The sequence below is a fragment of the Providencia sp. PROV236 genome (assembly GCF_033676985.1).
Classification (GTDB): Bacteria; Pseudomonadota; Gammaproteobacteria; order Enterobacterales; family Enterobacteriaceae; genus Providencia; species Providencia manganoxydans.
In genome coordinates this window covers 57,672-103,352 of sequence record NZ_CP096299.1, presented here as the reverse complement: position 1 = coordinate 103,352, position 45,681 = coordinate 57,672, and the positions used below count along the sequence as shown (strand labels likewise).

At 37.9% G+C, this 45,681-nt stretch carries 51 protein-coding genes and 3 pseudogenes (1 of these 54 cut by a window edge); 45 read left to right on the top strand and 9 right to left on the bottom strand.

The features are described from left to right. Positions 1–282 precede the first annotated feature (282 nt). The 26 genes and pseudogenes from M1E96_RS22050 to M1E96_RS21925 all read left to right on the top strand — a co-directional run bounded on the left by M1E96_RS22050 (position 283) and on the right by M1E96_RS21925 (position 25,586). Positions 283–414 carry a hypothetical protein gene (locus M1E96_RS22050; RefSeq protein WP_369427575.1) on the top strand — a complete coding sequence of 44 codons (132 nt, stop codon included), beginning with the start codon at positions 283–285 and terminating at the stop codon, positions 412–414. 175 nt (positions 415–589) lie between these two features. Further along, a complete protein-coding gene (locus tag M1E96_RS22045) occupies positions 590–895 on the top strand; it encodes a BrnA antitoxin family protein (protein ID WP_369427574.1) in 306 nt (101 codons plus the stop codon). Positions 896–1,337: 442 nt separating this feature from the next. Continuing rightward, entirely contained in the window at positions 1,338–1,700 is a 363-nt protein-coding gene (locus M1E96_RS22040; protein ID WP_369427572.1) for a hypothetical protein, read from the top strand. 590 nt (positions 1,701–2,290) lie between these two features. Further along, entirely contained in the window at positions 2,291–2,920 is a 630-nt protein-coding gene (locus tag M1E96_RS22035; RefSeq protein ID WP_369427571.1) for a hypothetical protein, read from the top strand. A gap of 143 nt (positions 2,921–3,063) precedes the next feature. Continuing rightward, positions 3,064–4,149, top strand: a complete 1,086-nt coding sequence (locus M1E96_RS22030; protein ID WP_369427570.1) for an exonuclease SbcCD subunit D — start codon at positions 3,064–3,066, stop codon at positions 4,147–4,149. Further along, entirely contained in the window at positions 4,149–6,068 is a 1,920-nt protein-coding gene (locus tag M1E96_RS22025) for an AAA family ATPase (protein ID WP_369427569.1), read from the top strand. The genes M1E96_RS22030 and M1E96_RS22025 overlap by 1 nt, the downstream gene beginning before the upstream one ends. After that, positions 6,058–6,954, top strand: a complete 897-nt coding sequence (locus M1E96_RS22020) for a hypothetical protein (RefSeq protein WP_369427568.1) — start codon at positions 6,058–6,060, stop codon at positions 6,952–6,954. The genes M1E96_RS22025 and M1E96_RS22020 overlap by 11 nt, the downstream gene beginning before the upstream one ends. A gap of 26 nt (positions 6,955–6,980) precedes the next feature. Continuing rightward, the gene (locus M1E96_RS22015) at positions 6,981–7,553 is read left to right on the top strand and encodes a hypothetical protein (protein ID WP_349493650.1); all 573 of its coding nucleotides are present in this window, start codon (positions 6,981–6,983) and stop codon (positions 7,551–7,553) included. Positions 7,554–8,005: 452 nt separating this feature from the next. Then, on the top strand, positions 8,006–9,130 hold the full coding sequence (locus M1E96_RS22010) for a thymidylate synthase (protein ID WP_349493649.1): 1,125 nt from the start codon (positions 8,006–8,008) through the stop codon (positions 9,128–9,130). Positions 9,131–9,143: 13 nt separating this feature from the next. Further along, positions 9,144–9,581, top strand: a complete 438-nt coding sequence (locus M1E96_RS22005; RefSeq protein ID WP_349493648.1) for a hypothetical protein — start codon at positions 9,144–9,146, stop codon at positions 9,579–9,581. After that, complete coding sequence (locus tag M1E96_RS22000) at positions 9,578–10,060, top strand: dihydrofolate reductase (protein ID WP_369427567.1); 483 nt, start codon at positions 9,578–9,580, stop codon at positions 10,058–10,060. Before M1E96_RS22005 ends, M1E96_RS22000 begins: the two co-directional genes overlap by 4 nt. A 2-nt stretch (positions 10,061–10,062) precedes the next feature. Continuing rightward, a complete protein-coding gene (locus M1E96_RS21995; RefSeq protein WP_369427566.1) occupies positions 10,063–10,716 on the top strand; it encodes an AAA family ATPase in 654 nt (217 codons plus the stop codon). 60 nt (positions 10,717–10,776) lie between these two features. Beyond that, complete coding sequence (locus M1E96_RS21990; protein WP_349493645.1) at positions 10,777–11,223, top strand: hypothetical protein; 447 nt, start codon at positions 10,777–10,779, stop codon at positions 11,221–11,223. After that, a complete protein-coding gene (locus tag M1E96_RS21985) occupies positions 11,220–11,771 on the top strand; it encodes a 3'-5' exonuclease (RefSeq protein WP_349481114.1) in 552 nt (183 codons plus the stop codon). Before M1E96_RS21990 ends, M1E96_RS21985 begins: the two co-directional genes overlap by 4 nt. A gap of 143 nt (positions 11,772–11,914) precedes the next feature. Continuing rightward, on the top strand, positions 11,915–12,769 hold the full coding sequence (locus M1E96_RS21980) for a hypothetical protein (protein ID WP_369427565.1): 855 nt from the start codon (positions 11,915–11,917) through the stop codon (positions 12,767–12,769). A 172-nt stretch (positions 12,770–12,941) separates the two neighbouring features. Beyond that, a complete protein-coding gene (locus M1E96_RS21975; RefSeq protein ID WP_369097427.1) occupies positions 12,942–13,538 on the top strand; it encodes a phage N-6-adenine-methyltransferase in 597 nt (198 codons plus the stop codon). Between the two features lie 130 nt (positions 13,539–13,668). After that, positions 13,669–13,893: a hypothetical protein gene (locus tag M1E96_RS21970; protein ID WP_349481117.1), complete on the top strand. Its 225-nt coding sequence runs from the start codon at positions 13,669–13,671 to the stop codon at positions 13,891–13,893. A gap of 110 nt (positions 13,894–14,003) precedes the next feature. Beyond that, positions 14,004–14,345: a hypothetical protein gene (locus M1E96_RS21965; RefSeq protein WP_349481118.1), complete on the top strand. Its 342-nt coding sequence runs from the start codon at positions 14,004–14,006 to the stop codon at positions 14,343–14,345. Between the two features lie 1,212 nt (positions 14,346–15,557). Next, the gene (locus M1E96_RS21960; RefSeq protein WP_369427564.1) at positions 15,558–16,679 is read left to right on the top strand and encodes an RNA-guided endonuclease InsQ/TnpB family protein; all 1,122 of its coding nucleotides are present in this window, start codon (positions 15,558–15,560) and stop codon (positions 16,677–16,679) included. A gap of 768 nt (positions 16,680–17,447) precedes the next feature. Then, positions 17,448–17,897 carry a helix-turn-helix domain-containing protein gene (locus tag M1E96_RS21955; protein ID WP_369427562.1) on the top strand — a complete coding sequence of 150 codons (450 nt, stop codon included), beginning with the start codon at positions 17,448–17,450 and terminating at the stop codon, positions 17,895–17,897. A gap of 216 nt (positions 17,898–18,113) precedes the next feature. Further along, on the top strand, positions 18,114–19,322 hold the full coding sequence (locus M1E96_RS21950; protein WP_369426974.1) for an IS4-like element ISVsa5 family transposase: 1,209 nt from the start codon (positions 18,114–18,116) through the stop codon (positions 19,320–19,322). Continuing rightward, positions 19,319–20,005, top strand: a pseudogene (locus M1E96_RS21945) (IS1 family transposase). The gene M1E96_RS21950 and the pseudogene M1E96_RS21945 overlap by 4 nt, the downstream one beginning before the upstream one ends. Before the next feature lie 492 nt (positions 20,006–20,497). Continuing rightward, positions 20,498–21,256 carry a hypothetical protein gene (locus tag M1E96_RS21940; RefSeq protein WP_369427561.1) on the top strand — a complete coding sequence of 253 codons (759 nt, stop codon included), beginning with the start codon at positions 20,498–20,500 and terminating at the stop codon, positions 21,254–21,256. A gap of 88 nt (positions 21,257–21,344) precedes the next feature. Beyond that, a complete protein-coding gene (locus M1E96_RS21935; RefSeq protein ID WP_369427327.1) occupies positions 21,345–21,866 on the top strand; it encodes a CS1 type fimbrial major subunit in 522 nt (173 codons plus the stop codon). Positions 21,867–21,942: 76 nt separating this feature from the next. Further along, positions 21,943–24,348, top strand: a complete 2,406-nt coding sequence (locus M1E96_RS21930; RefSeq protein WP_163761885.1) for a TcfC E-set like domain-containing protein — start codon at positions 21,943–21,945, stop codon at positions 24,346–24,348. Next, positions 24,348–25,586 carry a hypothetical protein gene (locus M1E96_RS21925; protein WP_369427560.1) on the top strand — a complete coding sequence of 413 codons (1,239 nt, stop codon included), beginning with the start codon at positions 24,348–24,350 and terminating at the stop codon, positions 25,584–25,586. The genes M1E96_RS21930 and M1E96_RS21925 overlap by 1 nt, the downstream gene beginning before the upstream one ends. Positions 25,587–25,997: 411 nt before the next feature. Here the strand turns inward: M1E96_RS21925 and M1E96_RS21920 are convergent, their stop codons facing one another. Continuing rightward, complete coding sequence (locus tag M1E96_RS21920; protein ID WP_369427559.1) at positions 25,998–26,207, bottom strand: helix-turn-helix domain-containing protein; 210 nt, start codon at positions 26,205–26,207, stop codon at positions 25,998–26,000. 111 nt (positions 26,208–26,318) lie between these two features. After that, positions 26,319–26,546, bottom strand: a pseudogene (locus tag M1E96_RS21915) (IS30 family transposase); the annotation flags it as partial. Between the two features lie 72 nt (positions 26,547–26,618). Here M1E96_RS21915 and istA point away from each other — a divergent pair. Continuing rightward, complete coding sequence (gene istA / locus M1E96_RS21910) at positions 26,619–27,659, top strand: IS21 family transposase (protein WP_369427558.1); 1,041 nt, start codon at positions 26,619–26,621, stop codon at positions 27,657–27,659. Next, positions 27,643–28,407, top strand: coding sequence for an IS21-like element helper ATPase IstB (istB, locus tag M1E96_RS21905; protein ID WP_024198699.1), 765 nt, complete (start codon positions 27,643–27,645; stop codon positions 28,405–28,407). The genes istA and istB overlap by 17 nt, the downstream gene beginning before the upstream one ends. On the opposite strand, the gene M1E96_RS21900 is transcribed toward istB, so the two are convergent. After that, on the bottom strand, positions 28,362–29,363 hold the full coding sequence (locus tag M1E96_RS21900) for a DNA circularization N-terminal domain-containing protein (RefSeq protein WP_369427606.1): 1,002 nt from the start codon (positions 29,361–29,363) through the stop codon (positions 28,362–28,364). The genes istB and M1E96_RS21900 overlap by 46 nt on opposite strands. 12 nt (positions 29,364–29,375) lie before the next feature. Between M1E96_RS21900 and M1E96_RS21895 the strand changes: the two genes are divergently transcribed. The 5 genes from M1E96_RS21895 to M1E96_RS21875 all read left to right on the top strand — a co-directional run bounded on the left by M1E96_RS21895 (position 29,376) and on the right by M1E96_RS21875 (position 32,545). Continuing rightward, positions 29,376–29,639: a hypothetical protein gene (locus M1E96_RS21895; protein ID WP_369427557.1), complete on the top strand. Its 264-nt coding sequence runs from the start codon at positions 29,376–29,378 to the stop codon at positions 29,637–29,639. Between the two features lie 222 nt (positions 29,640–29,861). Next, entirely contained in the window at positions 29,862–30,005 is a 144-nt protein-coding gene (locus tag M1E96_RS21890; RefSeq protein WP_369427556.1) for a hypothetical protein, read from the top strand. 103 nt (positions 30,006–30,108) lie between these two features. Then, the gene (locus tag M1E96_RS21885) at positions 30,109–31,791 is read left to right on the top strand and encodes a DUF4942 domain-containing protein (RefSeq protein WP_369427555.1); all 1,683 of its coding nucleotides are present in this window, start codon (positions 30,109–30,111) and stop codon (positions 31,789–31,791) included. Between the two features lie 222 nt (positions 31,792–32,013). Beyond that, positions 32,014–32,244 (top strand): ParD-like family protein, encoded by a 231-nt coding sequence (locus tag M1E96_RS21880; RefSeq protein ID WP_369114078.1) that lies wholly within the window; start codon positions 32,014–32,016, stop codon positions 32,242–32,244. Further along, positions 32,219–32,545, top strand: coding sequence for a type II toxin-antitoxin system RelE/ParE family toxin (locus M1E96_RS21875; protein ID WP_369427554.1), 327 nt, complete (start codon positions 32,219–32,221; stop codon positions 32,543–32,545). The genes M1E96_RS21880 and M1E96_RS21875 overlap by 26 nt, the downstream gene beginning before the upstream one ends. Here M1E96_RS21875 and M1E96_RS21870 read toward each other — a convergent pair. Further along, positions 32,535–32,636: pseudogene (locus tag M1E96_RS21870) on the bottom strand (DUF4113 domain-containing protein); the annotation flags it as partial. The gene M1E96_RS21875 and the pseudogene M1E96_RS21870 sit on opposite strands and share 11 nt — an antisense overlap. A gap of 1,528 nt (positions 32,637–34,164) precedes the next feature. Here M1E96_RS21870 and M1E96_RS21865 point away from each other — a divergent pair. The 6 genes from M1E96_RS21865 (at position 34,165) to M1E96_RS21840 (ending at position 37,041) form a co-directional block, all read left to right on the top strand. Next, positions 34,165–34,413, top strand: coding sequence for a hypothetical protein (locus M1E96_RS21865; RefSeq protein WP_369427553.1), 249 nt, complete (start codon positions 34,165–34,167; stop codon positions 34,411–34,413). Between the two features lie 177 nt (positions 34,414–34,590). After that, positions 34,591–35,022 carry a hypothetical protein gene (locus M1E96_RS21860; protein ID WP_369427552.1) on the top strand — a complete coding sequence of 144 codons (432 nt, stop codon included), beginning with the start codon at positions 34,591–34,593 and terminating at the stop codon, positions 35,020–35,022. A 158-nt stretch (positions 35,023–35,180) separates the two neighbouring features. Next, the gene (locus tag M1E96_RS21855) at positions 35,181–35,501 is read left to right on the top strand and encodes a hypothetical protein (protein ID WP_369097453.1); all 321 of its coding nucleotides are present in this window, start codon (positions 35,181–35,183) and stop codon (positions 35,499–35,501) included. 211 nt (positions 35,502–35,712) lie between these two features. Next, positions 35,713–36,024 (top strand): type II toxin-antitoxin system HigB family toxin, encoded by a 312-nt coding sequence (locus M1E96_RS21850; RefSeq protein ID WP_349481137.1) that lies wholly within the window; start codon positions 35,713–35,715, stop codon positions 36,022–36,024. Beyond that, positions 36,021–36,443 carry a helix-turn-helix domain-containing protein gene (locus tag M1E96_RS21845; RefSeq protein WP_349481138.1) on the top strand — a complete coding sequence of 141 codons (423 nt, stop codon included), beginning with the start codon at positions 36,021–36,023 and terminating at the stop codon, positions 36,441–36,443. Before M1E96_RS21850 ends, M1E96_RS21845 begins: the two co-directional genes overlap by 4 nt. Positions 36,444–36,735: 292 nt before the next feature. Continuing rightward, a complete protein-coding gene (locus M1E96_RS21840) occupies positions 36,736–37,041 on the top strand; it encodes a hypothetical protein (protein WP_369427551.1) in 306 nt (101 codons plus the stop codon). A gap of 718 nt (positions 37,042–37,759) precedes the next feature. On the opposite strand, the gene M1E96_RS21835 is transcribed toward M1E96_RS21840, so the two are convergent. Next, positions 37,760–38,452, bottom strand: a complete 693-nt coding sequence (locus M1E96_RS21835) for a hypothetical protein (protein WP_349493697.1) — start codon at positions 38,450–38,452, stop codon at positions 37,760–37,762. Positions 38,453–38,771: 319 nt separating this feature from the next. Next, positions 38,772–39,299, bottom strand: a complete 528-nt coding sequence (locus tag M1E96_RS21830) for a hypothetical protein (RefSeq protein ID WP_369427550.1) — start codon at positions 39,297–39,299, stop codon at positions 38,772–38,774. A gap of 141 nt (positions 39,300–39,440) precedes the next feature. On the opposite strand from M1E96_RS21830, the gene M1E96_RS21825 reads away from it, so the two are divergent. Further along, entirely contained in the window at positions 39,441–39,692 is a 252-nt protein-coding gene (locus M1E96_RS21825) for a hypothetical protein (RefSeq protein ID WP_369427549.1), read from the top strand. A gap of 178 nt (positions 39,693–39,870) precedes the next feature. Here the strand turns inward: M1E96_RS21825 and M1E96_RS21820 are convergent, their stop codons facing one another. The 3 genes from M1E96_RS21820 to M1E96_RS21810 form a co-directional block, all read right to left on the bottom strand. Continuing rightward, positions 39,871–40,503 carry a hypothetical protein gene (locus M1E96_RS21820; RefSeq protein WP_369097458.1) on the bottom strand — a complete coding sequence of 211 codons (633 nt, stop codon included), beginning with the start codon at positions 40,501–40,503 and terminating at the stop codon, positions 39,871–39,873. A 95-nt stretch (positions 40,504–40,598) separates the two neighbouring features. Beyond that, on the bottom strand, positions 40,599–40,877 hold the full coding sequence (locus tag M1E96_RS21815) for a hypothetical protein (protein WP_349481056.1): 279 nt from the start codon (positions 40,875–40,877) through the stop codon (positions 40,599–40,601). 52 nt (positions 40,878–40,929) lie between these two features. Then, the gene (locus M1E96_RS21810; protein WP_369427548.1) at positions 40,930–42,570 is read right to left on the bottom strand and encodes a DEAD/DEAH box helicase; all 1,641 of its coding nucleotides are present in this window, start codon (positions 42,568–42,570) and stop codon (positions 40,930–40,932) included. 86 nt (positions 42,571–42,656) lie between these two features. Here M1E96_RS21810 and M1E96_RS21805 point away from each other — a divergent pair, with 86 nt between their 5' ends. The 5 genes in view from M1E96_RS21805 to M1E96_RS21785 are tightly spaced (each overlapping or abutting the next) and all read left to right on the top strand, a layout consistent with a single transcriptional unit that may run on beyond the window. Further along, the gene (locus M1E96_RS21805) at positions 42,657–43,358 is read left to right on the top strand and encodes a ParB/RepB/Spo0J family partition protein (RefSeq protein WP_272661362.1); all 702 of its coding nucleotides are present in this window, start codon (positions 42,657–42,659) and stop codon (positions 43,356–43,358) included. After that, a complete protein-coding gene (locus M1E96_RS21800) occupies positions 43,358–44,032 on the top strand; it encodes a ParB/Srx family N-terminal domain-containing protein (protein ID WP_369114059.1) in 675 nt (224 codons plus the stop codon). Before M1E96_RS21805 ends, M1E96_RS21800 begins: the two co-directional genes overlap by 1 nt. Then, positions 44,029–44,673, top strand: coding sequence for an ABC transporter (locus M1E96_RS21795; protein WP_349481059.1), 645 nt, complete (start codon positions 44,029–44,031; stop codon positions 44,671–44,673). Before M1E96_RS21800 ends, M1E96_RS21795 begins: the two co-directional genes overlap by 4 nt. Continuing rightward, positions 44,660–45,238, top strand: coding sequence for a hypothetical protein (locus M1E96_RS21790; protein WP_349481060.1), 579 nt, complete (start codon positions 44,660–44,662; stop codon positions 45,236–45,238). Before M1E96_RS21795 ends, M1E96_RS21790 begins: the two co-directional genes overlap by 14 nt. After that, positions 45,228–45,681: the 5' portion of a hypothetical protein gene (locus M1E96_RS21785; RefSeq protein WP_349481061.1), read on the top strand. It continues 443 nt past the right edge of the window; the window shows 454 of its 897 coding nt (coding positions 1–454); its start codon is at positions 45,228–45,230; the stop codon falls past the right edge of the window. Before M1E96_RS21790 ends, M1E96_RS21785 begins: the two co-directional genes overlap by 11 nt.

The window sequence follows — 45,681 nt, the reverse complement described above, 5'->3', positions numbered from 1 at the left end:
TATGTTTACTATTTTCATCAGTCTTAACGCTCATTATAGAGGTCTTTTTTCAACTTATAATGGTCTTTTTACTTTTTATAGTGGTCACGAATAGCGTCTAAAGCCTTGCGGTTCTAGGTGTTGTCAACACGGGGATCTCTTTGATCTTTTATTTGATCTATAAGGAACTTATTATTGGATCTACCCTGTTAATAACGGTAATAACTCCCATTTCATCAATTATTTCATCTCTACTTATGTGATAAATAATGAAAAATAAGTAATTTAATATGGAGAATTGAGATGAAAATCGGTGAACAAGTTGTTGCTTGTATGGGAATACGTAAACACGAAGGCATAAAATGTTTAGCAAAAAACGCCACAAACCCTCGCCCATGCGGGTGGGGAGCAGTCACAGAAGGCGAAAAGCATTAGGTAGACCAAAAGGGTCTAGCGTTAATTCTGATGCTATACAGGAAGCAAAAAAAGCAGGTTTGAGTCAAAGTAAGGTCGCTAAAAGGTTAGGGATCGGAATAGCAACAGTAAAAAGGCATTGGAATATTCATAGTGAGAAAAATTAAGTCAAATTATAAAAATGAGAGGTTAGTGTATGAGCAAAACTATTATTAAACGAGGAGAGCTTCCACCCTTAACTTATACACAAAAATCACGATTAAAACAACTTTCAGAGATAGATGATTCAAGCATTAACACTTCTGAGATCCCTGAATTACCGATTGAACTATGGTCACAAGGTCAAAGAGGGAAGTTTTACAAACCTGTCAAAACCGCTACAACAGTCAGAATTGATAGTGATATTATTGATTGGCTAAAAAGCCAAGGTAAAGGCTATCAAACTAGAATGAATGCCATACTCAGAGATGCAATGTTAAAAGATAAAAAAGGACATTCTTAACGAAAAGTCAGTATAGCGGTAAAAATTCCGCTATACGGTCGTTTAGTGATACTAAATAGGAAATTAGTAAATTGAAAAAACTTTTTAAAATCAATATGCTTAGTTTGTTTTTTTGTTACAGCTAGTGCTGGAGCGGTTACATGGAATGAGTTAGATGATGTAAAAACGATTGATGAGGGAACGCCATTAGAAGGATGTAATGAATATATTGATTGTGCTGTATTAGCAGAAAAAGGACGTTATAGCGTTATTCAAACAAGACCTATGCCTAGAGATTGTGAAGCTGGTGGACTATGGATAGTAAACATTAAAAAGAAGCTGGCTAAGTTTATACCTGACATTTCTAATTGCGATATTGTAACAGATGATTACGAGGTAGATTTAGGGGATTACTCAATAGATATAGCACCTGTTAATGGCTTTGTTTTTATAACAAAAGACTATGGAAAAACTGAAATTAGTATATGACATAAATGCTGAATTTGAATTAACCTCAGAAGAAGCTCACGCTATTCCTGTGATTACTGGGCTTTTAGGCATGACAGCATTAGCTCAAGTTGGAAAAAGCATTGTTAGTAATACATTAAAACTAATTCCAGTTGGTGGTTCTATCGTCGGTGGAGTGGTCTCTGGTGTTACGGCAGCTGCTATAACTAAAGCAGTAGGATATGCATATATTCAGGTTTTAAAAACTCGTTTTAATGAAGAAACAATGAAGGTTGAGCTTCCTGATTCAACAAACTCAATTCTTAATCTATTTAAAACTTATTTACAAAATGAAACAACCCAACCCATTAATTTATAAATGTAATCAATGCAATTGGAAAAAAATAGTATACCCTAAATCTGACAGTTTAATCAGTGGTGTTGATATTTATTCCTATTGTCCTAAATGTGAGAATAAAAACCTAACTGTAAATAAACCTACTATATTTGATCTACTTATCAGTAAATTATGATGAAATATCTCTAGCTATCATCACATTAGATGATAGCTAGAGGTGTCACTAGACAGTTTGTTAGTAGCACAGTAAAGCCCATGTATAAAAAATATAGGTATGTATTTGATATGCAAATAAGTAATTTTGTCAAAAGTGCTAACGTAGATAAATTATTGTCAGTTTACAAAAATGGTTCCTTGGAAAGCTTGTGTTTATGTTTTCATTTTGATGGGGATTTTTTATCAAAAGAGTGGCTTTGTAAGTTCAAAAATCACTATTTAGCAAAAAACGCCGTAAACCCTCGCCCAATGCGGGCGAGGAGCAGTCACACAAACCGGTAATACAATTCCCGATCATCAGAACAATCATCAAAGATAAAAAATAAGGCATTTCGGCACAACGCCTAAAATTTATTATATGCTTGCCTGATAAAATCTTTAAAAGGCAAGCCGTGATGGATGAAATAAAACAAAAACATAAAAGAGTTAGGCGCTTAGAGTCAGGTGTTTATACTATTGAGCCTGAATCAATCAGAGCCAGAAATGATAACCTTTGCCAGATTTGTGCAATAACATCTAACTGCCCTATTCAGATTGCTTTAAATCCCCACCAAACGGATGCAGAAGTAGCGATAAGATCATGTGCTAGGTTTGTTCCATCTTTAACGTTTAGACCGTCCTATCTTGGCTTAGGCTTCGATTATTTTAATACGTTACGTGTAGGTACAACATGGCTTGATAGATTATCAATTGGAAAGGTGATTGCATTAGTTAATCCGAAAGGTGAAATATTGCGATTTGGTAAGGTAGCTAAGGTTGTTGCTGGTAACTTAGATAAAATACTAAAAATACACGCCAAATTTAATCATTTAGCAATGGCAGGTAAAGATATCAAAGAAGTTGAAAGAGTGATTAGAAAATCTTACGGTCACTTTCTCACAAAGGAATCTAAACTAACCGCGATATATATCGAAAAAGTCACAAGAGAAATTGTTGATGATATTGATAATTCGCTAGGAGAGCCGCCTGTTTCAATACAAGACAATAACGTTGTTAACCTATCATGGCATAGAGATAAAAAGTAAAGCATTGGCAGTTATTTTTATGACATAACTGCCGAACCAACCAACCGTACAGATTATGTAATTTAACTTCCTCGCCTTATCAATTCTGTTATCATGCAACTCAATTAATAAGTAAGTAGATACATATTAAAAGGTAAATGATAATGAATAATGTGCTATACGGTCTTATATCAGACACCCATTACCATATATGGGATGCCTTTTCTAAGACTTCTCATGATGGTATGAACTCACGTCTTAAAATTCAATTAGACGCAACTAAAGAAGCCGCTATTGCTGCTAAAAATGCAGGGGCGAAAGCGTTATTTCATGGTGGTGATGTTTTTCATGTTCGCGGATCAATAGCTCCTACCGTTCTTCACTACACTTCTGAGCTTTACGATTGGATCATCAATACACTTGGCTTGGATATGTATATTCTTGCAGGGAATCATGATTTAGAAACAAATGATTCCGTATTTGCCGCAAATGCTTCTGCTTCGTTCACAAAGATAGGTGCTCATATTGTCTGCTCTCAAACACCACAAACGTTTGATATCGACGGTGTTAAGGTTCACATGGTTAGTTGGTACAACGACCACAAATCATTACTCAACACGATTAAAGAGCTGTCCAAAACCCTCGACCCTACAGTGCCAAATGACTTAATCATCCATACGTCAATTAACAAAGCAATACCCGGTATGCCTGATGTCGGCATGGAAGCAGAAGAATTTAAAGGCTTGGGTTTCCGCTATGTTTTCTCCGGTCATTATCACAATCACAAAGAAGTTATACCTGGTGTCATTTCTATAGGTGCTTTGACTCACCAAAATTGGGGTGATATCGGCACAACGGCGGGTTATATGCTTATTCATGAAGATGGAAAGTATAGCCAACACGAAACTAAAGCGCCGAAATTTATTGAAATTGAAGAAGATATGGACGAATCGCTAATCAAAGGCAACTACGTTCGTATTCGCGCTGTCATTGAGGCTGATGAAGACGGCAAGAAAATCGAAGATATGGTGCGCTTATTGGGTGCGACAGGTGTTGCTAGAAACTTTACTAAACGATCCTCTTTGGTTGGTGCTTCTACGGCAACAGCAGGTACAGCGAAGATTGATAGCTTGAAAGAGTCCGTCAGTAATTATTGTTTATTGTTATCAAAAAGCGATCCGTCAATTGATGTAACAAAGTTAACAGCGGCTTGTGAAGATATTTTGTCTCATGCAGAGGGTAAAGAGTAATGAAATTTATCAAAATGACGATCGAAAACTTCATGCGTATTGCAGAGGCGGAAGTTGAATTGAATGATCGCGGATTAATATTAATCCAAGGTAAAAACACTGACGACACTTCGGCTAATAGTAACGGTTCTGGCAAATCAACCTTAATGAATGCGCTTTGTTGGGTCATTTACGGTGAAACAGCTAACGGTTTGAAATCGGATGATGTTTTAAGCACGGGTCATGAATCTAATTGTCGTGTTGCTGTGATTGTCGAAGATGAAGACGGGAAACGTTATTCGGTTATTCGCCACCGCGCTCATAAGACGTACAAAAATCGCCTGATGGTTTCTTGTGAGGATGGTGATCTGACTAAAGGTACTGATAAATTAACCCAAGAATTTATTGAAAAATTAATCGGGTCATCTAAAGACGTTTTCCTTGCATCAATTTACGCCAGCCAAGAAAACATGCCTGATTTGCCGGGAATGACGGATAAAAACTTAAAGGCTATTGTTGAAGAAGCTGCGGGAGTGGACCGACTTACTCATTCTTATGAAATAGCCAGAGATAAGCATAATATTAAATTGGCTGAATGTGATGGTGTCGGTGGCAAAATCACAATTGCTGATCGTGCTTTCATTAGCGCACTCGAAACAGCCGAAGAAACGAAAATGTCTTCTGAGGGTTGGGAAAAAAGCCGAACTGCGCGAATTGAAGAAGCCAAAAAACAAGTTTCCATTGCTGAGGTGGCGTTAACTGAATGTCAAATGGCTAATGATGGTGCGCCAACTGTTGAATCCATTGATGAAAAAATAAAAGCAATACGAGCCGAAATATCGAGTGTTACAGAGCATGATGTCAAAGTCCACGAAGTAGAATCTATTATAGCTAAGGCGAAATCGTCACAAGCAGTCAAACAAAGTGAAGTCGATCGCTTAAAAATCCAAGCTAAAAAGAGCATGGATAATGCAACGGCTGTAAATGCCAAAGTCGGTGTTCCGTGTAGTGAATGTGGTAAACCTTATTGTGAATCAGATTTAGAGACGGTTAAAAAAGGTCATATTGATAAGGCAAGGTCTGATATGACGAAAATCAGTACCGAGCTTTTGCCGGAAATCACGGCTATTTCTGACAAAATTAGTAAAGCTGAACTGTCGTTAAATGCGTTAAAAGCGTCAAGACCTAATGTAGATGCTGAATTAGAAAAGATAGCCGCGTTACAGCGTCAAAGAACGTATGTTGAAAAATCAAAAAACGATGAAATAGCCGCGAATAAGTTATTACATCAGGAAAATGAAAAATTAAAAGCCATTACTGAGGAAACAAACCCATTTGCCGCGCTTATTGAAAAGACAGAAAAGGAAGCCGCGCTCCTAAAAGATAATTTAAAAGTTTTAAAAGAAAATAAGAAAAAATTAGATGAAGAATGCGGTGTGTTAGAACTTGCTAGAAAAGTATTTAGTCCAGCAGGTGTACGTAGCCATATTCTTTCAAATGTTACGCCTTTCTTAAATGCTAAAACTGCGGAATATCTTAATACATTATCTGACGGAACAATTACGGCTGTTTGGTCTACGATGGAAACAACAAAAAAAGGTGAAGTGAAAGATAAATTCAATATCGCTGTTTCCAAAGAGGGAGCGTCTAAGTCATTCGCGGGTCTTTCAGGTGGTGAGAAGCGTAAAGTGAGGATTGCAACGGCATTGGCATTGCAAGATTTGGTCGCAAGTCGCGCTACTAAAAATATTCAATTGTTTATCGGTGATGAAATTGATGACGCGTTGGACGTGGCAGGCTTAGAACGTTTAATGGCAATTCTTGAAGTTAAAGCTAGAGAGCGCGGTACGGTTTTAATCATCTCACACAAAGAAATGAAATCTTGGTTTAGAGAGACAATCACCGTTGAGTCTAAAGGTGGGCGTTCTTATGTTAATTAAAGAAGTTCAGAAATTATCATTACAGCAAGCTATCGTTTCGGCGATAGCAATTTCAGACATTCATAATTTGTCTCTCATTTACACTTCGGTTAATTCAAAAAGTCAGCCGGAAATTTCGATTAGCTCCACTACCGATGAAAACTGGAATGCAGCGAAATTCGGCGGTGAGTTCGCCAAAGAGGATAAAAGCGGCTTAGTTCTGTTAACCGCAGATGAGTGGCATAAAAACAAAGGTAAGTTAATCAAATTGTTTTCAGACAAAACCATTGAATCGGTTGATTCGTGGTTGTCGATGCAAATGTTGAATGGTGTTGAATCATTGACAGTGCGGATTATCCGCACTCATACCGTATTGGGTGCTAAAAGTGATTACATTATCATGCCTAGTGTCTCCGTCATTGATTCAGATTACCTATCAAGAGATAGAAGTATTTTTTTTGATAAAGCTAATCATTATGAATTTAACGAAGCGTTCAACACTTCCGCTTATTTTCACGGCGCAATTAACTCGCTTTATATAAAGCTCTCTGACAGCTTTTTTAAGCCAAGCAATGAAATTACAGCACCAGTAATTAAAAAACGCATCCCTGACGTTACAGCTAACGATTTTTTGATATCTGTGGGTGATTTTAAATATAAATTACAAGTAAGACATTCAAAACCACTAATTCGATCAGATTTAAACGCGATCGCATTGCTTTCTGATGGGTATTTTGTTGGCAAGGCTGATGCGCCGATATCAATGCAATTACTTTCAGATGATTTAGAAGATAAACAGCCTTCAAGTAAAAGACAGGAAAGTGAAGTAATAACAGAACTCAACACAAAGGGCAGCGAGATCGCTATTTCCGTTGATGGGCGTAGTTTTGCGTTTGGTTCATTTTAAGTTAAACACACACAACAGGTTATATTATGAGTAAGATTATTAAGATCGCAGGTTTAGACCCTTCTCTTTCAAATTTCGGGATAGTGTTTGGTGAGTTGGATATTACGACTAATAAAATCGTAAAAATTGAAAGTATGGATTTAGCACAAACAGAAGCGGGTAATAAAAAAACAGTTCGCGTAAACAGTGATGATTTACGTCGTGCGAGTGAGATTTGGAAAAAAGCAAAACCAATTATTGACCAGGCTCAGTTAGTTTTTTGTGAATTACCCGTTGGTAGCCAATCTAGCCGCGCTCAAACTTCATACGGTATCTGTATTGGCGTTTTAGCTTGTATTGATAAACCACTAATTCAAGTGACCCCGATTGAAATTAAACAATATGTCGCTGACAAAAAGACAACCTCGAAAGAAGAAATTATCAATTGGGCTTATGAACTCCATCCCGAAGCGCCTTGGCTAAAACGCAAAGAAAAAGGTGTTGAAAAACTGGTGAATAAAAACGAACACTTAGCCGATGCTATAGCAGCGATTTATACAGGTGTTCAAACCGATCAGTATCGTCAAATTTCTGCTGTAATCTCATGTTTAATAAATTAAATATTGATTTATTAAACGAAAAAGGCTGCGGGAACGCAGCCTTTTCTTTCAAACTAAAACTATCGGCTAACTCTTCATTGAGTCGTCGCAAGGGCGGATGCCGTACCTAACCTCTTGCCATATGCTGACTATAATAACAACTAATCAAAATTTATCAAGTACCAAATTTAAAAGTAGTTATTGGTAGTCTTTATCTCCGGTTAATTTAGGCGATTTTGTAGCCGACTGTGAAGCAATGCAATAAATAAATATTGATATGTATCGATATACATACTATATTTGTTTCGCCTTTTATTGATTTGTATATAGATGTTAAATATCTATAACGTCGATTGTCCAATATTGTAATACATGCTCTTATAGCACACCGTCTGGTGTGCTTTTTTTTTATTTACTACCGTATTAACTTATATAGAATATAGTAAGTAAGTACATAACTACGGTGTTTAAAAATGGCTAATAAAATAGAAAATTATAATTATGCTTCTCTTAATGATTCATCATACCGAGATATTGTTGTTGAAATAGCAGAAAACGGTTATCCGTCAAACAGTGATAGAACAGGTGTGGGTACTGTGGGGATTAGTTTCATTCCGAGTTTCTACACTTTAGATGGTGGTTCAATCCCTATGATATCGGGCAAATCAGTTAATGCTAAACCACTTTGCGTTGAGCTTGAATGGTATTTCAAAGGACTAACCAACGTTAAGTTTTTAAACGAAAACGGGGTCAAAATTTGGGATCAGTGGAGCGACGAAAATGGCGAACTTGGACCCGTTTACGGAAAACAATGGCGTAAATGGCGCGATACCCGCGTTGTCACTACGGCAGAGTATGAGTTAATCAAAAGTCGTGGGTACGTTATTGACGGTGAATTAACTGATGGACGTCTTGCTATCACTCGTGAAATAGACCAATTACAACGTATTGTCGATAATCTAAGAAATGACCCTGAAAATCGCCGCAATATTATGTCTGCATGGAATGTCGGTGAGTTGGAAGATATGAAGCTGCCACCGTGTCATTTTGCATTTGGAGCATGGAGTCGAGAGTTAGATCCAATAAATCGCCTTACCATGGCGTTTAAAATTGGTATTAATCACCTTGAACATAATGTTGAGTCAAAGTATGCCGCATTCGCTTTGGTTGTTAAACCTATCATGGATGAAGCCAACCAAGACGATCACAACCGCTTTATGGACGGGTTAACACATGATTGGTTAGACCATCACAATATACCTCGTCGCATACTTAATACTGGCATGGTTCAGCGTAGCGTTGATACCTTTGTTGGTATGCCTTTCAATATAGCCGGCTATAGCATCATTACGCATTTTTTAGCGCATATCACCGATCACATGGCAGGTAATTTCACTCACTTTGGTTTTGATGTTCACCTATACAACGACCATGAAGACGGCGTGAATACTTATCTTGAACGTGAAGATATTGAAGAAAACAACCCTATTGTTGTGTTCCCTAATTCATGGCGTGAATTGGAAGATTTTAATTGGCAAGGGATCTCGATTTTGGGTTATCAATCCCAACCTTGGATTAAAGTGCCCGTAGCGAAATAAGGATATTTCACACATGCAACCTCTTGTTATTTGCACTATTGATGGTGTTTTGTCTGACAATAACAATCGTCTTAATTTACTGAAAGATGGGAGTTTGTCGGAGTACCACGACAGATTTAAATATGACGATGCAATGATTACAACAATTCGTATGTTAAAAGGCTTTCAGCGTACAGGTTGTGACATTTTAATCACAGACGATAGACCGATTGAGTACATGGAACAAACGGAAAATTGGCTTAAAGAAAATGGTATTTTCTTTGATTACCTGTATTTGCCGAAACCGAAAGAAGTCGGTCGTCATTTCAAACTAAAATCAGTTAAAGATCATATTCGCGAGAATGGCGGTCAAATCATTGCCGTTATTTGTACCGACAGACAAGATGAACACGATTTTAGAAACCATCCTCACCGCCCTATCGTGTATTCATTATCAAGAGGTGCAGTGTGATTTCTCTCATTGCAGCGGTCGCTAAGAACAACGGTATAGGTATCGAAAATACCTTACCGTGGCACTGTCCTCGTGATCTCAAATTGTTCAAACAAAAGACACTTGATGAAATAGTTATCATGGGTAGAAAAACGGCTGAAAGTTTGGGTAAGCCGTTAAAAGACCGTTTTAATTTTGTGTTATCACGCAATCCCCACCTTGAACCTAAAGGCTTTTCTATTATCCGCGATATCGAGGAAGTTAAAGAGCTGGCTAAACTTCATTCTGTTTACATCATTGGCGGCTCTGAGATTTATCGTCAATTTATTGATGTTGCCGATAGAGCTTATATTTCTCATATCGAAACTGATGCTGAAAATGCCGACACGTTTTTCCCTATGGATGAATTGAAAGCAAAATTCTCTCGCAAATTAGTGATTAATTATTTTGACGAATTAGAGAACGAACCTGCTTTTGAACACGTTATGTATTGGAAATAAGAATGAAGACCATTTTTAAACTTGGATTAAGCGGCGCTCAAGGGTCTGGAAAAACGACACTAGCTAAAGCCTTTTCTGAAAGGACGGGGATACCGTATTTCGATGCTGATGTTAGAGGTATCTTGAAGCGAAACGGATTTGATTGTCGCGCTGATATGTCTTTACCGGAATATATCGACATGCAAGAAACGGTGTGTCGAGAGTTGTTCAACAGTTATCCCGATCATAGTTTTATTACTGACAGAACGCCCGTAGATGTCATTTCTTATACGTTAGCGTATATCCCTCCAACAATTAGTTTAGATACTGAACTAGGTCGGAGTGTTGAGTTGTCGGTGATTGATATTGTTACATCTATTCGCCAAGCATTAGATAAACATTTTAGCCATGTAATTTTAATTAGAGGTTCGCTTGTTGGGAGTGACGATAAATCAAGAACGGATAGAGCCTCTACACACCTAGCATACTGCATGAAATTACAAAGTTTGATGGAAGGCGAAATTCGCCGCTGTGTTGATTTCAATTTCTCAACGCCTATTGAATTTCGTGTCATGCCTGAAAACATTAAACAACTCGATAATCGAGTTGAATCGCTGATAGGTGTTTACGAAAAACACATAGACCAATTTGGTTACGAAACTACCACCTCTCACTAAAACTTTAATGCCTGTGTGATTAAAGGAAAATAGTTTAATCACACAACGGAGTAAATAAAAATGACTGACGAAACTACCTATCACGATGATGATGCTTTTTATTTTAGCGAAGAATTAGATCGCAAGGTGTTAGAAGCAATCGAGCAGATTGTGACAAAATTTGAAAAGAAATTACTAACAAGAAGCGAGACTTTTGTTGGGATTAAAGCTGTTTTCGATACTGCTTATGGATTGCTAAGTGCCGACGTATCAGAAACATTAAATACAGTATTAACAGAAATACAAAAATCTGAACAAGCGGACCGATTCCCTATGTTGTTCGCGCACAAAGGGTTGGTTGTTATGATTAAACTTGATCTCTTTTCGTGCAAAATGACGTATTCGGCTATCAAGCCAGATGGTACGAAAATGGATAAAGAAGAAGTGTTCGACAATGAACAAGAAGCCTTAAAAGCAGCTTTAACTAAAGCGGTAACATTTGTCAAAAATGGTGCTAAACAGTTATGAGTTTAATTGTTGTCGGCGTAGATACTGAAACGACAGGTTTAGAGTATGCTGACGGGCATAGAATATTTGAAATTGCACTTTGCGCTCGTGACTTGGTTACGGGTGCAACAATTAAAGATATTAGCTTGCGTTTCAATCCTAAGCGGGAAATTTCAGCAAAAGCGTATGAAATAACAGGCGTAAAATTGTCGGATTTAGTTGCAGAGCCTTTGTTTGAAAGTAAAGCCGCTTCAATAGCAACAATATTAAACAACGCCACCGCTATTGTTGCTCATAATGGCTTGGGCTTTGATAAACCGTTCATAGAACACGAATTAAGTCTTTGCGGGTTATCGCTCCGGCAAGATCTTGTTTGGTTCGATACAATGTTACATGGTTTGTGGGCGACTCAAGACGGTAAAAGACCCACATTGAGAGAACTTGCATTCGCATTGGGCTATGAGTATGACGAAGAAAAGGCTCATGGTGCTTTATATGACACGCAACTCATGATGGATTGCTTTTTTACAGCTCGGCAAAAATACGGTTTCTTTCAATTGCCTGATTAATACCATGGTGGTGTATTTAAATGCACCACCTCTCAAATCACCACTCACCTACTATATTCACTTTCTCGCCTATTTCAGTCATTCATAATGTATTCATCAAACGCAAACAGCGTTATTCACAAATTCAAAACAGGAAAATACAAATGAATACAGCAATAGAAATAACTGCTACTAATGAACTTTCTTTAGATGATTTATTGTCTGCTTTAGATCCCCAAAGCAGTGATGTTGTCGAAGACAAAAAGATAAAGTCTGAACCTATTGTGATTGATGCTATGTCTGAGTTAGATAAACTTGCGGCAGAATTAAATACGCTTGATTCGCTTGATTCGCTTGATTTGTCGGCAGAGCCAACCAAAGACGATAATAGTGTTTTAGTTGTTGCACCTAATAACGTTGTTGATGAAGATTTAGGATCGGTGCTGTCTCAATTGTCTGAACAATTTGAAGACGAAAAGCCAAACATCGAGGCTATCAAACCTGCTGAGGTTATTGAAGTTGAGGAAGAAACTTCGGCAAAAATTGAAACCGTCGAGGCGGCTAAACCTGTTTCAGAAGAAGCGCCTAAGCCAAAGAAAGCCACAAGTACAGAGCCTAAAACTCGTTTAGATATTAACGCCCTGACAAAATCAGATTGTGAAAAGCTCGGTGTTGATAAAAGCGTTTTATTGGCTAACTATGAATTATGCCCTAAAAAAGCGAAAGAGAAAGTGTTGAATATTATTCAATGGGCGTTAAAAGGGGTTGAGTTATCTATCTATACTCAATTATGTTTTGAATGTCTTATCAATAACAACACCGCAACGTCTGAAATGATGCGTATTAATATGATGAGCAATCCTACGCGACCTTATCCTTCTGAGACAGCAGGTACACAGGCAGGTCAGTTAATGGCAACTTTTCCAGCAATGAAAATCGCCGATCGCGTCGGCAAAAATATTACAATCATTCCTACCAGTCCTTTAGTTGAATTGTTTAAAAAACACTACGCTAAATAAGCAGCCAGTACATCAGGGAACGTATTTTAATAGTTACGCAATACGTTTCCTTATCTTTTCCTTTAAATGGCTTCAAAATCGTTTTGGGAGCGTTTTAAATTATAAAACAGCACTTGAAGATAATTATCCGTGAGATATCATCGTTATTTTGATTGTAGGTATTTAAATACACATGGGAGCTAAAACAACTGCTACTTCAAGAAAAAGAGATTTGACGCTTAAAGATTTATGGCGGACGCCTAAATGGTGTGTTGTAGCAATAGAAATCATATTATCCCTTAAATTTCAGGTTGATGTCGCATGTAATAAAGATAATGCATTATTTGAAAACTTTATTGGGGTAGAGAAAAACGCGCTTGTTAGTGATTGGGGTTTGCCTGGTACAGTTGCATATCTGAATCCACCTTACTCAAAAATTGAGCCTTGGATTGATGCTGCAATCAATCAACAAAGTAAGGGGGTGACTACGGTAATGTTAATACCACAGTCTATTGATACTCGGTGGTACTTGAAAGCAAGAGAATGGGCTAACGAGGTTGTGTTTATCATAGGCGGTCGAATTGCGTTTCTTGAGCCAGATGTCAATTTAGGCATGAAAGAAAGCCGCATGAATACAGGCGGCAGCATGTTAGTTATCTTTCGAGGTTTCGCTGGTGGAGTTGGGTGTATTAGCCGCGAAGTAGAGATATCTACGATGAAAAAAATAGGGGGATATATTAAGCCGCCAAGAGCTAAACCAAAACGTAAAAAGAAAGAAATTGAAGCATAAATGAAAGCCGTGCTCCCATAATATATTTATTAATTTCTTATGAGTTTTCTATTAAAGATCTTTATAAATACTATGGGAGCACGGCATTAAAAGTAATGGTTTTATCAGATAATCCACGGAGAAAAATTTAATGTCTGAACCTGTTAATGTGGTCGCTTTTATCGAAACCGAATTTACAGAGCATGTGCGAGAACGCCTCAATGATAAGGCTAAAAGTTTTGAGCTCGCGGAATGGGCTTTTCGTTGTATTGAAACAGGCGAACACAAAGATAACATGCGGCAAATGGTCGGTGTGTTGATCAATGAGGTGTTTGCTCAACGAAACATGCTTGATGGTATGGAACTGGATCGGTAATGGTTCTTTTGGTGCGTAGAATAGACTCTACGCTTTATTTTTAAACAATGAGTACAAGATGAATATTGTATTAAAAACGTCTTACAGAGTTTTTGGTTGGCGAGGTGTCTATGCGAATACATTTAAGTAAATATGACGGTGAAAGATTGCGGTTTGTTGGAGTGGTTACTCGACATGGCAGTAAGAAAAAAGGTTACAAAGATTTAACATTACCAACGCTACTGCTTTCACCTGTAGAAACATTGTCAGGCGAATTTGTTGCCGATCATCTTTGGATGAATGTTACCAAACATCTACAAGATGCTAGGGTTGGAGATACGGTTGAATTTGATGCTAGGGTTGGCATGTACGAAAAAGGATATAAGGGTAAAAGGAATGGGATTAATAAGCCAATTAGCAAAGATTATCGCCTCGAAAGACCAACCAAGATAGTTCTGCATAAAAAAATATAACTGATTAACTTTGTTATTTTAATTTCAAACTGGGTCGAAGATTTTGATCCAGTTTTTGCTTTAAAGAATTTTAGGCAAAATTGTCTTATTGACCTTGGGTGGCATAGTATCGTGGAGGACACTAGGGCATTAATCTTTTCATTACCTATTTATTTATAATCATTAAAATAAGATGAAAAGAAACCACAAAATCATAATAAAATTCAAGACACGGTATGCAGAACCTTATATGGGAAAGGTCAACCCGGCATCCAAGCGGCTTTTACGACATTGATCGTAATGTGCGGTATTGTTTACACATTAGCCTTACTAGCTTGGGTAGTTATCGCATCGTACACGGTACGGTTGAAAAAATTGCCACCATCACCTGCTTTATCCTCGGTCGAAAGTTATCGCCTTGAAAGTTTCCGCAATTGTCACTGATCTTATGCACTGTTTGTTTGTTTTCAGGGGAGGAAGTGCAAATACCTAACCATCGTTGCCATTTTTCTGAATAACATGCGGTCTTTATTCAGTCATAGGGCAACTATCAGCAAGAAGATGATAGATACATATTGGTAGGTATACAATAAGTAAATACATACTTTTTTGTTGGATGTTTACTTAGTGTTCATATTGATTACCTAATGCGAACGTTTACTATTGATGTATTAAATTTAAAGGGTATACATAGTGATAGTTGCGACAGCTGATCATGGATTAAACAAATGGTTAATTGTATTCGGTATGCTAAATTCAAGAAGAAGAATATTATTAACGAATGGGATCGTGAAGTAAAATAATGTTATAGGTAATTAAATACCTATTGCCTTTGGTTGTTTAATAGTGCATATTAACAAAGTCTAAGGAAAGACATAAACAACGTAGGTTGTTTTACTCAGGATGAGTAAAAAGAGGCTGTAGAGTCTGGAGATAGTCCCCGACTCTCACCTCACCTGTTTACGGGTTACATTACGACTGTATTTGTTCCTAGAAACCCTACTCTGTCACAGTAGGGTTTTGTCTTTCTGGTGATAACTATATGTTTTTAAATTTAATTAAATCTATTTTAGGTATGAAAAAAAACGCCTAAAAATATGCCAAAACGTGTTCATACAGTCAGAGGCTTATCAATTTGCGCGTAAGACCTCGCCCAATCGGGCGGGGATATAAGCGCGGTAACTGCGTAACACTCCTTGACGATTTTACATAATTCGCAGTAAAATGTAAGGAATGAAGCGCGCATATAAATACAGATTCTATCCAACACCCGAGCAGGTTGAGCTTTTGGCTCAAACGTTCGGCTGTGTGCGTTTCGTCTATAACAGCATCTTGCGCTGGCGCACTGACGCTTACTATGACCGACAAGAGAAGATCGGCTATACGCAAGCCAACGCACGATTAACAGCCTTAAAAAAAGAGCCGGATTTTGTATGGCTCAATGACGTCTCCAGCGTCCCGCTACAGCAAGCACTACGCCACCAACAAACCGCCTTTTCAAACTTCTTTGCGGGTCGGGCAAAATACCCAACTTTCAAGAGTAAGCGTCATAAACAGGCGGCTACGCTCACCGATGCCGCGTTTAAATACCGTGACGGCAAGCTATACATGGCAAAGAGCAAAACACCTTTAGACGTGCGTTGGAGTCGTGAGTTACCCTCAACACCTTCAACGATTACCATTTCAAAAGATGCATCAGGACGATATTTCGTGTCCTGCTTGTGTGAATTTGAATCAAAACCACTGCCTATCTCTGTAAAAACGGTAGGCATTGATGTTGGTTTAACAGATTTGTTCGTCACAGATACCGGATTCAAAACCGGCAATCCCCGTCACACTGCGAAATATGCAAAACGTTTAGCCCTGCTACAGCGCCGTTTGAGCAAGAAACAAAAAGGCTCAAAGAACCGTGCCAAAGCCCGCGCCAAAGTAGCCCGCATCCACGCGAAAATTGCTGATTGCCGTCTGGATAACTTGCACAAGCTATCCCGCAAACTCATTAACGATAACCAAGTTGTTTGCGTCGAATCTCTGAAAGTGAAGAACATGATCCGCAATCCGAAGCTATCCAAAGCGATAGCAGACGCAAGCTGGGGCGAATTTGTTCGCCAATTACAGTACAAGGCGGAATGGTCGGGGCGATCAGTGATTGCCATTGACCAGTTTTTCCCGTCCTCAAAACGCTGTAGCGGTTGCGGCTATACCATGTCAAAAATGGCGCTTAACGTTCGTTCGTGGATCTGCCCTGAATGCGGGGCTAACCATGATCGTGATGTAAACGCTGCGAAGAATATAAAAGCGGTCGGGCTGACCGCGTTAGCCCACGGAGCGACTGTAAACCCTAAAGCCGCTTAATGTGGCTTAGGTAGGTTGCGTTGAAGTGGGAATCCTCGCCCTTTAGGGCGGGGAGCAGTCAAACGGATAGGAAGATATATATTAATAGGCTGATAGCTGGAAAACTAAACTGCAAATTTGTTAGCTAGGTTTTTTTAAGAGACCGATAATAAATGAGTTATTTTGTTTTTTGTTGATAATTGTATGTTGATTAAAGTTTTTTCCCGTACACAGTCATGCAAAAATGCTTGTTACTTAAAGAAACAAAAATTGTTCTTTACGATGTGGGAGTATAGATAGATTAAAATTGATTTACTGATGATATTACAGATCCGGGTGACTGCCCCCCGCCCTGTCGGGCGAGGGTTTACGGCGTTTTTTGCTAATATCAACACATCGACAAAACATAGTGACACAAAACATCACGATTCATGAAAATAAGCACGTTATGCGCTTTTGTGGATTCATATATGTGTAAATATGTAAATATGTAAATAATAGAATTTATATTTAATTATATAGTCATAAATTGGTTTTTATAGATAAAAGCGCTAGCTAAATAAGATTATCATAATTGGAGTTTATTTTAACTTGCTGTTTTCGTTTATTATTATTTACTAAGGTAACCTTATATATGTGTGAATTACACGATAAATGATATTTTTAACAGAGTGACGGTGTTTGATTTTGCTTGTTTATCCGAATAAACTTATTGGCATTGGCAACGCACCAACAACAAATAGATTTATTTTGTTGCGTTTATATTATTCTAAATAGGCGATGGAAAACATGAGTAAACGTGCGGAAAATTATCATTTTATCGCGGAAGATGCCCAAGTTATCTCGGAAGATGCACAAGCCCAAGGTAGACAAGCAGAGTCAACGCTAAACAAGGATGCTCTCCCGAGGAATTCCTTAACATTGGCTGTTGGCAAGCAAATTTCTGTCATTCGTAAAATGAGAGGTATGACGGGGCGAGAATTAGGGAAGAAATTAAACGTTTCTCAACAACAAATATCACGCTATGAGCGCGGGATTTGCCAAATTGATGTTGCGACCTTAATTCATATGCTCTATATATTAGAAATATCGATTGACCATTTCTTTACTAATGTGTCATTACGACTTAGTGAATTATCACCCGAGGCTTACACTGTGTATCATTCATTGTTCTTTCCCGTCATTAATGTCTCGAATAAAGATTATATTTTAATGAGGTCATCAGGAGAATTTATTTAACATCCATCATCACAATAAAATACGTTTTATTTTACGGTGACGATTATGTTTGTCATTGTGTAGTATTCGTGCGTGTATTCATCGTAGTGATATGAATAAAGGCTCTGTTCTGATGAATCCCCTAATGATTTTGGTAAAAATCATTAAGTTAAGGTGGATACACATCTTGTCATATGATCAAATGGTTTCGCGAAAAATCAATAATCAGACAACAAGATGTGCGAACTCGATATTTTACACGACTCTCTTTACCAATTCTGCCCCGAATTACACTTAAAACGACTCAACAGCTTAACGTTGGCTTGCCACGCATTACTTGACTGTAAAACTCTCACTCTTACCGAACTTGGCCGTAACCTGCCAACCAAAGCGAGAACAAAACATAACATCAAACGAATCGACCGATTGTTAGGTAATCGTCACCTCCACAAAGAGCGACTCGCTGTATACCGTTGGCATGCTAGCTTTATCTGTTCGGGCAATACGATGCCCATTGTACTTGTTGACTGGTCTGATATTCGTGAGCAAAAACGACTTATGGTATTGCGAGCTTCAGTCGCACTACACGGTCGTTCTGTTACTCTTTATGAGAAAGCGTTCCCGCTTTCAGAGCAATGTTCAAAGAAAGCTCATGACCAATTTCTAGCCGACCTTGCGAGCATTCTACCGAGTAACACCACACCGCTCATTGTCAGTGATGCTGGCTTTAAAGTGCCATGGTATAAATCCGTTGAGAAGCTGGGTTGGTACTGGTTAAGTCGAGTAAGAGGAAAAGTACAATATGCAGACCTAGGAGCGGAAAACTGGAAACCTATCAGCAGCTTACATGATATGTCATCTAGTCACTCAAAGACTTTAGGCTATAAGAGGCTGACTAAAAGCAATCCAATCTCATGCCAAATTCTATTGTATAAATCTCGCTCTAAAGGCCGAAAAAATCAGCGCTCGACACGGACTCATTGTCACCACCCGTCACCTAAAATCTACTCAGCGTCGGCAAAGGAGCCATGGATTCTAGCAACTAACTTACCTGTTGAAATTCGAACACCCAAACAACTTGTTAATATCTATTCGAAGCGAATGCAGATTGAAGAAACCTTCCGAGACTTGAAAAGTCCTGCCTACGGACTAGGCCTACGCCATAGCCGAACGAGCAGCTCAGAGCGTTTTGATATCATGCTGCTAATCGCCCTGATGCTTCAACTAACATGTTGGCTTGCGGGCGTTCATGCTCAGAAACAAGGTTGGGACAAGCACTTCCAGGCTAACACAGTCAGAAATCGAAACGTACTCTCAACAGTTCGCTTAGGCATGGAAGTTTTGCGGCATTCTGGCTACACAATAACAAGGGAAGACTTACTCGTGGCTGCAACCCTGCTTACTCAAAATCTATTCAAACATGGTTACGCTTTGGGGAAATTATGAGGGGATCTCTCAGTGTAAAGTACCCATTTTGTCTACAAACTTCCTCAGTGAAAAAACATGGACTAGGGAGTACTGGCTACCAACGTTATTGTTGCCAAGATTGCTGCCGAAGCTTCCAACTCGATTATGAATATCGAGCTTGCCAACCCGGAACTAAAAATAAAACTATCGACCTCACGATGAATAATGCCGGTATTCGTGACACCGCTATAGCCCTTCATATCAGCATTAATGCCGTTGTTCGTACTTAAAAAACTCTCGCCGAGGCAGGTAACCTCTTTACCCCTTGATAATTTACACATTGAACACCTTTGCGAAGTTGATGAACAGTGGTCTTTTAGCAACAACGTTGGCTCTGGTATGTCTGGGAACCTCGCCTAAAAGGGATTATTGCTCATACTATAGCTCGTCGAAACAAGAGACCACTTCGCCAGTTACTGGCTTTGCTGTCTAGGTTTAATGTGGCTTTTTGGTGCACGGATAAGTTCAGTGCTTATGAGATATTACCCAAACAAAAGCATGTGGCAAGTAAGTTTTATATCCAACGAATAGAAAGAGAGAATTTGAACTTGTGAAATAGCTTAAAGCGACTTAACCGTAAGACATTAGGTTACTCGAAGTCACTTGAAATGCATGACAAAATCATCGGGACATTCATTGAACGTGAACACTATCTATTATGACCATCTCCATATTGAATACACGACCGTAAATCAACAGAGAAAAACCACTTGTCATTTAAATGCAGCGGGTAATGATTTTTGAGCTGTTATTTGTGCTAGTTGATTGTGAATGCGTCTCATTATGAGCGTAGTTAATACTTTTAATCGTTATTTTTTACGTCATTTCGCCATTTCAATTATGTATTTTATGTTTCAATATGTTTCTTTATGTAATTTTACTGCGCGATAAAAGTAATGTATGACATTATTATTTACAATAACACATCTAAAGGTTTTTTATATTAATTTTTTTTTTTTCATATTGTTAGGGGGCATTTTTTGCTTTTTTGCTTTTTTGTTATGCCTTTTTTATTGCTCATAACTATCGTTTTTTTGTTTTTGATAGATTAAAACCATTTTACTTCTTTTCGAAATAATTAATAATTCGCTACCCAAGTAATTCTACAAATACACAATAATTTATTCTAATTGAACTTTAGGAATCCCTATAATATGAAAAAAACAAAAAACACTATTACATTTTTTTTGTGTTTTATATGCGGGATGTTAATTTCATCTTATTCATTATCATCACCAGTTATTGGTATTGGTAGTATGTATGATATACTTAATCCTGATTCTAAAAATATAACTAAGCGAGTTTATAATACAGGAACATCTACTGCATTTGTTAGGGTTGATGTTCTTGAAATTACACCTGGAGATAAAGGAATTTCTATTGAATCATCACAAAAAACGATTAATGGAAATAAATTAGAAAAAGATAGATTAATTGTATCTCCTTTAAGGTTGATTATACCTCCATCTGGATTTCAATCTGTTAGAATGATTTGGCCTGGAGAAAGAGAAAAAGAACGCTATTTTAGAGTTCGATTTACTCCTGTCCTTCCTCAGGAAAATGATGGGTTTGAAATGAATAAAGATGCAATTGAAAAATATAAAAAAGAAGCATTAGATGTTGGAGTAAATGTTTTAACAGGCTATGGAAGTATTGTGATAGTTCAGCCCAGAGATCCTATTTTTAATACTGTTATTAATAAAAGTAATGGTCATATTAAAGTGATAAATGATGGTAATGCTACTATTGTTTTAGAAGATATTCGGTATTGTAACTTGAATTCTATTGATTGTGATATATCAACTCGACAATTCATTTTACCTGGAAAAACCTTCAATTTAGAAAATAAATCAGAAAGTAAGATTAGTTTTACCTTAGTTGAAGGTAGTAAAAAGAAATTACTAAATTATTAATATCATCAAATAGGTTTAATCTTTGAAATTTATAATTTAGTTATAATGTTGTTTATATGTTGTTTATATTTTATATAAGGTTATTTAAATGTTAAAAAAATCATTGATGGTTACTTTGTTATCTGGTGCTACTTTTGCTTCTATGTTTGCAAATGCAGCCGATGAGCAAAGCTATACGATTGAATTATCAGCGACAATCCCAGCTGAGACTTTTCAGGTTATCCCTGTTGAGAGTGGTTGGATTAATCAAACTCAAGAAATGGTTTATGATTTAGGTACCAAGAAATTGCAAGCTTTTTCAAAGCAATTTCAATACAAAAATACATCTGGTGGTATTCAGGCAACATTAACTAATACAGATGCAAAGGGTGATCCTCTTTTATCTAATGGGTCAGAGATTATTCCATTAGCTGTGACATTTAATGGTGTTAAATTAAGTAATGAAGCCGTGACTGTTGTTGCTGCAGATCAAGCAAAAGCAGGTGGTCGTACTGACCTTCGTATTACTCAAAAAGAGAATAAGGAGTTAACGGAAGCAGGTTCATTTACAGGGCAAGTTTCTATGGTCTTTGAACCCGCTTTAGTTGTCACACCGCCATCAGATAATTAATTTTTAAAATCAACTGATGCTTTTTATTTAATAATGCCTGCCATTTATATGGCAGGCATGTACGGATAATTCCCTGATGAAAGTATTACTCCCTTTACTTCTTATTCCTAGTATTGCTATTGGTTCAGACATTCTTTTAGCGAATAATTCTATAAAAATACCTAATGACTTTAGAAATTATTTTTATAACTCTGAAGTTATGGTTCAAGTTTATCTTAATGACCTACCATTATTTGATGGTTCATTTTTGCTTAACGAAGATGGAGAGATCAGTCTTATTCAAATTTTTGATGAGGAAAACTCTTTCGACCAAGCTGTTAAAGATGAATGGAAAATAGCCTTAACTAAAGGTATATCTTTAGGTGAGTGCAATAAAAATTGTCCAAATGGATTAATGTCGGCAGATTATCGTTTAGATACATCTGCGTTAAAGTTATATACATCAAAATATGAGATACAAAAGACTAACAATGCTTATATCTCGTTACCTCAAACTGTATCAAATGGCGTTATTATGCATAATAATGTATCTGCTGTTTCAACAGGTGATTCTCATGCATGGAATTTGAATTCTTCTGTTGTTTCATCTTTATTAGGTTGGACACAGAAAGTATCATTCCAAACGTATAGTTCAAGTCAAAGAAATCAATCTCAAGAAACTAATATCTATGAGCTTTATACTCAAAAAGAGTTACAAGGTGATTTTTTTAGATTTGGGCTATTTTCTCCTGATAGTGATAAAGGAAATGTAGAAACAAATGGATTTAGCACTGGTTCTGTTACGGGAGTTATGTGGGGAACATCAAATACTTTACTTGTAAATGAGGAAAGCGTTAGTGCGTCTCCTATTTATGTTACGGCAGCAAACCCTGCTGTTGCTGAAATTTGGCGTGATGGCAAGCTTATTTATTCACAGCAGCTTCAATCGGGAGTTCAAGCATTAGATACTCGACGTTTGCCTAGCGGCATTTATGACATCACGATTAATATTTTGGAAAATGGGAAAATTGTAGATACACAACTATCACAGATATACAAACCATTAGGTTGGCGAAATCCAACTCAAAAGTGGCGAGTTAATGTATGGGGAGGAATAAAGCAGGACCTAACATTTGGTGATCATAAAAAGCAAGATAATGATTCTTCTATTATGGGGGGAGGGGCAGTTGATTATCTTTTAACTCCTAGAGTTGTACTAGGTAGTAGTATACAAAAAACAAAACTTGAAAACCAAATTAGTGCTCGGACCGATATCAATATATCGCCAAATAATAGTTTTTATGGTCAATATATTATCAGAGATGGCGAACGTCAAAAGAATCAAAGTATAGATCTTCGTTATTATCGAAATCTGTTCGCAGGAGGTTCGATGAGTTCTTTTTGGCGACATACATCTAATGATTCAAACAATCAGTTCAGATCTGATCGTTACGTTGGCAATACATGGGGGACTTCCTTATATACTAAATTACCATGGTCAAGTTCATTGACATTAAATGGACAGTATACAAAAAGCTCTTCAAGAGAAGGATTTGGTATTGATGCTGCAATAAATAAAAATACAACCTTAGCAGATAGAAATGTGAGTTTTCGGTTGAGTGCTTATGATAGACCTGGTTTTAATCAAGAGAAAAGAGAGCAAGGCATCACGATAGGGGTAAGCTTTTCTTTAGCTCCTCGAGAATCACAGATCTTATCTATGAATATTGGAATGAACGATAAAAATAATTATTCAAGCCTAGATTATCAATGGAAGCCACAAGATAACAACAATTTTAAATGGTTGGGGGCGGGGGTTTCTGAAAATGCAGGGCGCGTATCAATTAATGGGAATGGTGCGATAGAAACTCGTTCTCTTAGTAGTGACTTTTATACTCAGCATAATATACAAGAACATAGTACTACATCTGGGATTAACTTAAGCCAGACTCTTGCTTTTGGAGGCGGTAAAATTGCTATAGATAGCGGTTCTAATGGTGTGGGAATGGATTCTGCATTTATTGTTGACTTAGAGTCTGATAATCCCAGTTTAAATATAATGGCATCAGATAGTCTCACTGATACCAAATTATATCCGGGGAGAAATGTTATACCCGCAGCCTTATGGAAAAAAGAAAGTATTCAGTTTTATAGTGCAGGAAATAGTAATGCGAAGGTTTTTCCTAGTAGTGAATATGTACAAATGAATCGAGGTAGTGTGAAGTATTTAAAATTAAAAGCAGTTAAAGCAACAGTACTCATCGGTGTTTTACAAGATAGCCATGGTCAAATATTAAAACATCGCCAAGTCGATAGTGATATAGCGCGTGGTGTAATTAATGCAGATGGAGTTCTAACATTGGAAATGGGAGAAAATAATAAAACACTAACGGTGTTAGATAAGGATTTATCACCTACATTATCTTGCACTCTTCCTGAGGAACCGTCTAATAATGTTCAGTTTTATTCGACTATTCATTGTCAACCTATTGGAGGAGCATAATGCATTATCCTTATTATATACTAGGACTATTTTTGTTGATAAGCAGCTTTATTGCTCCGTCCGCAACTATTGACTTAATCGCAAAAATTGAGCCGAGCATTAACAATGATACTGTTGTATTTACTAATATGACCCCTCAGGAGGGATACTGTAATTCATGGCCACAACAATGCCCTTCAGAAATCAGTATTAATTTACCGTTATCTACAAAAATTTCGTACCCGATAAAGGCGAACAATGAACCACGGCAAGGAGCATACTTTAATTTTCCAAAAACAGAGAAAATTATTACTGTTAGAAATCATAGTACTGGAGAACCGTTTGATGTCAAATTTAGAATAACAAATTTTTCTGCGCGATATGAACGTAACATAGAATCACAAAAGTGGATTGGTGGTTCCTTTGTGTATACTCCTGATGGACAGGGGTGTGGGTATGGCGGAGTTGGTTGGGGTAATTCGGGTTATTATGAGTTTATGTGGAAAACTCTCGATAATACTAATCCATGTTATAAAATTAGCACAATAGACAGAGATGAACCAGCACTCTTTCGCCAGATGAGCATCGGCTATTCATTAAAAGCCAAAGATTCTCTTTTAACTGTTGGTTCTGGTATATATGAGGGTAAAATTTCTTTTAGCGTTGGACCCGGTGGTGATTTTGATTTTGGTGATAATTATCTGGCCAGTGATGGAATTGTTGATATTAATCTTAGACTCATAGTTAATCATGACTTAATTGTCAAAACATCTCCTGATGATCGTATTCTAGCATTGGAACCCTGCAAAAATGGTAAAGTATGTACACAAGAGCAAGGAAGAAATAACTGGGAGCGTTGGATGGTTAGTAGGATCACACCTGAAATGACAGCTAAAAGTAATTTTCAATTATCCTCTAGTGGCGCTTTTACTGTTTATTTGCAATGTGAGTATGAGATAGGTGAGAATTGTGCATTGAAAAGTGATAAAAATGAACAGCTTGTACCTATTCAATCTTATTTAACATTGCCTGATAATATTATTAGCCAACAAACAAATAATCGTGTGATTCATGCTCCTATGTCTATTCAAAAAGATAATTCGAATATCTTTATATCACAACATGTAGGGAGTAATCGTAACGGTAGTATTGATTTTTTAATTAATCAGCGAAATGTCGATACAATGTTAATGACTCGACCTGATACATATCGAGGGGTTGTTACTGTTATTTTCGATCCCAATATTTATGGGCTATAAAGATATTTTTATTTTTAACAGATGGTCACTTTATATTATTTTATAAAGTGACCATTTTTTATATTTTATCGAAAAAATCTATAGGGAAAACATACAACTCTCTAAAATATATAATTACAGTATCTATATCAATGTGATTAACGCTTTTTTATATTGATTAATTGCTGTGGTTTTTTTGATGACTTCAGACAACTCTTTAGTAGTTAAACCTGCTTTTTCTCTAAGCTTTTTAAGTTCATTAGATATTAAAATTGAAAAGTCGATGTTTTATTTCATTCAATCTCCTTAGTAAAATATAGGATAGTAATTTTTACTTTTAAAAAAAAGTGTTCTTGTTCTGTAGTAAGTAATAATTTTTTCAATATTTTAGGGTTTGAACCATGCTCTTCTTGGATTATGGATATAATCCCATTAATAAAATCTAAAAAAAGAAATTTTTAATGCGGCACAGATTTCAAATAAAAAATCAATTGTGAAATTTACTGTTCCTCGCTCATAGCGAGATATTTGCTGTTGAGATATATAGAGGAGATTGGCTAATTTCTTTCCAGATAGTCCTCTTTCCTTTCTTAGTCGTTTTATCTCTAAACCGCAGTAATATGATAATAGATTGTTCATCATATAAATTACACCTTAAATGTGATGTGTAAATTATATAATTATATATGGCGGATTCAAGTCCGAAGTGCAACGCTAAGCCGCCTTTCTTAGCTCCGCAAACACCACCGAAGGTTACTTGCGTGGCCTGCTGTTCAACGCTCCCTGATAGCGTTGTAAGTCTTCTTCTGTCACTGTCCGCAGGTCTGTTCCTTTCGGGATAAACTGTCTTAACAACCCATTCGTATTCTCGTTCAGCCCACGCTCATGCGAGGCATACGGATGGGCAAAGTACGTATCTGCGTTCAGTGCTTCTGCTATCGCCTTGTGCTCACTAAACTCTAGACCGTCACTGATCATGTAAAACTGATCCACTAACGATCATAGAAAACTGAGCCACTTGGTATTATCCGTACATTTTTGTACGGGGAATTTATGATTACCAAGGAGATATTTGTGGATATTCATGTTCGCTTTATACAAGGTCAAAGCATCCGAAAAATTGCCCGTGAACTGGGTATTTCTCGCAATACTGTTAAACACCATTTGCAGCAGCAACAGATGCCAACGTATACTCGACGTGCACCCAAACAGACCAAATTAGCGCCATTTGAGCCATATTTAATCCAACGTATCCAACTGGCTAAACCCGACTGGATCCCGGCAACTGTCTTGTTTTATGAACTCTGTCAAAGAGGCTATCAAGGCGGGATTGCGCAATTGCGTCGTTTCGTTTGCCAGTTTAAACCCATTATCGCGCCTGAACCTCTTGTGCGGTTTGAAACGCCTCCCGGCCAGCAGATGCAGATTGATTTCACCACTATTCGTCGAAGTAAACAGACGTTAAAAGCATTCGTGGCAACATTAAGCTATTCCCGCGCTTGTTGCGTTAAGTTCTTTGATAATGAACGAGCCAGCGCTTGGCAACAGGGTTTAAAAGAAGCGTTCGATTACTTTGGCGGCGTGCCTCAACAAGTTCTTTGTGATAACGCAAAAACCCTGATTGTCAAGCGAGATGCCTATGCAGAAGGTGAGCATAAACTGCATGTGGAAATGCTTCAGATGTCAAAAGATTATGGCTTTAAGTTGACCGCTTGCCAGCCTTATCGGGCCAAAACGAAAGGCAAAGTCGAGCGTTTTAACCATTACCTAAAAAATAGCTTTATCGTGCCACTTAAGGCGGAACTTCGGGCTCAGAACCTTGAGTTGGATGTTGAAATAGCGAACGCAAAAATTGGCCCATGGCTACAGCGCATTGCCCATCAACGGCGTCATGGCACTACGCAAGAGAAACCGGCTGATAGACTTGTTGACGAAGTCAAGTTTCTTCAACCTTTACCGGCAGTCGTTGAGCATGTCATCTCGACAGGGTCTTCCCTGAATATACCCGTCGTTCCACCACATGGATCCGTTAATTTACAACACCCAATCAAAGTCTATGATGCGCTGTTAGAGGAAAATTATGTTACTGCATGAACAAATTGAATACCTGTGCGCTTCATTAAAACTGAGCGCGGTTTCAACGCTTTGGCCATCATTGGCTGAGCAGTCTATTGCTCAGAACAAAAGCTACGGCGAATTTTTACTCGCATTATTGAACAATGAACAAAAACACCGCGATGAACGTACACGCAGTATGCTGAGTCAGATGGCGGGATTTCCAGCCCATAAGGCGCTGAGTGCATTTGATTTTAAATTTGCTACGGGTATTCCGAAACAGCAAATACAAGAATTAAGTGCGCTGACATTTATTGAACGGAATGAAAATGTTGTGTTGCTAGGGCCAAGTGGAGTGGGTAAAACACATCTTGCGATCGGTTTAGGGTTGAAAGCCGTTGAAGCCAAGAAAAAAACACGTTTTACGACAGCGGCAGACCTGATGTTACAGCTTTCAACGGCAAAACGCCAAAACAAACTGAAACACTATTTATCACGTTCAGTGATGGCACCGAAGTTATTGATTATCGATGAGATAGGTTACCTGCCATTTGGACGAGAAGAGGCCAATCTATTTTTCAATGTTATTGCCAAGCGTTATGAGTATGGTAGCGTCATACTCACGAGTAATTTATCGTTTGGACAATGGCCGAGCGCATTCGCAGATGATGCAACATTAACCGCAGCGATGTTAGATCGTTTACTCCACCATTCACATGTATTGCAATTGAGTGGTGAAAGCTATCGATTGAAAGATAAACGACGCTCAGGTGCCATACCTAAATGAAACAGTGGATCACTTTTGATTGATCGAATTTGAGTTAAAAGTGGATCAGTTTTCGTTGATCGTTGACACAATGTTTCAGCTACGGCCATCACTTGATACAGTACCACCAAATCCTGCACATCAGCAGGCTGCGCATTGCTTGGCATGGGGACGGTGGCCGCGCGTTCCTCTTGCACTAATGCAACAGGTAAACTGACCAATTCATCAACCACTGCAACGCTATCACTCCATGCCGATAATAACGTGGTCGCATTTACCCCTTGCTCCACGTTGATGGTTTGTGAAGCATTAGGAAGATAACCATTTTGTGGGGTATTTGAGGCCATAAACGGCGAGCTATAGCCTTTATAGCCATTGGATTGCTGAGTATTAATCACACCAGGGAATTTTAAATTAAGCAAATCACCTACGGCACTGGTGCGAACGTCTAAAACTGATTGCAAATCATTGATAAAAGCACGTGGATAACTGAGATAATTAACACCGTCACTGAATGCGCCATTAAAATCACCGCGCATGATAATTAACGTATTCATCATTCCTGAAAGTGCCGCTTTACCTTTTGCGAGATATCGAACACCTTTATTCACGGGAGCCATAACCTGTTCAAACAGGTCACTCATGCGCTCGGAGAGCTGATTGATTTTGTCAAAAATATCATCACCAAGCTGCTCAGGATGCGCTTGTGCGAGTTGTGTACCTGTGTTCGCTTCGAGGAAAACTAACTCTAGGCTACAGCTATCCACATTTTCAGCCTCATGACCGATGCTGTACTCAATACATTGAGCTTGCGGAATAGAGCCGTGGACAGGATGAATTAACTCGCCTTTGCCTGGCTCATCGAGCACCGCAATGAGGTTATCCATATCACGTTTATAATTGTCACCCCAAAATACGGCACTGATGCGAAAATTACGCGGTTTGCGCCCCAAATCCATGACATCACCGCCATCAATAAAGGGGTATTCATGGGTTGCAACCTCACGGGATATGCTGTCTTTGGTGGCGCTCTAATTACCGAGCCTGTCGATAGAATACTAAAAGAAAAACTCGATTATGAGCTAGGGGGAACGCTAACCGCCATTCTTGTACCTGCTTTATTTATCGATTTAGTGCATGAAAGCATGCAAGGCGTGACATCAGAAGAAGCATTGATGATTCACAATGAAGCCATGCGTCGCATCATGGACGCTCAGATGTGGGCTGTAAAAGCTATCACTTGGAAGGATTGAATATACCCTCAGATTGCTGCAAGAGAAAAAAATGCCTTAGTAACGAGAACTAAGGCAATTATGAGCTTCTAACTGTTCTTGTAATTAAATGAATCCTTCAAGGAAGAGTCACTTTCACTTGGAGTTAGCGAATAATATTTTATAAAGAATTATTAATCAATTGAGAGATTGTAACTAAATACGGAAAAGAGTATACAAATTTGATTTGTTATGGAGACATTCATGGCAGATAAAAAAGAAATAGCCACTATGCACATAAAGATATCAGTCGATAGCACTGATTTAGATGAAGACCTTTTGGCTCTTATTGCCGGAACTCACCTAAACAAAGATACAGGCATGTTTGACATCCAGTTAAACTTTTAAAGATTGAAATTAATACCTTCATTTCCTTATTGTTAGCCTTTTGTAATATGTAAAAATAACATCAATAAGAAATTGGTAATATTTACATAATGAGGTTAACAATATGTGTGCATTAGTCGCTTCTACCGCAGATTTACTATTTCAGCAAAATGATGTCGCTTTTCGTGAAGAAGTGAATCAAATTAGAGAGATCATTGCGGAGTATCAACAAGAAGAAACCGAACGCGAAATGCTTCATAAAATCTTATTTTCTGGTGACCGAATTTCTAAGATTAATCAGCTAATGGATGAATCTTCAAAGCCGGGTGAAAGAAAATCAGGTTTTTACCGACTTCCCTATCAAATCGATCTCGATTATGTTCGTTCCAATTTAAGAGCTAAATATTGGCAAAAGGTTGTCGATATGACGAACGTTCTGCAATTAATGCCAGCAAATCGCCGTGAGCAATGGCGTAGTCAGTTTATCGAGGGGAAAATGACGCTGGATAATCCGCTTGAGCATGGGAAACGTCGCGTTACAGGTGATTATGTTGGTGTACCTGAGTTTAATGAGAATACGGTAGTTCCAACGCTTTTAGGTTTGCTAAACGACAGAAACATGTATCTAAATGAGCGTGTATACAATGTATTTTGCGCTCTAAGCCCTAAGCATAAAACAAATAAAAGTTATGGTTTTTCTGAAAGATTGATTATTTCAGGTGTTGTCACCGAGTATTGGGCTAATAGTGTCTGGTTAAGTGACTATCGAGCCGACAGTATTGACGATTTACGCATGACATTGCGGTTCTTTGTGTATGGTAAATTTGGTCGGGTTCAAAGCCTTAAATCGGTATTAGATAAGATTTATAAAGATGGAAATTTAGGTAAGTGGGTATCAATTGACGGCAATGTTCTGCGAGTCAAGATGTTTAAAAACGGCAACATGCACATTGAGATACACCCTGATGTTGCTTGGAAATTGAATGAAGTGTTGGCGGCATCTTTACCTTACGCAATACCCACAGAGTTCAGAACTATACCTAAATCGCGCTCAGTTGCTAAAGATTTCGGGGAAATTATTCATATCTTAGATGAAGACCTTTTATCTCTTATTGCCGGAACTCACCTAAACAAAGATACAGGCATGTATAAATGTTTGGATAGTAATTGGTATCGCCACCCTACTTCGCATAAAGAATATAAGTCGCTCATGAAAAAACTAGGTGGAGAAATAAGTGCTGACGGTGAATTATGGTCGTTTAATTACGATTTTAATTGTGTAAGAGATTACATTGTTTCAAATCGAACAATGCCCGATCATAAGAGTTATCAGTTTTATCCCACACCTGAATCAATCCAATATTACGTAACAGATTTGATAGCGTTACAAGATGATGAAGCCTTGCTTGAACCGTCAGCAGGTCGTGGCGATTTAATAGCGCAGATTGACTCACCTGAACAAACAACCTGTATTGAGTTATCGCCGCTATATTGCAATATTCTGAAAGCTAAAGGCTATGAACCTATTCAAGCTGATTTTTTGAAATGGTCGAACGATAATCAAGAAATTAAGTTTGATAAAATCGCAATGAATCCACCATTTTCAGAAGGTCGAGCAAAAGCACATGTTCAGGCTGCAATCAGTCATTTAAAAGCAGGTGGTCGTTGTGTAGCTGTCGTACCGCGAAGTGAGCGTATGGATTGGGTGGATAAAAGCCAGTACAAGGTTGAGGACTGCGCTACGTTTAGCGGAGTGTTTGATGATACTGGTGTAACAGTTAAAGTCTTTACAATCGATAAAATGTAATGTATTGTTGCTTTATGCGACAAATAATCGCACTCTGCTTCGAGAGTTCATCGTTTGTAGGTTACTGAGCTTGATAAATTAGATGAGCGCTCTCGACCATCTAATGTTTAGTGCCGAACAATCCTTATTATATTGGTTATAAGCCAAGTTGGAATAAACCAATCAATTAAAATTACGTAGCGGTTTGATGTAAAAACCCAATTTAGCGCAGGTATATAATATATGGCGATTTCAGTGAGATTAGATGAAGACTTTGTGTCTGATGCTAAGGTTCATGCCCAAGCAAAAAGCAGATCTGTTCCTAAACAAATTGAACACTGGGCTAAAATTGGGCGCATAGCCGAAGATAACCCTGATCTGCCATATAGCTTTATCGAAGAACTGTTATTAGCTCAGGCAGAAGTCGAGAACAATAAGGTATCTCGATATGTCCGAACAACAAAACGAGATTGATGTTTATCAATCAGCTAGATTTGAAAAGGCAATGAAAAAGTTGCCTGAAAGTGATGTAAAAGTAGTTGAAGATGAAATTGATCGGATTATCGAAAATCCGTTAATCGGTGAGTTAAAGAAAGGCGATTTAGCCCATTTAAGAGTTCATAAATTCAGACTAAATGAGCTATTAGTTTTGTTGGGGTATTCTTGGGTGTCAGACAAACTTGAGTTGTATCTTCTTCATATCGGTTCTCATGAAAACTTCTATGATGCACAGAAGAAACAGAGAAAAGCTGATTTGAAGAGGATTAAATCCTGACGATAGGCAATTCTTTAATATTTGTAGTATAGGCTGGCGATAGCATTTCACGTTTCATTCGCTAGCCTATATCTACACCCTTTCCAGCAAACCTGAAGTGGCATAGTTAATTTGGCCACCTGACTAGAGGTGATATTCTTACCTCAATAACATCACAGGTGAGCACATGGTTATAATATATAATCAGATCAAGCATAAGAATTGACGTTTTCTATAAGTCCGAATTGACTATCAAAAAGAGCCTCAAAAATGGAGTTTTTATTATTAAAATCAATGTGTTATATGTCTTTAAGTATAAAGAAATCATGATCAACGTAAAGTCAACGAAAAACCCACTTTTGAATCCTAAAAAGTTGATCTATTCGCAAAGCAATTCTTACATAAATTCCCGTCAGTTTGATATTCAAATCAACCGAAACAACCAGAGAATAGAACAACCCAATTCCCCAAAAACAACCACCTAAATTATACAGGCAAACCAGCCCAATTTTATTAGGCAACCTAATTATTCAAGGCAATTCTAAAGAGAACAAATTCAATCAATTTCCTGACACGTAAACCATTCAGACAAGGAAGAAACAAACCAGCAATAACCTCAATACGCCAACCATTTCGATAAGATAAATAAGTAAATAAATTACGGTTATAAATAATGCAAGTAGAACAACAACGGCAATCAATAAACAAAGAGAAACCCTGACACGTCAATACTTCAACAGTAAGAGAAACAACCACCAACCAATCAATGCCAGTAGAACTACAGGAAGAAGAACAGTAAGAAACAACACAACCACACACAGCAATTAATAAACGTTATACAGAGCCATACAGTAAAGAATCACGGAATAAGAAACCAACCAAAACAGAACAGCAATAAGAGACAACCAGAAACATAAACCGCAGTGAATATCTGTAGAGATAAACGTATGCAATAAGCATAGAGATATACGGTAACAATCAGCAGTAATACAGAGAAGAAATAAGCGTGGATAAGAGAGAAGACAAGCGGTCAGTTATAAGGGGTGACAAAGTGAAACGGGCGCGCACTTTTACCGTCGAATTTGCCCACCTTGAACCTCAGCGCCCCTACGGTAATAAACGAGGTGATTTATGCCTACGATTGCCTACGGGAAACGGGTAGAAACCTGAATTGTGAAAAATTAGGGAAAGGCTAGAAATCGGTACAGGGAAAATCGGTGAAAGGCTCAGTTGCGGTATAGGTGTAATCAGGAACCGCGATTGTACTGCTAGGCAAAAGGAAGAAGTGGTTGCTTTGCATGAAACTCGCCCAGACAGCACAATCGCAGTGAATATTCTATAGCAACTTCAGCGGGGCGCAAAGCATTATTGCTAGGTAGTATTACACCCTACGGGGTATATCGGCTGGTGACGGTGAATTTATAATCTTCTGCCCTACGGCTGCCGACGGGAAGTTTTGCAGAATAATCTAAACGGTGTATCGAGGTGCGATTTTACTTACTCACTATGTTTTGAGATTCCAACCGCATAATATTCTAATATGCCTTGTTGATATTGTTTTCACCCTCATTCAATGCGTGAGAATAATCACATCAAGAAATAGAGATAAATAAATAAACAATATAAATAAGGGTCACAGAATGGATAAGTTAATTAACTGTCGCACGGCTCGTTTGTACCAAGCAGGGCATGAGATAGACGAAGCGGTTAAGCGAGGTGCTGATGCTGATTTATTTATGCAATATGACGAGAAATATAAAGGTGGTTCAATTCCGTTTCATGATCTGTATGGAACAGAACCTACTGTACCGTATAGCAGTGAATACCATACAGGTGGCAAATTAGGTGAACAGTTGAGACATATGGCAAGTAATAGCCGTGCTCATTAATAAACGATTTTAGATGCGCCTTGCATCAGGGGAAACAGAGTGGGCTTCGGCCCACTTTTTTATCCACCAGCAACCTACGGTAATAATATCAATAAGAAAACAATTCAAATAATCAAATGATAAAGGTAAGATATTGAAGCCAATCAGGGCAATGGATTATTGATAAGGAATATCTTAATGAACTTACCTAAAGAACTGGTTCAAGCTGACCTATATTATGCGTCAGGCAAAAATGAAACTGGCGACAAAATTGCCGAAATTACATTGCAAATCGTAAACGGTGAGAATCGTACCGAAATTTTCGCAACCACATTCCGCCGTATCACCGACAAATCACGCAAACAAACTTTTGAGTTAGGTGCTGTTCGTATCGAACAGGGTGCAGATGAATTTTCTATGGCGATTTACGATCATTTTCGAACAGGGGTTGATAGTCACTTTAAAAACCTAATGGCAGAAGTTACCGACTTCCTCGAAACAGGATTAGATACTTCAACGTGGATTGGAGCCTACGGCTTGCGTATTTACAGTGGCGTTTCTGCCGAAGGTGTTTTACCGGTCGTTGTTATGGATAAGTTAGAAGCGCCACTACCGCTAGCAACCGAGTAAAACCGATATAGCATCCCCGACGGGCGTAGTCTTTCACACTACGCCATTTTTATATCTGGCAACCGTTCTAATTCACTTCCTCGCCGTATTCACACTGGCACAATACATCCATCGAAACGAAAACAGATACAAAGCTAAAATAAATTAAGGACTCGATAATGGATGAATTAATTCCTACACAAACCAACAAATTGCCAGTTGAAGATGCGCGAGAAATAGAACCCGGTGAAACAATCCTTAACGTGGAAACTAAGCATTCTGTTTTTACGCTGGTGGAAGAAGAAGTGTACCGCAAAGATTCAAACGATTTGTTGGATAGTCGCATTGCTTTACAGCGTAAATCGTGGAATGGGCGAAAATTTGTTGTTGTCGTTGCCAAACATTTCTCAATAAGCGATCGCAATAAAGCAATCAACGAGTTTATAACACTTACTCAATGGGCGATTATGGAAGAAGCACAAGCCAAGTTAACGCAATAAATATTTCGGGTGTGGCAGTGAAGCGACACCCAATGATTTTGAAATGCTGTGAATGACAGGGATGTTCATTGGAATTTATTTTAGACATATTGTCTACTCCGAGCCTCTTAATTGAGGTTTTTTTGCCGTACTTCAACCGCATGGATAAATGGCTTGTTTACAATATGTAAACATGATACGTTATTCTCATCGTAAAATAGTGGTGGTGTTGATGCACATAATAACGAAACTGATATTTATCGAAGCTGCGGAAAAATATCCAAATCATAAAGTGTCAATACAAAGCGTATATAAAATTCTATCAACGAGTATTTTCAACAATCCTCAAGAAATGAGAGCTGTTTTTTCTAGCTTAGATAATTTCAAATACCGCAACAAATGGTGGGTTATAGACATTGCGGGTAATCATTTAAGGTTAATTGGGTATATCAATTTCATCAATCAACGCTTTTATGTAAAACATATCGTAACCCATAAAGAATATAACCAACTCACAAAGTTTTATAGAGAGAATAGCGAATGAACAATTCAACGATTAACGCGATTCAAGCTATGAATGTTATTGTCAAAGACATTCCCTTTCTCGGTGGGGATGATTCTGAAAGCGCCTACCTTAAAGCTATACGGTGTATGGAAGATTTGCTCGAAAACGATGATAGCAGCCCTCTGATTGATTTACTTAGTCTGAAAATTGAAGAATATGAGAAATCACTCCCTAGATTTGTAGAATTTCAAAATGAAGTAAATTCGATCCAAACTGGTGTGGCAGCCCTGCGCGTATTAATGGAGCAGAACGGCTTGAAGTATAATGACTTATCAAATGAAATAGGTTCAAAATCATTGGTTAGCCTTATTTTATCAGGGAAGCGTTCATTGACCGTAGAACACATGAAAGCCTTAGCAACCCGATTTAATGTCAAACCTGAAATATTTTTAGTTTAACTTGGCGGCTAACAACCGCCTTTTCTCCCCACCTAGTTACCGCAGGCATACCAACCTCTTTATTTCAGGCGTTCTCAATCTCTTTACCGTAAGCAAACAGTTCTACGTTATACCGCAGGGCTATAAAACCTAAACCTAGAATTGCCGCAGATTGCCTTCGGTGGCTGGTGGTTGGTTATATACCCCTCGTGATATTTACAAACCCTACAATAATCACTAACACCACCGATACAGCTAATTCATAATTACATCATTAAGAAATACAAGAAAATAACTAAATGGAGTAATTAATATGCGTAGCAGCATTAAGCAAAAAAGCAAGTTTACTAATTTATTTATAGATCACGAAGCCTTAGAACGTGATTTAGAGCTTGATAAAAAAATTGAATTGCAAAGAGAAGAAAACCGCCGTCATTTAAGATTGAAACTGCGGATAGCTGATAGAATGAGACAAGCGCGGGAAACCCACAAACATAGTTCTAAGTGTGAGCGATTAACCCACCATCTAAGTCTATTAGATAAAACGCCAGTCTATACGAACGGGAGTGAGTTATATTTACTTACCAAACAATTCAATAAAGAAGCATTTATCCTGTAGTTGTGTGTGTTGTGTGTGTTGTGTGTGTTAGTCGCGGTAAATCCGCCAAAGACTCTGTTACCGCAGAGTCTTTTTTTATTGCAACTCTAGCCGACGGCTGGATCCGGGGAACGAGCGAAAATCAGAAACGGCTGGATTCGGGAAACGGGCGAAAATCGGAAAAGGCGAGGTTCGGGGAAAAGATAATTCCTGATATGATTTATTTCCAGTGCAATCATTTTTAAAGTGAATAATAACGAAAATTACTATTACGATTGTAACTATCCCACACCGCTAATAGTCACCAATAAAATAGTTACAAAATAATACTATTTATTAGCTAACGTTTCTTTGAGTGCTTATTGTTGTGTTAAATTTAAATAACATCAATTAAAAATAGTCGGTATCATCCGGTAGCTCATAGAATCCATTCTAAGCGATTTTGCTATACGTTAATGCAATCCTAGATATTACTCAAATAAACATCTTAAAATCGCTCACGTTGGATATTTTGGCTATTTGTCGCAACTATCAAACGCTGACAAGCGTACAAGCGACTAAATTAATAAGCTAATGAGATTATACAATTGAACGTTTTAAACGCCTTAGAATGGATTAGGGCGCAAGAAAAATAAAGAAATGATATTAATTACTAAACAAGATATTTTTCTAAACTATAGATTCATATAAACAAAAAAAAACCGCTATTTCTAGCGGATTCTATCAGATTGAATATTATTTATTTTTCGCTTGTTTCATCTTTTGTAATTGCTAAATCTAACTCGCTTTGTGTCTCTTTATCCTTAGTGAAAACAGATTTTAAATATTTCACTAAATCAGAATCATGATTGATTTTATATTCACCATAACCCAAACTGATTTTGCCGCCGACATAAGTAACAATCCCTAAACGTTCACATAACTTGATCGCTTGATTTGTTTGTGTAAATCCTGAATCCGCTTTCTTATTTACCAACTCTTTATATTTAGTCATACAGTCGCGGTATTGGCGCATAGTAAACTTAGTTTTATTTTCTTCAATAAATTCTAAGATTGCTATTATGTTAGATGCGCTCATATCCGCTAAATCATAACTGCGAAATCCGTTCGCTACTGATTTTAAAATCATTCCAAATTTAGTAAGACTATATGAGTTTGTTGCAATCTCTTTTAATAAGTCATCAGTATCAGCTTTTGCATTCTTTACAACATAATACAGCGCGGATTGCGCTTTATTACTACCATTAACAAGATTAGCAAGATAATTAAAATATTTAACTTTCGTTTGCGCTGCTTTTAAATCTTTATCGTCTTGTGTAGATAAATGAGAAACGCCAGCCAATCGTTGATTAATATCATTCAATTGAGTGTTTAATAAAGATGCAACGTTATTAACAGAATTGGCGACAGATGATTTAGATAATTGAGCCATGATTAGATCCTTTTGATTAACGCCATAACTGGCAATGTGATTTTTATTTATCGTTAGCGTTGTTTGCTTTCGATGGTTGCTATAATACATCGACAAAAAACCGTTTCAATTGTTTTTTTGTGTTTTAAATAAATAAATAAAGGGATTCAAAAAAAACAAAAGTCTTAGAAAAAACAGCGCGTTAATGGTAGGTGCTCCCTCTAAAAATTGCCTTTTTCGGTGTTTTGACCTTATATATATCCATGGTTGCCATAAATTCAAATAATCATCATGATATATGAGCGAATGGGTTTTCTACAAACAGCCTTATTAGGGGGGGCTATTCGGAAAGAGAACCGTCTGGTTCAAGTGGAACAATACGTTTTACCGCATCGTACATAATTAATATAACTCTGTGATCGTCTGTTGTAAGTTGCAAAGAGTCGAAATCACGATAATTAGAAACACCTGTATAAGTGCATCCTGATTTTAAAAATACAGCAATTTTTTTACCAAGCGCATGTGATTTATTTAGAATCAGATTGAAAGTTAGTAAATGTATTGGCGATTGCTCTGCTAAAATCTCTTTTGCTAACGAGGATTCAACCTTATTGGTGATACGCTTGCTAATAATTTCAATAGTCGTTATTTCCGACAATCGCAAGCGTCTGTCTTCCATAATAATTAAATTTTTGCTGCCTGAAACTTTCACCACATTAGAAACAAACGATTCGTTATATTTGGTTGTAACCTTAATAGAATGTGTGTTTTTGTAATTAAGTAGCGCGTTAGTGAGACAAGCATATTTTCTTAATCCATGCCTTTTTGTGCCGTATGTAATGTCAACCTTTGGTAGTTCACTGTTCATAATTTAAACTCATTGCAAATACTTAATGTCTCTATGTTATCAGATGCTTTTCGGCTGAATACAAAAAATGACAGAAACAAATTGAAATCTATACTTACATAAATATACAATGTGGAAAATACTAATACTTGAGGTAATATGATGAAGTTTAAGACTGCGTTTGTTATGTTGGCGCTATTAGGTTTGGTTGGGTGTTCTACAAATAGATGGGATGCCTCAGCATCAAAAGAAGTACCGATGGAAAGAATGTCTTGGGAGTCGGATAGATATAAGAATGAAGGGAAAAGTGAAGTAGTTATAAAAAGATATGCGGGTTATGAGGGGATGGGGTGTTCTCAACAAATTTATTTTAATGGAATAAAATTGTCAGAACGAGACTGTAAAAGATTTTGAGAAAATGGCTGGTTTCACTGTTAAATCCGATCCTGATACATAATCTCGAACTGTGCCATCGCTGGCTTCTAGTTGCGTATGGGCATAGTCCACTTTTTGAAGCCTGATACTGGCATTCTGATATCTTTCTTCGATATTGTTAAGAATGCCATTTACACAGATATTTTTACACTCTCAACTACTTACCTAAAATAGTTTTAATAACTTTCATTCCTTTTTCTGTTAACAAAGACCTTACGTTATCGCCGTCTACTTCAAGAACAAAAAAACCATCCATTAATGCCGCTTTGGTAGCGTCACCGTTGCTTCTCTTTAACCAACCTATTTTTTCAAGCAAATTTTTGTAACCAACTGGTGTTAGATTTAATGCTTTTATTACCTGTAATCGACAATATGTAATATCTGATTTGTTTTGATCTGTTTCGAGTTGATTTATTTGTTTAATGACAGACTTGGAAATCGAATTTTCTTTTTCCAGATCTTGAACCAATTTCAGAACCGAATCACCAGTCACTTTTTGGGTACAAGCGGTATATTCAAAAAGAGAAAAGAAGCCTCTAGCTGTATCTCCGTTAATGTTTTCGCCCATATCACGGATTATTTTATGCAAAAGGTTAGCGCCTATCGCATGAGGATAATTACGAAGTAGATCGATAAATTCAGCCCCACAATGATAGCCTAAGCTAAAATCATTATGATTTGAGATATTCCAAAAAACGAATTTTCTATAATCGTTAGATGGTTTAACAAAAGATAATGATTTTAATGCGCTATCAAACGTTACTACATCATTAATTAATTTCTTAGTCATACTACAAACTCTGTTGTGTGTTGTTGGTGTTGCGAATAGTAGTACGACAAAGACGGGGAAAAACAATTAATGGTCGGGTATTTTTGTCTAAATGTTTATTCATTTGGTTGGTTTTTCATTAATTCGTCGAGCATTTCTTTAGTTATTCGACCTTCATTAAACATTTCGAGCAATTGATTTTTAATGCTGTTAGTTTCAATAATACTTTTTACCATACGGTCAAACTCAGGGTATGTGATGTTTTCCAAAATAGCGTTTAGTATCAGCTCTATGCTTGGTTTTGTTCCCTCACTCCGCAATCGCTTTTTGAGTTGTTCTAACTTTTTTTGCGCTTTTGGAGTTGCTTTGAATTGAACAACTTTGCGGTTAGTCATAAATTACCTTGTATTAAAAACATTGAAAAAAATAATGGATAAAATTATTGTATCAATTAAGTAAATGGAAAGGAAATTCGCCCCCTTCTTCCAACATGCCTTGAGCGAATCCCTCTGTCTCTCTGATGATATTTCTTCTCTCAAAAGAGTGCTGTAGTAGGTGGTTGTTTGAGTAGTCTAAGAAATCGACTACAAAGCAGATATTCGCTTGGTCTGATTTTCTACGCAAACCACGCCCTACGCGCTGTCTAAGTTCAACTTCCGCTTTACCTCCGCCAGCTAAAATAACACCACCAACACCGGGAACATCAACGCCTACATCAAGGATTGTCGAACCTATCAATATGTCGATTTCTTTATTTCGTAGCTTATTTAATTGCGCCATACGCTCTTTTTGGGAGCTTTCACCAAAGATAAACTCAGTTCTAATACCGACACTTTCGAGCATTTCTTTTAATATCTGTCCGTGACGCTTTAATCTTACAAGCACCATTACTGACAATTTATGCCCTACCATTTTTTTTGCATAATGAACAATAAGGCTGTTTCTTGCTAAGTTATAAGTGATACCTAACGATGCGGCTCTTGTGTAAGGTGAAGTACGAGAAAGGCGACTGTTGCCAACTTTTTCTTTTAAATCGTTTTTAATATTTAGTTCGTCGGGGCGATAATCAGTCCGCAAATAGAGGAAATAGGGTTTTGCAAGAATACCTTTATCAATGAGATATTTTTCAGATACTTTAATGCCAATAGAGCCGGTTACTGCAAGCAGTCTCATATTAGCTTCGGCTGAGTCTTTCATAAATGGTGTTGCGGTTAGACCCAAACGATAATCAGCTTTATCACACATGCGACAGATATCGTAAAACGAGTTGCCTGACGATTCGTGAGCTTCTTCTAAAATAAGCAATACTGTTTCTTTCAATAATGCTTTAATGGCTGCTTGGCGGCGGTAATGAAATTCTCGTTTCTTTTCCCACTCTTTACGTTGTTCTTCTTTGCTTGGTAGTGGTTTTTTTAGCGTTTTACCCCTTGGCGGCAATTTCTCTACAAATTTCGGATATTCATCAAGAAAACTGGCAAGTGTTTGAATTGTCGCAACGTTGATATATCGTGAGAAATGAAACATTCCATCACCAATAATCCCCACCTTTTCATCTTTTAGGTGTGGTTCTCCATGTTCAGCTCGATAATCAATAGATTGCTGAAAATTGTCACGCATTTGGTGCATTAACACAGATCGAGTTGTGATAAATAGTGTTAAACGATTAATTCTAGCCGCCGCTTTACATGCAATGACTGATTTACCACCACCTGTTGCGATTTGAGCTATCATACCGCCCAAACTTACCATTTTCTCTACTGTTGCGTCTTGATAGCCATAATCGGGGTTAATTGGGAAGCCATTAACAACCGGATTTGGTTTCCCCAACGGCTCTAGCATTGGTTTTCTTTGCAGTAAAACACGGTGTCCTGCGTTTTCGAGTTTCTTTTTAACTGACTGCACAAAGCCTGATGAAAAACTTCGAGAAGACCAGTTGAACATCGTTGATTTTCCGTTCCATCCCGAAGACTTAAATTGCGCTCCGTCTATTTCATAACTCAACGCATCTTGAATACAGCGCAACACCGATTCATCTGCATTTTTGCTTACCAATGCGTTAGTTGCGTTGTATGCGATAACGATATCCATAAAATTAGCCTTATATTTATGTTCTATAATCATTATACTACGTAAACGAATACGTAATACTTATGGAAAAGTATGAAAAAAACATCATGGAAAGTAAAATTATATTTTTAGAGGTAGAGACGGGGAAGCTAATTCCTAACGGCTGGAATACGAATAGCGTACCTGTTCTTAACATGGATAAGCTGAAAGAGTCGGTCACTCAATTAGGCATGTTTAAGCCTGTTGTTGTTCGTGAAAAAGGCGAAATGTACGAAATTCTTGGCGGCGAACATCGTTGGAGAGCTGCTGTAGAATTAGGTTTACCGACGATTGCAATTGCAAATCTTGGCGTTATTGATGATATCAAAGCCAAGCAAATTTCAGTTATTGATAATGAGCGATACGGTGAAGATGATGCCGATCAATTCATGACCTTGTTAGAAGAAATCCAATCCGCAACCAGTTATGACTTTTCTGATTTAGCCCCGATCGACGATTTACTTAAAGACGTTATGCCTACGCTATCGTCCGAAGCGGCTTTTCGTGAATTAGAGGCACTAAGTTCTGAAATGGGAATGGGTACTGGTATGGACGAATCTGGCTCTGAATCTCTACGTGAAAGAGCTGAACGTGCCGAAGTTGCTTCTCACCAAACCATGCGATTCAAGGTCACTACCGATGGGGCTGAGTTAATCGAATCTCTAATTGCCGCCGTTATTCGAGACGAAGGCATAAAAACAGGTAACAAAATGGAAGACGCTGGCGAGGCGTTGATTGTTATTGCTGAAAAGTACAAGGAAGTACGCTAATGGAAAAAAAATTTAAAATCGTCTATCTCGATCCGAAAACGCTTATTCCCTATGAGAAGAACGCAAAAATTCACAATGAAAAACAAATTAACGACTTAGCCGAAGCGATTAAAAAGCGCGGTTTTGACCAGCCTATCACCGTTGATAAAAACATGGTGATTATTACAGGTCATGGGCGTACTCAGGCATCTATTGTGGCGGGTCTTTCGGTTGTACCGGTTATTATTCGCGACGATCTTGGTGAAAAAGAAGTTGCGGCTAAACGTCTTGAAGACAACCGTCTCTCTAGTACCGATTACGATGCACTGCGATTACAGGCTGAATTGAAAGACTTAATTGATGGTGACATTGCAGTTTACGGTTTTGATGAACGTGAGCTAAATGTGTTGGTCGGTGATATGACTGGTGACATGGCGACGGCTGATTTAGTCAGTGATTTAAGTCTTGAAACCGAACGTCAAAAAGATGAACACGACACAATCACAAAAGAAGTAGCAAAAGAAGATGTTCGCCTTGTTGATGTAATGGGCTTTAAATCCATCCCTGCGAGAGCAGCAATTCAAGTGGGTGATTTGCTTGCTCACATGGAAGAAACCACGGGAAAAGAGGGTTTAGATGCGTTTTTGGCATACGCGGATAAAGTTTCAAAAGAAATGTACGGAGAGCAGGAATGAGCCAATACCTAATCAATGTATCTTTTGATACTCGTGTAACAAAAACCACTCGAACATTGGAAGTTGCTGAATCTTTCGGCTTAGGTATGGACGATAAGCAATTCACGTTATACGACAACTTAGCTGTAGAGATTGAGCAAAACGATATTGTGTATATCAAAGGTCAATCAGGCTCAGGTAAATCAGTGATCTTACGCGAACTACAACGTTTGATGTCTGAAAACGGACTTAGTGTTGCCTCTATTGACAACATTGAGTTTGATAATGATAAAAACGTTATCGACCAAGTAGGTAAAACAACCGTAGAGGCATTGTCGTTACTCTCTATGGCAGGGTTAAACGATGCTTATCTCTTTATCCGAAAACCGTCGGAAATGTCAGACGGACAACGCTATCGCCTGAAAATTGCCAAGTTGATTGAATCAGGGGCGCAAGTGTGGGTTGCTGATGAATTTGGAGCCGTGTTAGATCGCGTCACTGCTCAAGCTGTTGCCTCAAACTTCCAACGAGCCGCTAGACAAGTAGGTGCGACGGTCATGGTTGCTACTACTCATGAAGACTTAATCAATGCACTGCGCCCTAGCGTCATTATCACGAAACACTACAAAGAACGAGTGAGGGTTGATTATGACAAAGCGTAGAAACGAATTCGACGTTTACCCTATCTTCACTGGCGAAAACTGGAAACGTCAATGTGTGTCTTATGAAAAGTGGTTGGAGTGGTGTGGTGAGTTTGACGCTTACGGCTTTCGTGTTGCGCCTTATCCAGTCAACGCGGTCGTAGTTGTGGGTGACGAGCGATATCTTGAAACCATCAAAGCCATGTATGGCATTAACTATATTAACTCAGGCGCTGAAAATAGTGGTGGATTTGTAACATATTTCGGGTTAGTGGAGACGCATTCATCTTTGTTAACTGTGATGCTTCAAGAAGATACCGACGATGAAATTATTTGGCATGAATCATTGCATGTTGCTCTTATGACTTGTGAGTTTGTCGGCATTTCGCCAAGAGAGCAAGAGGCGGTTACATATTTGCAAGGGTATATCGCTGAAAACCTGAAAATGGCATTTGCAAAGCATCATGCTCGAAGAAAAGCGAAAACATTGAAGCCGATTGCAAACATGTATCAAGGCGATTTAAGAAAACTGAAAGAAGTTAATGCGTTAGGTGGAGCAATTCGGAGGCGTGTAAATGGACGTTAATATTGAACGCCGTGATTTTGCAAGCTACCCAAAGCACCTTGATTTTCTTAAAGATATGGTTGTTTCAAAAGGGTCAATTGATGATTGGCACGAACTAAAATCGTTGCATTACAAGACAGATGGGAAGCCGTTTGCGCCTTGTTATTACAAATGTACGATTGGCGATCGTCTTGTCGGTGTGGTCGTTATGGCATACCCGAAATTATTACTTGCGCCGCGACACAGAATGTTTCCTAAGTTAAAGCCGACAACGAATACAACGGTAGCAAACCAGTATTGGGGCAAATACGTTAATGCAAATTTTGCGGTTGTCAGTCGTTGCGTTGTCGATACCTTGTATCGCGGTTTAGGCGTAAGTTACCGTCTTATTAACATTGCATCGAGAATGCACGATAAGCCGATCATCGAAATCCAATCCTCAATGAGCAAATATAACCCGTTTG

Coding starts and splice junctions, on each gene's coding strand:
- M1E96_RS22030 (WP_369427570.1), top strand. CDS start 3,064: ATGAATAATGTGCTATACGGTCTTATATCAGACACCCATTACCATATA.
- M1E96_RS21895 (WP_369427557.1), top strand. CDS start 29,376: ATGGGTTGCAACCTCACGGGATATGCTGTCTTTGGTGGCGCTCTAATT.
- M1E96_RS21880 (WP_369114078.1), top strand. CDS start 32,014: ATGGCGATTTCAGTGAGATTAGATGAAGACTTTGTGTCTGATGCTAAG.
- M1E96_RS21890 (WP_369427556.1), top strand. CDS start 29,862: ATGGCAGATAAAAAAGAAATAGCCACTATGCACATAAAGATATCAGTC.
- M1E96_RS21820 (WP_369097458.1), bottom strand. CDS start 40,503: ATGACTAAGAAATTAATTAATGATGTAGTAACGTTTGATAGCGCATTA.
- M1E96_RS22015 (WP_349493650.1), top strand. CDS start 6,981: ATGAGTAAGATTATTAAGATCGCAGGTTTAGACCCTTCTCTTTCAAAT.
- M1E96_RS21850 (WP_349481137.1), top strand. CDS start 35,713: ATGCACATAATAACGAAACTGATATTTATCGAAGCTGCGGAAAAATAT.
- M1E96_RS21800 (WP_369114059.1), top strand. CDS start 43,358: ATGGAAAAAAAATTTAAAATCGTCTATCTCGATCCGAAAACGCTTATT.
- M1E96_RS21845 (WP_349481138.1), top strand. CDS start 36,021: ATGAACAATTCAACGATTAACGCGATTCAAGCTATGAATGTTATTGTC.
- M1E96_RS21885 (WP_369427555.1), top strand. CDS start 30,109: ATGTGTGCATTAGTCGCTTCTACCGCAGATTTACTATTTCAGCAAAAT.
- M1E96_RS21860 (WP_369427552.1), top strand. CDS start 34,591: ATGAACTTACCTAAAGAACTGGTTCAAGCTGACCTATATTATGCGTCA.
- M1E96_RS21865 (WP_369427553.1), top strand. CDS start 34,165: ATGGATAAGTTAATTAACTGTCGCACGGCTCGTTTGTACCAAGCAGGG.
- M1E96_RS22040 (WP_369427572.1), top strand. CDS start 1,338: ATGGAAAAACTGAAATTAGTATATGACATAAATGCTGAATTTGAATTA.
- M1E96_RS21920 (WP_369427559.1), bottom strand. CDS start 26,207: ATGATGAACAATCTATTATCATATTACTGCGGTTTAGAGATAAAACGA.
- M1E96_RS21930 (WP_163761885.1), top strand. CDS start 21,943: ATGAAAGTATTACTCCCTTTACTTCTTATTCCTAGTATTGCTATTGGT.
- M1E96_RS21970 (WP_349481117.1), top strand. CDS start 13,669: ATGTCTGAACCTGTTAATGTGGTCGCTTTTATCGAAACCGAATTTACA.
- M1E96_RS22010 (WP_349493649.1), top strand. CDS start 8,006: ATGGCTAATAAAATAGAAAATTATAATTATGCTTCTCTTAATGATTCA.
- M1E96_RS21995 (WP_369427566.1), top strand. CDS start 10,063: ATGAAGACCATTTTTAAACTTGGATTAAGCGGCGCTCAAGGGTCTGGA.
- M1E96_RS21935 (WP_369427327.1), top strand. CDS start 21,345: ATGTTAAAAAAATCATTGATGGTTACTTTGTTATCTGGTGCTACTTTT.
- istA (WP_369427558.1), top strand. CDS start 26,619: ATGATTACCAAGGAGATATTTGTGGATATTCATGTTCGCTTTATACAA.
- M1E96_RS21975 (WP_369097427.1), top strand. CDS start 12,942: ATGGGAGCTAAAACAACTGCTACTTCAAGAAAAAGAGATTTGACGCTT.
- M1E96_RS21825 (WP_369427549.1), top strand. CDS start 39,441: ATGAAGTTTAAGACTGCGTTTGTTATGTTGGCGCTATTAGGTTTGGTT.
- M1E96_RS21950 (WP_369426974.1), top strand. CDS start 18,114: ATGTGCGAACTCGATATTTTACACGACTCTCTTTACCAATTCTGCCCC.
- M1E96_RS22045 (WP_369427574.1), top strand. CDS start 590: ATGAGCAAAACTATTATTAAACGAGGAGAGCTTCCACCCTTAACTTAT.
- M1E96_RS22025 (WP_369427569.1), top strand. CDS start 4,149: ATGAAATTTATCAAAATGACGATCGAAAACTTCATGCGTATTGCAGAG.
- M1E96_RS21815 (WP_349481056.1), bottom strand. CDS start 40,877: ATGACTAACCGCAAAGTTGTTCAATTCAAAGCAACTCCAAAAGCGCAA.
- M1E96_RS21990 (WP_349493645.1), top strand. CDS start 10,777: ATGACTGACGAAACTACCTATCACGATGATGATGCTTTTTATTTTAGC.
- M1E96_RS22020 (WP_369427568.1), top strand. CDS start 6,058: ATGTTAATTAAAGAAGTTCAGAAATTATCATTACAGCAAGCTATCGTT.
- M1E96_RS22035 (WP_369427571.1), top strand. CDS start 2,291: ATGGATGAAATAAAACAAAAACATAAAAGAGTTAGGCGCTTAGAGTCA.
- M1E96_RS21855 (WP_369097453.1), top strand. CDS start 35,181: ATGGATGAATTAATTCCTACACAAACCAACAAATTGCCAGTTGAAGAT.
- M1E96_RS21810 (WP_369427548.1), bottom strand. CDS start 42,570: ATGGATATCGTTATCGCATACAACGCAACTAACGCATTGGTAAGCAAA.
- M1E96_RS21955 (WP_369427562.1), top strand. CDS start 17,448: ATGAGTAAACGTGCGGAAAATTATCATTTTATCGCGGAAGATGCCCAA.
- M1E96_RS21830 (WP_369427550.1), bottom strand. CDS start 39,299: ATGAACAGTGAACTACCAAAGGTTGACATTACATACGGCACAAAAAGG.
- M1E96_RS22050 (WP_369427575.1), top strand. CDS start 283: ATGAAAATCGGTGAACAAGTTGTTGCTTGTATGGGAATACGTAAACAC.
- M1E96_RS21985 (WP_349481114.1), top strand. CDS start 11,220: ATGAGTTTAATTGTTGTCGGCGTAGATACTGAAACGACAGGTTTAGAG.
- M1E96_RS21840 (WP_369427551.1), top strand. CDS start 36,736: ATGCGTAGCAGCATTAAGCAAAAAAGCAAGTTTACTAATTTATTTATA.
- M1E96_RS21960 (WP_369427564.1), top strand. CDS start 15,558: ATGAAGCGCGCATATAAATACAGATTCTATCCAACACCCGAGCAGGTT.
- M1E96_RS21790 (WP_349481060.1), top strand. CDS start 44,660: ATGACAAAGCGTAGAAACGAATTCGACGTTTACCCTATCTTCACTGGC.
- M1E96_RS21965 (WP_349481118.1), top strand. CDS start 14,004: ATGCGAATACATTTAAGTAAATATGACGGTGAAAGATTGCGGTTTGTT.
- M1E96_RS21805 (WP_272661362.1), top strand. CDS start 42,657: ATGGAAAGTAAAATTATATTTTTAGAGGTAGAGACGGGGAAGCTAATT.
- M1E96_RS22005 (WP_349493648.1), top strand. CDS start 9,144: ATGCAACCTCTTGTTATTTGCACTATTGATGGTGTTTTGTCTGACAAT.
- M1E96_RS21925 (WP_369427560.1), top strand. CDS start 24,348: ATGCATTATCCTTATTATATACTAGGACTATTTTTGTTGATAAGCAGC.
- M1E96_RS21875 (WP_369427554.1), top strand. CDS start 32,219: ATGTCCGAACAACAAAACGAGATTGATGTTTATCAATCAGCTAGATTT.
- M1E96_RS21835 (WP_349493697.1), bottom strand. CDS start 38,452: ATGGCTCAATTATCTAAATCATCTGTCGCCAATTCTGTTAATAACGTT.
- M1E96_RS21940 (WP_369427561.1), top strand. CDS start 20,498: ATGAAAAAAACAAAAAACACTATTACATTTTTTTTGTGTTTTATATGC.
- M1E96_RS21980 (WP_369427565.1), top strand. CDS start 11,915: ATGAATACAGCAATAGAAATAACTGCTACTAATGAACTTTCTTTAGAT.
- M1E96_RS21795 (WP_349481059.1), top strand. CDS start 44,029: ATGAGCCAATACCTAATCAATGTATCTTTTGATACTCGTGTAACAAAA.